This window comes from Rhizobium sp. 01L410 (assembly GCF_056400165.1).
Genome location: NZ_JBFTST010000003.1, coordinates 389,383 through 445,531 on the forward strand (window position 1 = coordinate 389,383; position 56,149 = coordinate 445,531).

The 56,149-nt window shown below is 61.5% G+C and carries 52 protein-coding genes (2 of these 52 running past the window's edge); 31 read left to right on the forward strand and 21 right to left on the reverse strand.

Annotated elements, in window-relative coordinates; translation table 11 throughout:
• From phnH to AC1DV9_RS09265, 14 genes are all read left to right on the forward strand, one after another.
• Positions 1-5: the 3' end of a phosphonate C-P lyase system protein PhnH gene (gene phnH, locus AC1DV9_RS09200; RefSeq protein ID WP_112539952.1), read on the forward strand. It extends 604 nt beyond the left edge of the window; only the last 5 of its 609 coding nucleotides appear in the window; the start codon falls outside the window, past its left edge; its stop codon occupies positions 3-5.
• Between the two features lie 3 nt (positions 6-8).
• Positions 9-1,115: a carbon-phosphorus lyase complex subunit gene (locus AC1DV9_RS09205; protein WP_477947374.1), complete on the forward strand. Its 1,107-nt coding sequence runs from the start codon at positions 9-11 to the stop codon at positions 1,113-1,115.
• Positions 1,112-1,990, forward strand: coding sequence for an alpha-D-ribose 1-methylphosphonate 5-phosphate C-P-lyase PhnJ (locus AC1DV9_RS09210; protein ID WP_112539950.1), 879 nt, complete (start codon positions 1,112-1,114; stop codon positions 1,988-1,990). Before AC1DV9_RS09205 ends, AC1DV9_RS09210 begins: the two co-directional genes overlap by 4 nt.
• Positions 1,987-2,763: a phosphonate C-P lyase system protein PhnK gene (gene phnK / locus AC1DV9_RS09215; protein WP_112385056.1), complete on the forward strand. Its 777-nt coding sequence runs from the start codon at positions 1,987-1,989 to the stop codon at positions 2,761-2,763. Before AC1DV9_RS09210 ends, phnK begins: the two co-directional genes overlap by 4 nt.
• A 2-nt stretch (positions 2,764-2,765) precedes the next feature.
• Complete coding sequence (gene phnL / locus AC1DV9_RS09220) at positions 2,766-3,476, forward strand: phosphonate C-P lyase system protein PhnL (protein ID WP_477947375.1); 711 nt, start codon at positions 2,766-2,768, stop codon at positions 3,474-3,476.
• On the forward strand, positions 3,473-4,090 hold the full coding sequence (locus tag AC1DV9_RS09225; RefSeq protein WP_477947376.1) for a DapH/DapD/GlmU-related protein: 618 nt from the start codon (positions 3,473-3,475) through the stop codon (positions 4,088-4,090). The genes phnL and AC1DV9_RS09225 overlap by 4 nt, the downstream gene beginning before the upstream one ends.
• Before the next feature lie 115 nt (positions 4,091-4,205).
• The gene (gene phnC, locus AC1DV9_RS09230) at positions 4,206-5,051 is read left to right on the forward strand and encodes a phosphonate ABC transporter ATP-binding protein (RefSeq protein ID WP_477947528.1); all 846 of its coding nucleotides are present in this window, start codon (positions 4,206-4,208) and stop codon (positions 5,049-5,051) included.
• Between the two features lie 92 nt (positions 5,052-5,143).
• The gene (gene phnD / locus AC1DV9_RS09235; protein WP_112385052.1) at positions 5,144-6,049 is read left to right on the forward strand and encodes a phosphonate ABC transporter substrate-binding protein; all 906 of its coding nucleotides are present in this window, start codon (positions 5,144-5,146) and stop codon (positions 6,047-6,049) included.
• Positions 6,050-6,116: 67 nt separating this feature from the next.
• Positions 6,117-7,088 (forward strand): phosphonate ABC transporter, permease protein PhnE, encoded by a 972-nt coding sequence (gene phnE / locus AC1DV9_RS09240; protein ID WP_477947377.1) that lies wholly within the window; start codon positions 6,117-6,119, stop codon positions 7,086-7,088.
• 8 nt (positions 7,089-7,096) lie between these two features.
• The gene (gene phnE, locus AC1DV9_RS09245; protein ID WP_477947379.1) at positions 7,097-8,437 is read left to right on the forward strand and encodes a phosphonate ABC transporter, permease protein PhnE; all 1,341 of its coding nucleotides are present in this window, start codon (positions 7,097-7,099) and stop codon (positions 8,435-8,437) included.
• Between the two features lie 131 nt (positions 8,438-8,568).
• Positions 8,569-9,264 carry a DUF1045 domain-containing protein gene (locus AC1DV9_RS09250; protein ID WP_477947381.1) on the forward strand — a complete coding sequence of 232 codons (696 nt, stop codon included), beginning with the start codon at positions 8,569-8,571 and terminating at the stop codon, positions 9,262-9,264.
• Between the two features lie 11 nt (positions 9,265-9,275).
• Positions 9,276-10,415 carry an alpha-D-ribose 1-methylphosphonate 5-triphosphate diphosphatase gene (locus AC1DV9_RS09255; RefSeq protein WP_112385048.1) on the forward strand — a complete coding sequence of 380 codons (1,140 nt, stop codon included), beginning with the start codon at positions 9,276-9,278 and terminating at the stop codon, positions 10,413-10,415.
• On the forward strand, positions 10,412-11,011 hold the full coding sequence (gene phnN / locus AC1DV9_RS09260; RefSeq protein ID WP_112539935.1) for a phosphonate metabolism protein/1,5-bisphosphokinase (PRPP-forming) PhnN: 600 nt from the start codon (positions 10,412-10,414) through the stop codon (positions 11,009-11,011). The genes AC1DV9_RS09255 and phnN overlap by 4 nt, the downstream gene beginning before the upstream one ends.
• A 14-nt stretch (positions 11,012-11,025) precedes the next feature.
• Positions 11,026-11,535, forward strand: coding sequence for a GrpB family protein (locus AC1DV9_RS09265; protein WP_477947382.1), 510 nt, complete (start codon positions 11,026-11,028; stop codon positions 11,533-11,535).
• A 21-nt stretch (positions 11,536-11,556) separates the two neighbouring features.
• Here the strand turns inward: AC1DV9_RS09265 and AC1DV9_RS09270 are convergent, their stop codons facing one another.
• Positions 11,557-13,983, reverse strand: coding sequence for a DNA translocase FtsK (locus AC1DV9_RS09270; RefSeq protein WP_477947383.1), 2,427 nt, complete (start codon positions 13,981-13,983; stop codon positions 11,557-11,559).
• Between the two features lie 165 nt (positions 13,984-14,148).
• A complete protein-coding gene (polA, locus tag AC1DV9_RS09275) occupies positions 14,149-17,145 on the reverse strand; it encodes a DNA polymerase I (RefSeq protein ID WP_477947384.1) in 2,997 nt (998 codons plus the stop codon).
• A 413-nt stretch (positions 17,146-17,558) separates the two neighbouring features.
• Here polA and AC1DV9_RS09280 point away from each other — a divergent pair, with 413 nt between their 5' ends.
• A complete protein-coding gene (locus AC1DV9_RS09280) occupies positions 17,559-17,975 on the forward strand; it encodes a MarR family winged helix-turn-helix transcriptional regulator (protein ID WP_112385043.1) in 417 nt (138 codons plus the stop codon).
• Positions 17,976-17,978: 3 nt separating this feature from the next.
• On the opposite strand, the gene AC1DV9_RS09285 is transcribed toward AC1DV9_RS09280, so the two are convergent.
• The gene (locus AC1DV9_RS09285; protein WP_477947385.1) at positions 17,979-20,357 is read right to left on the reverse strand and encodes a bifunctional diguanylate cyclase/phosphodiesterase; all 2,379 of its coding nucleotides are present in this window, start codon (positions 20,355-20,357) and stop codon (positions 17,979-17,981) included.
• Positions 20,358-20,573: 216 nt separating this feature from the next.
• On the opposite strand from AC1DV9_RS09285, the gene AC1DV9_RS09290 reads away from it, so the two are divergent.
• Together AC1DV9_RS09290 and AC1DV9_RS09295 are read left to right on the forward strand one after the other, a co-directional pair.
• The gene (locus AC1DV9_RS09290; RefSeq protein WP_477947387.1) at positions 20,574-21,959 is read left to right on the forward strand and encodes a dipeptidase; all 1,386 of its coding nucleotides are present in this window, start codon (positions 20,574-20,576) and stop codon (positions 21,957-21,959) included.
• A 464-nt stretch (positions 21,960-22,423) separates the two neighbouring features.
• Positions 22,424-23,221, forward strand: a complete 798-nt coding sequence (locus AC1DV9_RS09295) for an SH3 domain-containing protein (RefSeq protein ID WP_477947389.1) — start codon at positions 22,424-22,426, stop codon at positions 23,219-23,221.
• Positions 23,222-23,413: 192 nt separating this feature from the next.
• Here AC1DV9_RS09295 and AC1DV9_RS09300 read toward each other — a convergent pair whose 3' ends face one another.
• On the reverse strand, positions 23,414-23,593 hold the full coding sequence (locus AC1DV9_RS09300) for a hypothetical protein (protein ID WP_112385039.1): 180 nt from the start codon (positions 23,591-23,593) through the stop codon (positions 23,414-23,416).
• A 241-nt stretch (positions 23,594-23,834) separates the two neighbouring features.
• On the opposite strand from AC1DV9_RS09300, the gene AC1DV9_RS09305 reads away from it, so the two are divergent.
• The 3 genes from AC1DV9_RS09305 (at position 23,835) to dnaJ (ending at position 29,540) form a co-directional block, all read left to right on the forward strand.
• The gene (locus tag AC1DV9_RS09305) at positions 23,835-26,144 is read left to right on the forward strand and encodes a transglycosylase domain-containing protein (protein ID WP_477947391.1); all 2,310 of its coding nucleotides are present in this window, start codon (positions 23,835-23,837) and stop codon (positions 26,142-26,144) included.
• 270 nt (positions 26,145-26,414) lie between these two features.
• Positions 26,415-28,325, forward strand: a complete 1,911-nt coding sequence (dnaK, locus tag AC1DV9_RS09310; protein WP_112385037.1) for a molecular chaperone DnaK — start codon at positions 26,415-26,417, stop codon at positions 28,323-28,325.
• 78 nt (positions 28,326-28,403) lie between these two features.
• The gene (gene dnaJ, locus AC1DV9_RS09315) at positions 28,404-29,540 is read left to right on the forward strand and encodes a molecular chaperone DnaJ (protein ID WP_112385036.1); all 1,137 of its coding nucleotides are present in this window, start codon (positions 28,404-28,406) and stop codon (positions 29,538-29,540) included.
• Between the two features lie 58 nt (positions 29,541-29,598).
• On the opposite strand, the gene AC1DV9_RS09320 is transcribed toward dnaJ, so the two are convergent.
• A complete protein-coding gene (locus AC1DV9_RS09320) occupies positions 29,599-30,519 on the reverse strand; it encodes an AraC family transcriptional regulator (RefSeq protein ID WP_477947393.1) in 921 nt (306 codons plus the stop codon).
• Between the two features lie 94 nt (positions 30,520-30,613).
• Between AC1DV9_RS09320 and AC1DV9_RS09325 the strand changes: the two genes are divergently transcribed.
• Positions 30,614-31,597, forward strand: coding sequence for an oxidoreductase (locus AC1DV9_RS09325; RefSeq protein ID WP_477947395.1), 984 nt, complete (start codon positions 30,614-30,616; stop codon positions 31,595-31,597).
• 197 nt (positions 31,598-31,794) lie between these two features.
• Positions 31,795-32,001, forward strand: coding sequence for a hypothetical protein (locus AC1DV9_RS09330; RefSeq protein ID WP_112385033.1), 207 nt, complete (start codon positions 31,795-31,797; stop codon positions 31,999-32,001).
• Between the two features lie 78 nt (positions 32,002-32,079).
• Here the strand turns inward: AC1DV9_RS09330 and AC1DV9_RS09335 are convergent, their stop codons facing one another.
• Positions 32,080-32,433, reverse strand: a complete 354-nt coding sequence (locus AC1DV9_RS09335; protein WP_112385032.1) for a helix-turn-helix domain-containing protein — start codon at positions 32,431-32,433, stop codon at positions 32,080-32,082.
• Positions 32,434-32,537: 104 nt separating this feature from the next.
• A complete protein-coding gene (locus AC1DV9_RS09340; RefSeq protein WP_477947397.1) occupies positions 32,538-33,581 on the reverse strand; it encodes a SagB/ThcOx family dehydrogenase in 1,044 nt (347 codons plus the stop codon).
• Positions 33,582-33,978: 397 nt separating this feature from the next.
• On the opposite strand from AC1DV9_RS09340, the gene AC1DV9_RS09345 reads away from it, so the two are divergent.
• Positions 33,979-34,197 (forward strand): hypothetical protein, encoded by a 219-nt coding sequence (locus AC1DV9_RS09345; RefSeq protein WP_112385030.1) that lies wholly within the window; start codon positions 33,979-33,981, stop codon positions 34,195-34,197.
• Here AC1DV9_RS09345 and AC1DV9_RS09350 read toward each other — a convergent pair.
• Positions 34,194-34,997, reverse strand: coding sequence for a helix-turn-helix domain-containing protein (locus tag AC1DV9_RS09350; protein ID WP_112385029.1), 804 nt, complete (start codon positions 34,995-34,997; stop codon positions 34,194-34,196). The genes AC1DV9_RS09345 and AC1DV9_RS09350 overlap by 4 nt on opposite strands.
• A 179-nt stretch (positions 34,998-35,176) precedes the next feature.
• Between AC1DV9_RS09350 and AC1DV9_RS09355 the strand changes: the two genes are divergently transcribed.
• Together AC1DV9_RS09355 and AC1DV9_RS09360 are read left to right on the forward strand one after the other, a co-directional pair.
• Complete coding sequence (locus tag AC1DV9_RS09355) at positions 35,177-35,377, forward strand: hypothetical protein (protein ID WP_112385028.1); 201 nt, start codon at positions 35,177-35,179, stop codon at positions 35,375-35,377.
• A 123-nt stretch (positions 35,378-35,500) separates the two neighbouring features.
• Positions 35,501-36,289: a YdcF family protein gene (locus AC1DV9_RS09360; protein WP_477947399.1), complete on the forward strand. Its 789-nt coding sequence runs from the start codon at positions 35,501-35,503 to the stop codon at positions 36,287-36,289.
• 3 nt (positions 36,290-36,292) lie between these two features.
• Here AC1DV9_RS09360 and AC1DV9_RS09365 read toward each other — a convergent pair whose 3' ends face one another.
• The gene (locus AC1DV9_RS09365) at positions 36,293-36,763 is read right to left on the reverse strand and encodes a hypothetical protein (protein ID WP_112539912.1); all 471 of its coding nucleotides are present in this window, start codon (positions 36,761-36,763) and stop codon (positions 36,293-36,295) included.
• Positions 36,764-36,883: 120 nt separating this feature from the next.
• Between AC1DV9_RS09365 and AC1DV9_RS09370 the strand changes: the two genes are divergently transcribed.
• Positions 36,884-37,519, forward strand: coding sequence for a trimeric intracellular cation channel family protein (locus AC1DV9_RS09370; RefSeq protein ID WP_477947401.1), 636 nt, complete (start codon positions 36,884-36,886; stop codon positions 37,517-37,519).
• Positions 37,520-37,522: 3 nt separating this feature from the next.
• On the opposite strand, the gene irrA is transcribed toward AC1DV9_RS09370, so the two are convergent.
• Positions 37,523-37,942, reverse strand: coding sequence for an iron response transcriptional regulator IrrA (gene irrA / locus AC1DV9_RS09375; protein ID WP_112385024.1), 420 nt, complete (start codon positions 37,940-37,942; stop codon positions 37,523-37,525).
• 299 nt (positions 37,943-38,241) lie between these two features.
• Between irrA and fabA the strand changes: the two genes are divergently transcribed.
• From fabA to fabI, 3 genes are read left to right on the forward strand one after another with little or no spacing between them, the layout of a single operon-like run.
• Positions 38,242-38,748: a 3-hydroxyacyl-[acyl-carrier-protein] dehydratase FabA gene (fabA, locus tag AC1DV9_RS09380; RefSeq protein ID WP_112385023.1), complete on the forward strand. Its 507-nt coding sequence runs from the start codon at positions 38,242-38,244 to the stop codon at positions 38,746-38,748.
• A 52-nt stretch (positions 38,749-38,800) separates the two neighbouring features.
• Positions 38,801-40,024, forward strand: coding sequence for a beta-ketoacyl-ACP synthase I (gene fabB, locus AC1DV9_RS09385; protein ID WP_112514280.1), 1,224 nt, complete (start codon positions 38,801-38,803; stop codon positions 40,022-40,024).
• A gap of 4 nt (positions 40,025-40,028) precedes the next feature.
• Positions 40,029-40,835 (forward strand): enoyl-ACP reductase FabI, encoded by an 807-nt coding sequence (gene fabI / locus AC1DV9_RS09390; RefSeq protein WP_112514281.1) that lies wholly within the window; start codon positions 40,029-40,031, stop codon positions 40,833-40,835.
• A 52-nt stretch (positions 40,836-40,887) separates the two neighbouring features.
• On the opposite strand, the gene AC1DV9_RS09395 is transcribed toward fabI, so the two are convergent.
• From AC1DV9_RS09395 to rimP, 9 genes are all read right to left on the reverse strand, one after another.
• Positions 40,888-41,904, reverse strand: a complete 1,017-nt coding sequence (locus AC1DV9_RS09395; protein WP_477947403.1) for a class I SAM-dependent methyltransferase — start codon at positions 41,902-41,904, stop codon at positions 40,888-40,890.
• A 75-nt stretch (positions 41,905-41,979) separates the two neighbouring features.
• Positions 41,980-44,118 (reverse strand): polyribonucleotide nucleotidyltransferase, encoded by a 2,139-nt coding sequence (gene pnp, locus AC1DV9_RS09400; protein WP_477947405.1) that lies wholly within the window; start codon positions 44,116-44,118, stop codon positions 41,980-41,982.
• 334 nt (positions 44,119-44,452) lie between these two features.
• Positions 44,453-44,722: a 30S ribosomal protein S15 gene (gene rpsO / locus AC1DV9_RS09405; protein ID WP_026283114.1), complete on the reverse strand. Its 270-nt coding sequence runs from the start codon at positions 44,720-44,722 to the stop codon at positions 44,453-44,455.
• Between the two features lie 169 nt (positions 44,723-44,891).
• Entirely contained in the window at positions 44,892-45,824 is a 933-nt protein-coding gene (gene truB, locus AC1DV9_RS09410) for a tRNA pseudouridine(55) synthase TruB (RefSeq protein ID WP_112539906.1), read from the reverse strand.
• Between the two features lie 12 nt (positions 45,825-45,836).
• Entirely contained in the window at positions 45,837-46,244 is a 408-nt protein-coding gene (gene rbfA / locus AC1DV9_RS09415) for a 30S ribosome-binding factor RbfA (RefSeq protein ID WP_112385017.1), read from the reverse strand.
• Between the two features lie 74 nt (positions 46,245-46,318).
• A complete protein-coding gene (infB, locus tag AC1DV9_RS09420; RefSeq protein ID WP_112385016.1) occupies positions 46,319-49,024 on the reverse strand; it encodes a translation initiation factor IF-2 in 2,706 nt (901 codons plus the stop codon).
• Between the two features lie 99 nt (positions 49,025-49,123).
• Positions 49,124-49,810 carry an RNA-binding protein gene (locus tag AC1DV9_RS09425; RefSeq protein WP_477938721.1) on the reverse strand — a complete coding sequence of 229 codons (687 nt, stop codon included), beginning with the start codon at positions 49,808-49,810 and terminating at the stop codon, positions 49,124-49,126.
• Complete coding sequence (gene nusA / locus AC1DV9_RS09430; protein ID WP_112514285.1) at positions 49,810-51,414, reverse strand: transcription termination factor NusA; 1,605 nt, start codon at positions 51,412-51,414, stop codon at positions 49,810-49,812. The genes AC1DV9_RS09425 and nusA overlap by 1 nt, the downstream gene beginning before the upstream one ends.
• A gap of 60 nt (positions 51,415-51,474) precedes the next feature.
• Complete coding sequence (gene rimP, locus AC1DV9_RS09435) at positions 51,475-52,080, reverse strand: ribosome maturation factor RimP (protein ID WP_112385013.1); 606 nt, start codon at positions 52,078-52,080, stop codon at positions 51,475-51,477.
• 249 nt (positions 52,081-52,329) lie between these two features.
• On the opposite strand from rimP, the gene AC1DV9_RS09440 reads away from it, so the two are divergent.
• Both AC1DV9_RS09440 and AC1DV9_RS09445 read left to right on the forward strand, forming a co-directional pair.
• Complete coding sequence (locus AC1DV9_RS09440) at positions 52,330-53,961, forward strand: MFS transporter (RefSeq protein WP_477947407.1); 1,632 nt, start codon at positions 52,330-52,332, stop codon at positions 53,959-53,961.
• An 11-nt stretch (positions 53,962-53,972) separates the two neighbouring features.
• A complete protein-coding gene (locus tag AC1DV9_RS09445) occupies positions 53,973-54,422 on the forward strand; it encodes an N-acetyltransferase family protein (RefSeq protein WP_477947409.1) in 450 nt (149 codons plus the stop codon).
• A 3-nt stretch (positions 54,423-54,425) separates the two neighbouring features.
• Here the strand turns inward: AC1DV9_RS09445 and AC1DV9_RS09450 are convergent, their stop codons facing one another.
• Positions 54,426-55,640 (reverse strand): lytic murein transglycosylase, encoded by a 1,215-nt coding sequence (locus AC1DV9_RS09450; RefSeq protein WP_477947530.1) that lies wholly within the window; start codon positions 55,638-55,640, stop codon positions 54,426-54,428.
• A 52-nt stretch (positions 55,641-55,692) separates the two neighbouring features.
• Positions 55,693-56,149, reverse strand: the 3' portion of a protein-coding gene (gene recR / locus AC1DV9_RS09455; protein ID WP_112514287.1) for a recombination mediator RecR. 149 nt of this gene lie beyond the right edge of the window; 457 of the gene's 606 nt are visible here — the last part of the coding sequence; its start codon lies beyond the right edge, outside the window; it ends in the stop codon at positions 55,693-55,695.

Genomic DNA, 56,149 nt, shown 5'->3' on the forward strand with positions numbered 1-56,149 from the left:
TGTGAGCCATGTATGTTGCAGTCAAAGGTGGCGAGGCCGCCATCGCCAATGCTCACCGCCTGCTCGCCGACCGGCGCCGCGGCGACCGCTCGCTTCCGGCCATCGGCATCGAGCAGATCGTTGCCCAGCTGGCTCTCGCGGTCGATCGCGTCATGGCCGAAGCCTCGCTCTACGACCGGACGCTGGCGGCGCTCGCCGTACGCCAGTCGCGCGGTGACATGATCGAGGCGATCTTCCTGCTGCGCGCCTACCGTACGACGCTGCCACGCTTCGGCTATTCACAGCCGCTCGACACCAGCGGCATGACCATCGAGCGCCGTATCTCGGCAACCTACAAGGACCTGCCGGGCGGCCAGCTGCTCGGCCCGACCTTCGACTACACGCACCGCCTGCTCGACCCGTCGCTCCTGGCCGACGAAGCCGTCGAAGAGCCGGCTCAGCGTCAGGCCGAAACCGGCCGTGTCATCCGCGTTTCCGAGATCCTCGGCCAGGAAGGTCTGATCGAGGGTGATGGGGACATGCCCGAGGATCACGAGATCGGCGACCTGACGCGCGAGCCGATGGAATTCCCAATGAGCCGGGATTTGCGGCTGCAGGCACTGGCCCGGGGCGATGAAGGCTTCCTCTTGGCGCTCGGCTACTCGACACAGCGCGGTTACGGTCGCAACCACCCCTTCACTGGTGAAATCCGCATCGGCGAGGTCGAAGTCGAATTCGATGTTCCGGAACTCGGCTTCGCCGTCTCGCTCGGTACCATCCAGGTAACCGAGTGCCAGATGGTCAATCAGTTCAAGGGCTCGGCCAAGGCGCCGCCGCAGTTTACCCGCGGCTACGGTCTGGTCTTCGGCCAGAGCGAGCGCAAGGCGATGTCGATGTCGCTGGTCGATCGCGCGCTTCGCGCCGGCGAACTCGGCGAAGACGTCACGGCACCGGCGCAGGACGAGGAATTCGTCATCTCGCATGCCGACAACGTGCAATCGACCGGCTTCGTCGAGCATCTCAAACTGCCGCATTACGTCGACTTCCAGGCCGAACTCGACCTCGTGCGCCGCATGCGCCGCGACTTCGAGGCAAGCCGCCGCAACGGCGAAGCAATGAAGGAAGCAGCCGAATGACCGATCTTGCCACTTACAACTTCGCCTATCTCGACGAACAGACGAAGCGGATGATCCGCCGCGCCATTTTGAAGGCGATCGCCATCCCCGGCTATCAGGTGCCCTTCGCCAGCCGCGAAATGCCGATGCCCTATGGCTGGGGCACCGGCGGCGTGCAGGTCACGGCTTCGATCATCGGCCCCGACGATGTACTCAAGGTCATCGACCAGGGCGCCGACGACACGACCAATGCCGTCTCGATCCGCGCCTTCTTCCAGAAGGTCGCCAATGTCGCTGTCACCACGCATACCAAGGATGCGACGATCATACAGACGCGCCACCGCATTCCGGAAGAGAAGCTCGGCGCCAATCAGGTTCTGGTCTACCAGGTGCCGATTCCGGAGCCGCTGCGCTTCCTCGAACCGCGCGAGACCGAGACCCGCAAGATGCATGCGCTGGAGGAATATGGCCTCATGCATGTGAAGCTCTACGAGGACATCGCCCATAACGGCCGGATCTCGAAGACCTACGCCTATCCTGTCAAGGTTGCCGGGCGCTATGTCATGGACCCGTCGCCGACCCCGAAGTTCGATAATCCGAAAATGCACATGTCCGATGCGCTGCAGCTCTTCGGCGCCGGTCGCGAAAAGCGCATCTACGCCGTGCCGCCCTATACAGACGTCGTCAGCCTCGACTTCGAGGATTATCCCTTCGAGATCCAGCGCTTCGGCAAGCCCTGCGCGCTCTGCGGCGCCGAGGAAGTCTATCTCGACGAGGTCATCCTCGACGACAAGGGCGGGCGGATGTTCGTCTGCTCCGATACCGACCATTGCGAAGACCGCCGCGAGCACGGCCATGCCGGCGAGATGCTTGCGCCCAAGGAGGCTGCGGAATGACCGACACACCGCTTCTCAAAGTCAACGACGTCTCGAAATTCTACGGCAACCGCATCGGCTGCCGGAACGTGTCCTTCGATCTCTGGCCCGGTGAAGTGCTGGCTATCGTCGGTGAATCCGGCTCCGGCAAGACGACGCTGCTCAACTGCATCTCGACCCGCCTGATGCCGACCACCGGCAGCGTCGAGTATCACATGCGCGACGGCAGCTACCGTGATCTCTACCGCATGAACGAGGCCGAGCGCCGCTTCCTGATGCGCACCGACTGGGGCTTCGTGCACCAGAACCCTGCCGATGGCCTACGCATGACGGTCTCGGCCGGCGCCAATGTCGGCGAGCGGCTGATGGCGATCGGCGACAGGCACTACGGCAAGATCCGCTCGACGGCCATCGACTGGCTGGAGCGCGTCGAGATCAACGCAGAGCGCATCGACGACCAGCCGCGCGCCTTCTCGGGCGGCATGCGTCAGCGCCTGCAGATTGCCCGCAACCTGGTGACCGGCCCTCGCCTCGTGTTCATGGACGAGCCGACCGGCGGACTCGACGTCTCGGTGCAGGCCCGCCTGCTCGATCTCGTCCGCGGTCTCGTCAATGATCTCGGGCTTGCGGCGATCGTCGTCACCCACGATCTCGCGGTCGCGCGTCTGCTGTCTCACCGGATGATGGTGATGAAGGACGGCAATGTCATCGAACATGGTCTCACCGACCGCGTGCTCGACGATCCGCGCGAGCCCTATACCCAGCTTCTCGTTTCCTCCATCCTGCAGGTGTGACCATGGCAACGCCACTAGTCGTTTCGGAAGTCGCAAAGAGCTTCACCATGCATCTGCGCGATGGCATCAAGCTGCCGGTCGTCTCGGATGTCTCCTTCTCGGTTGCCGCAGGCGAATGCGTCGTGCTCGGCGGCCCCTCGGGCATCGGCAAGAGCTCCCTCCTGAAGATGATCTACGGCAACTATGCCGTCGATAGCGGCCAGATACTCGTCAATCACCAGGGCAAGGTCGTCGATCTCGCCTCGGCCGATCCGCGCACGATCATCGAGGTGCGCAAGCAGTCGCTCGGCTATGTCAGCCAGTTTCTGCGCACCGTGCCACGCGTTGCAGCCCTCGACGTCGTTGCCGAGCCGCTGCTTGCCCGCGGCGTAGCGGCGAGCGAGGCACGCGAGCGGGCTGCCGTCCTGCTGACCAAGCTCAACCTGCCTGAGGCACTCTGGCAGTTGCCGCCCGCGACTTTCTCGGGCGGTGAGCAGCAGCGCGTCAATATCGCCCGCGGCTTCATCACCGACCATACCATCCTGCTGCTCGACGAGCCGACGGCTTCTCTCGATGCCACCAACCGCGCAGTCGTCGTCGGCATGATCGCCGACAAGAAGAAGGCGGGCGTGGCGCTGCTTGGCATCTTCCACGACGAGGAAGTGCGCGAAGCCGCCGCCGACCGCATTCTCGACGTCCAGAAATTCTCTCCCAGAAAGGCCATTGCGGCATGACCCGGCAGATCGGCGAAAAGCCCTATATCCACGAGACGGCATCGGTCAGCGACACCACGCTTGGCCGCTATACCGAAGTCTCGGAACGGTGCCGGATCAGCGAAGTGGAGTTCGGCGACTATTCCTACATCATGCAGGACGGCTCGATCTGGTGCGCGACGATCGGCAAGTTCGTCAATATCGCCGCCGCGGTGCGCATCAACGCCACCAACCATCCGACATGGCGCGCGACGCTGCACCACTTCACCTATCGCGCCACCGACTACTGGCCGGATGCGGATATGGAGACCGACTTCTTCGAGTGGCGCCGGTCCAACCGCGTCACGATCGGCCATGACGTGTGGATCGGCCATGGCGCGACGATCCTTCCCGGCGTGACGGTCGGCAACGGCGCCGTGATCGGCGCGGGCGCCGTCGTCTCCAAGGATGTGGCCCCCTATACGATCGTCGGCGGCGTGCCGGCAAAGCTCATCCGCGAGCGGTTTGGCAAGGGTGTCGGCGAGCGCATGGACAAGCTTGCCTGGTGGGATTGGGAGCATTCGAAGCTGCGCTCGGCGCTCGACGATTTCCGCGCGCTTTCGGCGGAAGATTTCCTTAGCCGGCATGGCGCGTGAAGCGCCATCGCCTGGGCCGTTTGTGACAGTCATTACACAAAACTGACATTGGAGGTTCATCAAGCGGGACTAATGCACTGCGAGACGAAGGTCCCGGATTGCAAGGAAGAGCATGATGTTCGAGCTGAAGAATGTCACCCGCCGTTTTGGCAAAAAGCTGGCAGTGGATTCTGTAACGCTCGATATTCCGCAAGGACAGATGGTCGGCATCATTGGCCGTTCGGGCGCCGGCAAATCCACTCTTCTTCGGATGATCAACCGCCTGCAAGAGCCGACCTCCGGCTCCATCCGTTTCGGCGGCGTGGAAGTCTCGTCGCTTCGTGGCGAGGCGCTTCGCAACTGGCAGCGCGACTGCGCGATGATCTTCCAGCAGTTCAACCTCGTGCCGCGTCTCGATGTGCTGACCAACGTGATGCTCGGCCGCCTGAACCATCGTCCGACGATGCTCTCGCTGCTCAGCATCTTCAGCCGCGAAGAGCGCATTCATGCGATCGCCGCTCTGGAGCGCCTTGGTATCGAGCAGACGGCGCTGCAGCTTGCGGGCACGCTGTCGGGTGGCCAGCAGCAGCGCGTGGCGATTGCCCGCGCGCTGATGCAGAAGCCGAAGATGGTTCTCGCCGATGAGCCGATCGCCTCGCTCGACCCGCTGAACGCCAAGATCGTTATGGACGCGCTGCGCGACATCAATGAGCGTGAAGGCATCACCGTCATCACCAACCTGCACACGCTCGACACCGCCCGCAGCTATTGCGAACGGATCGTCGGCATGGCCGGCGGCCGCGTGGTCTTCGACGGCAAGCCCGGTGACCTCGATGCGTCTGCTGTCAAGGAAATCTACGGCACCGACAAGGACGGCGCCGGCATCGACGAAACTATGACGTCGACATCGATCAACATTCCGGCGGCAGCTGCCGCCCATCAATCCGCCGGCCTGCAACCGCTGGCGCTGGCCGGTCTCTGAGCGAGACGGCTGCGATCGAGAGCCCGCGTCAAGGGCACAGTTCTTCGTATCAAGAGAGACCACCGGGGACACCGGTCAATCAGGAGAGTACCATGTTGAAGAAAGCACTCTTTGCCGCGACGGCGCTTTTCGCGCTTTCCGGCGTTTCGCATGCTGCAGACCTCAAGGAATTCCGCGTCGGCATTCTCGGTGGCGAAAACGAAACCGACCGCCTGCGTAACTACGCCTGCCTCGCCGACCACCTGAAGACCGAGTTCGGCTTCGAGAAGGTTTCGCTGTTCCCGGCCGCCGACTATGACGGCGTTATCCAGGGTCTCCTCGGCGGCACGCTCGACTTTGCAGAACTCGGCGCTTCCGGCTATGCAGCTGTCTACCTGAAGGACGCAAAGGCCGTCACCCCGATCCTGACGACGCAGCAGAAGGACGGCTCGACCGGCTACTACTCGATCGGTCTCGCACTGAAGTCCTCCGGCATCAAGACAATCGCCGACGCCAAGGGCAAGAAGCTCGGCTACGCCGATCCGGACTCCACCTCGGGCTACCTCGTTCCGCTGACGCAGATCCCGAAGGACACGGGCATGCCGAACGACCAGTTCTTCGCCTCCACGCAGTTCAACGGCGGCCACGAGAATAACCTTCTTGCTGCCTATGACGGCAAGGTCGACGTTGCTGTCGACGACTCCTCGGGCCTCGGCGATTTCAAGGACGGCTACACCTCGGGCACCTTCCGCAAGGAAGTCGATAAGGGCGCCGTCGACCCGAACAAGCTGGTCGAAGTCTGGCGCTCGCCGCTGATCCCGAACGGCCCGCTCGTCGTTCGCAACGAGCTCGGCGAAGAGTGGCAGAAGAAGCTGGCTGCCTTCTTCACGGCTCTGCCGGAGAAGGACCACAAGTGCTTCACCGCCATCGAAGGCGGCGACTACAAGGGCTACGCTCCTGTCACGCACGAATTCTACAACGCCGTTGTAGACGTTCGTAAGGCTGCCATCGGCGGCTGATCGACTGGCATTCATTGGGGGCGGCCGTCATTGGCCGCCCTTTTTCCTGCGAAGAAGCGGACACGCCATGACCCTTGCCGATTCCCGGATCCACGCGCATGAAATCCAGCAGAGCAGCCGAGAGATTGGCGATGCCTGGGGCCGCATGGTGGCGCGACGCCGCCTCTATACCGGCATCGGCCTGATCCTGCTTCTGATCGCCTTCGTCAGCTCGGTCCGCTTCGCCGACGAAAGCAATGCGGGTCACTTCTTCGACCGCCTTCCGCATCTCTTCGATTTCCTGAGCTGGCTGATCCCGAAGGACTGGCACGACGTCTGGCGCGCGCTGTTCGATCTGGCGAGCCCGAACGACAAGGGCGGCGAGGAGTTCAACTTCGCCAAGGGCCGGGTCTATGTTTTCGGCGACTATTACATTCCTGAATATTTCGAGCTGATGATCATCACGATCAACGTCGCGCTCGTTTCGACGATCATCGGTTTCATCTTCGCGGTGCCGCTGAGCTTCTTTGCCGCCCGCAATCTGACCAGGAACTGGCCGCTGCGGGTGTTTTCGAAGCGGGTGATGGAATTCCTGCGCGCCTTTCCCGAGATCGTCATCGCCGGCCTGTTTTCCGCGATTCTCTCGATCGGTCCGGTGGCGGCGATCATCGCCGTGTCGCTGCATACGATCGGCGCGCTCGGCAAGCTGTTCTACGAAGTCGTCGAGAATATCGACATGAAGCCGGATGAAGGCATGAAGGCGGTCGGCGCCAACTGGTTCGAGCGCGTCCGTTTCGCCGCCATGCCGCAAGTCATGCCGAACTTCGCCTCCTACGCGCTGCTGCGCCTCGAGATCAACGTGCGCGCCTCGACCATCATCGGCGCAGTCGGCGGCGGTGGCATCGGCGAGGAGCTGAAGCTTTCCATCTCGCGCGGCTTCGGCGCCAAGACGGTGGCTCTCGTGCTGTTGCTCTTCGTGACGATCGTTGCCGTTGATCAGTTCTCCGCATGGCTGCGCCGCCGTCTGGTCGGCGAGCACGCTTTCCTTCTGCAACATTGAGGCCCGCCATGACGGTGATTGACGCAAACCGGATGCACGAGATCGAGGCGCGCTATCCCGAATATTTCCACCGCTCGTTCCGCCAGCGGTTCGGCGCCCTGCTGATCGTGATCGCGACGCTGCTCTATGGTCTCTACGCCGTCTGGTTCTTCGACCTGCCGAAGCTACTCGCCGAAGCCCATTGGGAGCGCGTCGGCATCTATCTCAGCCAGTGGGTGAGCTATGACGTACAGCCCGAATTCCGCATTCAAGAGGACGGCTCGATCGAGACGCGCTACCCGCGCTTCTCGCCGCTCGGCGACGACCCGCATCCGGATTGGGTGAAGAACGAGCCCGGCAGCGTCACGGTTTTCGTCAGCGGCACCAACCGCACGGTCGTGGTCACCAAGGCGATGACGACAGTCAACGCCCATGGCATCAGCGTTCCCGTCGATCTCTCTTCAGGCGCCCCGAAGGTCGTCGGCGAAGTTCCCTCGTGGATGACCGTCTATGACGACAACGTGCTTGCCGATCTCGGCTTTGCCGGTGACGTCAGCATCGCCTCCGACCGCGTGAAGGTGCGAAAGCGCTTCCTCGGCTGGGCGAATTTCGTCTTCGACACGCATTCTCCTTTCTTTGACAAGCCGGCCGGCGAAGTTCTGAGCCTGATCGTTTCGGGCCCCCGCCTCGACCCCAGCCACTCGAACATCTCGCTTGCCTTCGACAATATCTGGAACAATTCTGCCTGGCAGCACGGCGATGTCTGGACCAAGCTTTTCCAGACCATCGTCATGGCCTTCCTCGGCACGCTGCTCGGCTCGCTGGTGGCGTTCCCGCTGGCTTTCCTGGCGGCGCGCAACATCACGCCGAACCGGCTGCTGAACCAAGTGCTGAAGCGCTTCTTCGATTTCCTGCGCTCGGTCGACATGCTGATCTGGGCGCTGTTCCTGACCCGTGCTTTCGGCCCCGGGCCGCTTGCCGGTTCCGGCGCCATCTTCCTGACGGAGACGGGAACGCTCGGAAAGCTCTATTCGGAAGGCCTCGAGAATATCGACAACAAGCCGCGCGAAGGCATCAAGTCGACGGGTGCCTCGACCATGCTCGTTCATCGCTACGGCATCATCCCGCAGATCGTCCCCGTCATCGTCAGCCAGACGCTCTACCAGTGGGAATCGAATGTTCGCGGCGCGACGATCATCGGCGCCGTCGGTGCCGGCGGCATCGGCCTGAAGCTCTGGGAAGCGATGCGCACGAACTCCAACTGGGAGAACGTCGCTTATATGGTCATCCTGATCCTGATCGTCGTCTTCCTGTTCGACATGGCCTCTAACGCGCTTCGCCACCGGCTGATGGGCAGCAAGACACATTAAAAAGATGATGGCGCCACGGCGTCATCATCATTCTGTCACGGAAATCTTTTAGCCGGGAACGAGCTTGCAGTCCGCGGTCAAATCACTGACATTGCGACCCCTGTTTCTGACGTTTTCCCGGGACAAGACCTTTGCGATACGCTCTCTATTTCACGCCGCCGCAGGATGATTTCCTGACGCGGGCGGCTGCCGAATGGCTCGGCCGCGATGCGTTTTCCGGCGAAACTTACCCGGCTCCCGAAGAGGCGGGGCTTCCTGCCGAAGAGCAGCTGACACTGACCGCAGATCCACGCCGCTACGGCTTCCACGCGACGATCAAGGCGCCATTCGCGCTTGCCTCCTCGGTGACCGAGAGCGACCTGATGGCCGTGGTCGAGGACTTCGCGGCCCGCACTCCGGCCTTCGAAATTCCCGAACTGGTGCTCGGCCAGCTTGGCCGGTTCTTCGCACTCGTACCCGGTTCGCTGCATCCGCCGCTTCAGGATTTTGCCGCAAGCGTGGTAAGGTCCTTCGAGCCGCTGCGTGCCGCCCTGTCCGAGGCCGATATTGCCAGGCGCAAGCCGGAGAAGCTGACGGAAAGCCAGAGAGCCAATCTGATGCGCTGGGGCTATCCCTATGTCATGGACGATTTCGGCTTCCACATGACATTGACCGGCCAGGTTCCCGACGAGCGCTCGGCGCTGATGAAATCGATCCTGGAGCGGCGTTTTGGCGCTTTCACCGGCCGCCCGCTTCCCATTTCCGGCATCGCCGTCTTCACCGAGGAGACACGCGGCGCCGATTTCAAGGTTCATAGCCTTTTGCCGCTTACCGGCACCAAACGCTGAAAGACGATGCAATGACAAAAGAGACCGTGCTTTCCAACGCCCGCATCATTCTCGAGGATGACATCCTTCACGGCTCGCTGCTGATCCGCGATGGGAAGATCGCCGACATTTCCGAGGGCAACTCGGCCCATGGCGAGGATTTCGAGGGCGACTACCTGCTTCCCGGTCTCGTCGAACTGCATACCGACCATCTGGAAGGCCATTACTCGCCACGCCCCGGCCTGCGCTGGCACAAGACGGCAGCGATCCAGGCGCACGATGCGCAGATCGTCACCTCCGGCATCACCACCGTCTTCGACTGCTTGCGCATGGGCGCGGACGAGGATGGCGGCTTCGATCGCGGCGAGATGCGCGACATGGCCGACGCCATCCAGAAGGCCGAGCAGGAAGGCCGCCTGCGGGCCGAGCATCTGCTGCATCTGCGCTGTGAGGTTTCAGCCGACAACGTCATGGAGCATTTCGCCGACTTCGAGAACGACCCCTATGTCCGGCTCGTCTCGCTGATGGACCACGCTCCCGGCCAGCGGCAGTTCCAGACCATGGACCAGTACATCTTCTACTATCAGAAGAAGCGCGGCCTCTCCGACGAGGTATTTGCCAAGTTTATCGAGAAGCGGCTTGCCGAATCCGCCCGCAACTCTACTCCCCACCGCATCGCCATTTCCAAGATCTGCAAGGAACGCGGCATCACGATTGCCAGTCACGACGACGCAACGCTCGATCATGTGGACGAGGCGATCGAGAACGGCGTGCGCCTTGCCGAGTTCCCGACGAGCTTCGACGCCGCCAAGGCATCGCACGAGCACGGCATGAGCGTGCTGATGGGTGCGCCGAACATCGTGCGTGGCAAGTCGCATTCCGGCAATATCGCCGCCCGCGATCTCGCCGAGCGCGGCGTGCTGGATGTGCTTTCCTCCGACTACGTGCCGCTCAGCATGCTCTATGCGCCCTTCATCATCGCCGATGAGGTCGAGTCCATTTCGCTGCCGAAGGCAATTGCTATGGTCACCTCGACGCCGGCCCGCACCGTCAGCCTCGACGATCGCGGCCGGATCGCCACCGGGCTGCGCGCCGATCTGGTGCGCGTCTTCCGTGACGAAGGCGTGCCGGTCACCCGTTCCGTCTGGCGCGAAGGACGCCGTGTCGCATGATCCCGTCGCACGAACCCCACGCCGTTCCCGGCAGCGAACGCGGCATCATGGTCGTCGTTGTCGGGCCGAGCGGCGCCGGCAAGGATACGCTGATCGCCGTCGCTGCCCAGCATTTCGGCAGCCGTCCCGACGTGCATTTCGTCCGCCGCGTCATCACCCGTGATGGCGATGCCGGCGGCGAGGACCATCTCTCGGTATCGGATGCCGGCTTTGCCTCGATGGAGCAATCCGGCAGCTTCGCCGTCTGGTGGGAAGCGCATGGCCTGAAATACGGCATTCCGGCCGAGGTCTCAGTGGCGCTCGGCAAGGGACACCTGGTCATCGCCAACGGATCACGCTCAGCCTTGCACCACTTCCAGGCCGCCTTCCCGCGTCTCAAGGTGATCAACGTCACGGCCCGGCCGGAAGTGCTCGCGGGCCGCCTCGAGGCCCGCGGCCGCGAAACCCATGAAGACATCATGGCCCGTCTCGCCCGCGGCTCGCTGACGGTTCGCGGCGACTACGACGTCACCGATCTCGACAATAGCGGGACGCTGGCCGAGGCCGAACGCAAGATCGTCGATACGCTGAACGGCTTCCTCGCGGAAGTCGCCTGATCGAAGGAGACGCCATGGCCATCGTCGTTGTTCCCTACGATGACAGCTGGCCGGATCTCTTTGCGCAGGTATGCGGTGAACTCGCGCCGGTGTTCGCCGGGCTGGCACCGGTGTTCCACCATGTCGGCAGCACATCCGTTCCCGGATTGGCGGCAAAGCCGAAGATCGATCTGCATGCGGCCTTTGCAGATCTGGAGATTGTTGCCACGGCCGTGGAGCGGATGCAGGCGGTGCCCGGTTACACTTATCACGGCGACAAATACGACGATCAGAGCTGGACCTTCACCAGCGGCCGAGGCTCCTATGGGGCGCGGCTCTATCTCTGCACGTTGGAGAACCACGTGCTGCGCGACCGCATCCTGTTTCGCAATTATCTCAGCGCGCACCCCGAAAGGGCAGCCGCCTATGCCGCGCTGAAGCTGCGGCTGATGGGCGAGGCAAATGACGACTGGGGTTATTATACCGGCGGAAAGACGGAGTTTGTCCGCGAGACGGTGCGCCTCGCTGAATTGCAGCGCCGTTAAACCGGCGCTGCAGCCGCATACCTACTCGCCCTCGCCCCGCGCCGAGACGATTTCACGCTTGCCGACATGGTTTGCCGGGCCGACGAGGCCTTCCTTTTCCATGCGTTCCACCAGCGATGCGGCGCGGTTGTAGCCGATGCCGAGGCGGCGCTGGATGTAGGAGGTCGAGCACTTCTTGTCACGCAGTACGACCTTGACCGCCTGCTGATAGAGCTCGTCGCCATCCTCGGCGCCCATGGCGCTCTTGTCGAAGACGGCGCTGTCTTCGGCTTCCTCTTCTTCTTCGTCGCCCGCCGTGACCGTATCCAGATATTCCGGACGGCCCTGCGTCTTCAGGTGTGCCACGACCTTTTCGACCTCGAGATCGGAGACGAAGGGACCGTGGACGCGGGCGATGCGGCCGCCGCCCTGCATGTGCAGCATGTCGCCCTGGCCGAGCAGCTGCTCTGCACCCTGCTCGCCGAGAATGGTGCGGCTGTCGATCTTCGACGTCACCTGGAAGGAGATACGGGTCGGGAAGTTCGCCTTGATCGTACCGGTGATGACATCGACCGAGGGGCGCTGCGTTGCCATGATCAGGTGGATACCGGCGGCACGCGCCATCTGCGCCAGACGCTGGATCGCGCCTTCGATATCCTTGCCGGCGACCATCATCAGGTCGGCCATCTCGTCGACGATGACGACGATGTAAGGCATCGGCGTCAGGTCGAGTTCCTGCTGTTCCTCGATCGGCGCGCCAGTGCCCTTGTCGAAGCCGACCGGGACCATGATGTGGATGGTCTCGTCCTTTTCGCGGGCCTGCGCCACGCGGCCATTATAGCCGTCGATATTGCGGACACCAAGACGCGACATCTTGCGATAGCGCTCTTCCATCTCGCGGACCGCCCATTTCAGCGCCATCACGGCCTTCTTGGGATCGGTGACGACGGGGGTCAGCAGGTGCGGAATGCCGTCATAGACGGACAGCTCCAGCATCTTCGGATCGACCATGATCAGGCGGCACTGCTCCGGCGACATGCGGTAGAGCAACGACAGAATCATCGTGTTGATGGCAACGGACTTGCCTGAACCGGTGGTGCCGGCAACAAGCAGATGCGGCATCTTCGCAAGTTCGGCGATCACCGGTTCGCCGCCGATCGTCTTGCCGAGGCCGAGTGCCAGCTTGTAGCTGCTCTTGGCGAAATCCTGGCTTTCGATCATCTCGCGGAAATAGACCGTTTCGCGGGTCTGGTTCGGCAGTTCGATACCGATGACGTTGCGCCCGGGCACCACGGCAACGCGAGCCGAAAGAGCCGACATCGAGCGGGCGATATCGTCGGCAAGGCCGATGACACGCGATGACTTCACGCCGGGCGCCGGTTCGAATTCATAGAGGGTGACGACCGGGCCGGGACGGACATGGATGATCTCGCCCTTGATGCCGAAATCTTCGAGTACGCTTTCGAGGAGGCCGGCGTTCTGCTCGAGCGCTTCCTGGGTCATGATTTCGCCCAGCCGCTCCGGCGGCTGCTGCAGCAACTCGTTCGGCGGGAATTCGTAGCCGGATGCATCGACCTTCGCGGCAGCAGGCTTTGCAGCGGTCAGACGCGGCGCCGGCATCGTCACCGGGGCGACGGCGGGTGTGCGGACCGGGATCGGTGCGATCGGCTGCGTGCGGGCTTCTACCGGTGCCGGCTGCGGCACGGGTGCCGCCGCTTGAACCGGCTTTGCCGGGGGCGGGGCGGCCACGGGGGCTGGCGCAGCGGGCGCCGGTGCCGCGATCGGCGCCGGTGCGATCGCAGCTGGAGCATCGGCGGATGCCGCCTCCATGCGCCGGTGCGGGTGCCATTCCATGACGCGGAAATTGGCGATGATCGATTCGGCGGATACCTCCACCTTCGGCATCGGAACCGGGTGGAACTGCGGCGCGGCAGGTGCAGCGCCCTCTTCGAAGGCCATGACCTCCCAGAAGGCGAAGTCCGAAATCGAGGCAAGCTCACCGGCAGCATGATACGGCTCTGCCGCCACAGGCGCTTCCGGCAAAGACGGGACGTGGACGGGTGCAGCGGGCTGGACCGGCGTGCGGACGATGGGCAGCAACGGTGGCCTGACGACAGGCTGTGCCGCCATGCGGGTCACGGGCGGGAGCGGGACGCGGACGGCTGGCGCGGGCTGCGGGGCGTGCGCGTCGAAGGGGACATCGACGACGATCGGCGTACGGCTTTCCACGGCCTGCGCCGCTTCGGCGACGACGACCTCTACAGGCTCATCCAGCTGCGGAATTTCAGGCGGGGTGCGGCGCAGCAGGTTCTCCGGCGTACGGGTGAACCGGACATTCGGCGCCAGCGAAAAATTGCTCTGCCAGATCGGCGGCGCCGGGCGCTCGCCTGTGCCGTCTTCATCCTGATGCACGTCAACTTCCGCAGAAATCTCCGCGGCATCCGTCAAGTTCGTTCTGGGAAAACGCATGCGACCTGCTGCTCACTCAAATTACCGACCTGAACGGATTAGAAAAGGAAGGTTAATAAGTTCCTTCCTTCCGCGTTAAAATGCCACGGGTATTTTGCCGTAAATCAAACGGAATCAAAGACTTGGATCTTTAAGAAAAATCTTTGCAAATATCGGACGAAGCGCTCAGTGCGCTTCGTCCCAGTTGCTAGCCGCGCGCGCATCAACCTTGAGCGGAACGCGCATTTCCAACGCCGGCATGGTGGCGTTCTCCATGACGGAGACGATGGTCGGCATGGCCTTCTCGACGTCGGCGTCCTCGACTTCAAAGATCAGTTCGTCGTGCACCTGCAGCAGCATGCGCACACGATCGGCCAGACCGGCCTCGGCAAGCGCCGGTTCCATCTTGATCATCGCGCGGCGAATGACATCGGCCGCCGAGCCCTGGATCGGCGCGTTGATCGCAGCGCGCTCGTTGAAGGCGCGCACCGACGGATTGGACGAGCGGATTTCCGGATAGTTGATTCGCCGGCCGAAGATGGTTTCGACATAGCCCTTCTCGCGGGCCATCTGCTTGCGGCTGTCCATGTAGTCACGGATGCCGGGGAAGCGCTCGAAATACTTCTTGATGTAGTCGCCCGCCTCGGAACGCTCGATCGACAACTGATTGGCGAGGCCGAAGGCCGAGATGCCGTAGATGATGCCGAAATTGATCGCCTTGGCGCGGCGGCGGACATCGCTCGGCATGCCCTCGACAGGAACGCCGAACATCTCGGAGGCGGTCATGGCATGAATATCGACGCCGTCGGCGAAGGCCTGGGTCAGCTGCGGGATATCGGCGACATGGGCCAGCACGCGCAGTTCGATCTGGCTGTAGTCGGCCGAGATCAGCTTGTGTCCCGGCGTCGAGATGAAGGCCGTGCGGATCTTGCGACCTTCGGCAGAGCGGACCGGAATATTCTGAAGGTTCGGCTCCGACGACGAAAGGCGGCCGGTCGTGGTGGAGGCCAGCGAATAGGACGTATGAACCCGCTTGGTCTGCGGATGCACGTATCCCGGAAGCGCGTCGGTATACGTGGACTTCAGCTTGGTCAGCTGGCGCCAGTCGACGATCTTGCGCGGCAGCTCGAAGCCGGCCGCGGCCAAGTCTTCGAGAACGCTTGCCGATGTCGACCACTGGCCGGTCTTGGTCTTCGTGCCGCCTTCGAGGCCCATCTTGCCGAACAGGATATCGCCCAGCTGCTTCGGCGAACCGATGTTGAAGCGCTCGCCCGCCAGCGTATAAACTTCGTCCTCGAGGCGTGCAGCGCCCTGCGCCAGCTCGCCCGAGAGGCGCGAGAGAATCTGACGGTCGACGGTGATGCCGCGCTCTTCCATATGGGCGAGAACGGGCAGGAGCGGACGCTCCAGACGCTCGTAGATCGTCGTCAGCTTGGCGGCGGCGAGCCGCGGCTTCAGAACCATCCACAGGCGCAGGGTGACATCCGCGTCTTCGGCGGCATAATGCGTTGCCCTGGTGATATCGACGAGATCGAAGGTGACGTTCGACTTGCCGCTTCCGGCGACGTCCTTGTAGGCGATCGGCTTGTGGCCGAGGAACTTCTCAGACAGCGGATCCATGCCGTGGGCCCCGGTGCCGGCGTCAAGGACGTAGGAAATCAGCATCGTGTCGTCGAAGTTCTTCGTCTCGACGCCGTAGCGCTTCATCAGCAGGTAATCGTATTTGAGGTTCTGAGCCACCTTCAGAACCGATTCGTCCTCCAGCAGCGCCTTCAGCCGCGGCAGCGCATCGCGCATCGGAATCTGGTTTTCAGCCAACCCGCCACCGAGCAGATCGCCGACGCCGGTCTTGTGTCCGATCGGCACATAGGCGGCACGGATCGATACGCCCGCCGGACTCTTCGAATTGTCGGCAAGCGCCAGCGAAAAGCCGACGAGCTCGGCCTGCATCGCATCAAGCGACGTCGTTTCGGTATCGAAGGCGACAAGGCCGGTATCGCGCGCAGCGGCGATCCACTGATCGAGCGTCGCGACATCACGGACCGTCACATAAGCCGAATGGTCGAACGGCAAGGCAGCGAAGGCTTCGGCGCGCTGCTTGGCAAGATCGGCAGCAACGAAGGCACCCTCGACCGCACCGGCCCTGGCTTTTTCCGGGACCGGAACGGAGGCACCGGCTACATCCGGAATACCGCCGGCAACCGGGGCGGGCTCAGCCACATCGAGATCCGGGCCGTGCGCTGCGGCTCCCCATTCGACGGCCACTTCTGCCGGCTCGATGGCATTGGCATCGCAATCGCAGGCTTCGGCGACGCGGCGCGTCAGGGTCGTGAATTGCATGGTCTTCAGGAAGCCGATGAGCTTCGGACCGTTCTGCGGCTCAAGCACCAGATCCTCGACCTTGAGCTCCAACGGAACGTCGAGACGCAGCCGCACGAGCTCCCTCGAAAGACGCGCCTTGTCGGCGTTCTCCATGATCGTCTGGCGGCGTTTTTCCTGCTTGATCTCGTGAGCACGCTCCAGAAGCGTATCCAGATCGCCATATTCGGCCAGCAGCTGCGCTGCAGTCTTCGGGCCGATGCCGGGAATGCCCGGGACGTTGTCGACCGAATCGCCGGTCATCGCCTGCAGGTCGATCATCTTCTCCGGCGGCACGCCCCATTTCTCGATGACGTCAGGGATGCCGATCTGCTTGTCCTTCATGCTGTCATACATATGGACATTCGGCGTCACCAGCTGCATCAAGTCCTTGTCCGAGGAGACGATTGTCACATCGGCGCCCGTGGCTTCGGCCTGGCGGGCATAGGTGGCGATGATGTCGTCAGCCTCGAAACCTTCTGTCTCGATGCAGGGGAGGTTGAAGGCGCGTGTTGCCTGGCGGATCAAGCCGAATTGCGGGATCAGCTCCTCAGGCGGCGCCGAGCGGTTCGCCTTGTAGGCGTCGTAGAGATCCTTGCGGAAGGTCTTCGAGGAATAGTCGAAGATAACCGCCAGATGCGTCGGCGTTACCCCCACCGAGGTGTCGCGCGCGTCGGTCAGGAGCTTCCACAACATGTTGCAGAAACCGGAGACGGCGCCAACCGGCAAACCGTCGGATTTGCGGGTCAGCGGCGGCAGCGCGTGGAATGCGCGAAAGATGAAGCCGGAGCCGTCTACGAGGAAGAGATGATCGCCTTTTTTCATGGCAGCATGGATAGCGTGGAGGCATCGCGAAATCCATATAAAGTTCTGTGGCATCCGGGATTCACCCCTTCACCGAACTGTTACCAATTTGTAATCGGCGGCTTATTCGCGTTCCCTTGAAAAACCACATTCCAGATCACAAATCAAAGTCACCGGCGTTTGATCGCGCCGCGGGTCTGATACCCGGCTTGTCCCCCGCCGCATCAGACTTGGACAAAGGCCTCATTCCCCTCTCCGGGCCTTTGTCCCCATTTTTGAGCTGCCATGGTCAACCTCCAGACCATGGCGGCTTTGTTTTCTGCATCAATGGATAAATCTGAAGCAAAAAGGCATCTTTTGATCCATCGCATGCGATTTGTTGCATTGTTTCAGCCGCGCTTTTGGGCCTAACTACAATCATGGGATTTAATCGCATGGATTCGGGAGCCTACCTTGCCAGCCAGCTGGCGAAGGGTTTCGCCCGCTCGCTGCAGCAGCGCGCGGGGCGTCTCGGCTTTTCTCCCGGCCAGTTTCCGATCCTGCTCGAACTGTGGGCCGAGGATGGCCTGACGCAGAAAAAGCTTCTTGAGCGGGTCGATATCGAGCAGGCAACGATGGCCAATACGCTGTCGCGCATGGTCCGCGACGGGCTGATCGAGCGCCGCCCGCATCCCTCCGACAAGCGGGCTCAGCTGATATTCCTAACGCCCAAAGCCCAGGCGATGCGGGACGAGGCGGTCGATACGGCCCGCGAAGCGGATCTGGCGCTGTTCGACGGCTTCAAGACCTTCGAGCGCGAGCTGATGCTCGAATATATCCGCCGGCTTCTGGAGAACGCCAAGAAGATCTGAGTGTCATGCCTGGCGCGTAGCCGTGCGGTGAATTTTCAGCACCTCGGTTCCCGTCTGGGCGGAGAGGAAGCTCTCGCGCGCCGCTGCCTTGATGCTGGGTTCGATATCCGGCTTGCCAAGCAACAGCCCCTGCACCTGCGCGCAGCCTTCGTCCATGACGATCTGGCGCTGCACTTCGGTTTCGACGCCTTCCGTTACAACGGGCATTCCGAGGCTATGACCGAGGCCGATGATCGCACGGACGATCGAGCGCGCCGCGGCGTCATGTTCAAGAGCGCCGGTAAAGCTGCGATCAACCTTGATCTTGTCGAAGGGGAAAGTCCTGAGGTTGCTCAGTGACGAGAAGCCGGTTCCGAAATCGTCCATGACGATCCTGACGCCGAGTTCGCGCAACCTGACCAGCGTTGCCATGACACGCGTACGATCGCGCACCAGTGCGGCCTCCGTGATCTCCAGCTCCAGCCTGGCGGGGGCAAGCCCGGTTTCCGTTAAAATGCCGGCTATCTGATCGTAGAGATTGGGCAGCATGAACTGCACCGGCGAAACATTGACGGCTATGGATAGCGGATCCGGCCAGCGCGCCGCCTCCATACAGGCCTGCCGCAGCACCCATTCGCCAAGCTGGACGATCGTGCCGCTCTCCTCGGCGATCGGGATGAAGATATTGGGTTCGCTCATACCATGGCCAGGCCGGTTCCAGCGCATCAGCGCCTCGTAGCCGTTGATTTCACCTGTCCTGGTGTCGAGGATCGGCTGGTAGCTCACATGGATCTGATTGCGGATGATCGCGTGGCGCAGATCGTTCTCGATCTGACGTCGGGCACGCACCGCCTCGTCCATCTCCGCATCGAAGAAGCAGGCGCTGCCGCGGCCTGCATGCTTGACGCGATAGAGCGCCGTATCCGCATTGTTGCAGAGATCTTCCGCAGTCGTTCCGTCGGAGGGGAAGAGCGAGATCCCGATGCTGACGCCGACCGCAGTCGGATCGCGCGTCGTGTCCATTCCGGCAGCGAATTCATCGAGGATGCGGGCCGCCAGCCTGCGGGCGGCCTCCGGCTGCTTTCCGGGCTGGATGATCGCGAACTCGTCGCCGCCAAGGCGTGCCACCGTTTCGCCATCGGCGGCGCAACGCTTGAGGATCGCGGCGACCTTGCACAGGATGCGGTCACCCTCTGCGTGGCCGAAGATATCGTTGACCGCCTTGAACCGATCGAGGTCGAGGCAGAAGACCGCCACCTGGCTGCGTTTGCGGTGGGCGATCTGCAGTGCCTGGCGGATACGGGTATCGAACAGCGAGCGGTTCGGCAGGTCGGTCAGCACGTCATGATGGGCGAGATGCTCGATCATCTCTTCGGCCCGCTTGCGTTCCGTGAGGTCGCGGATCACCAGCACCTCGCAGCCGCGTCCGCGATAGACGATCTTCTTGGCCACCACCTCGACGGATATTTCGGTTTCGTCGCGGGCGATCAGCAGCATCTCGCGATGCCCTTCGCCGTCGGCGCTATGGGAGATCAAGACCACATCGGGGACATTTCCCTGAAGCTCGGCGAATTTCCAGCCGGACATCTCCTGGAACCGCTCATTGGCATCGATGATCCGGCCGTCGCGCAGGATCAGCAGGCCTTCAAGCGAGGCGTTGGCGAGGCCGCGCAGGTCGGTGAGGTGGCTTTCGAGGAAGACCGCACCGAGCGCGACGAGGATCAGCCCGGTCGATACAGCCATGATGATGGCTGCCAGGACATCGGTTGCGATCGTCATTTGGGCAACGTCCTTGGCCGGATCGGGAACAAGGACGATGCTGCTCATCGAGGTGAAGTGCAGTGCGCAGATCGACAGCACGAAAATCAGTGACGAGATGACAATGCGCTTCGCGCCCGTCAGCTTGAAAAAGGTCAGGAAAGACAGTGTCGCCAGGCCGGCACCGGTAACGACGGCGGCGAGCGTGACATAGGGATCGTATTCGATCGTTGCCTGCGCTTCGATCGCCTGCATGCCCGTCAGATGCATGGTGGCAATCGCCAGCGCCATCAGCACACCGCCTGAGGCGAAGGAGTAGCCGCTTGTCCCTTCCGAAGCGACGAGGATCGCGCCCCAGGATCCGGCGATCGCCAGCACGACCGAGAGACCGGTGAGACCAAGCCCGTAGCTGATCGGCAGGCCTCCATCATAGGCAAGCATGGCAATGAAATGCGTTGCCCATATACCGATGCCGCAGGCAAAAGCCGAGGCGGCGATCCACAAACGCCGCTGCCCTGCGTCGCACTCCTGAGCGCGCGAGAGCAGCAGCATGGTGGCCAGGCTGCCGACGAGGCAGACAATGGCGGCCGCCCCGACAAGGCGCCAATCGTGATAGTCCCTGACGCAAGCAATCACTGAAAACATTGGTCACCTCACCGCGTTTTCAGCCAAGCTATTTAGTGTTTGCTAAATAACCGTAAATTGCATTAGTGATTTCTTTCTCTCCATTTATTACACATCACCAAAGCGGGACACTCGCCGGACCTGCGAGAAGCGGCCGCTGAACGACATAGGTTTTTCTCCTCGAAACCCGCTGGCCTTTGGTCTATCGTCCGGCCGGAATTTCAAGAGGAGTCGGAAATGACTGACGTCACACCGGTGCTTTCGCGCGCCGACCAGAATCTCAATTCAAGCCTCGACAAGCTGTTTGAACTGCTGCGCATCAAATCGATCTCGACGGATCCGGCTTTCAAGGCCGATTGCCGCAAGGCGGCGGAATGGCTCGTCGCCTATCTCAAGATGCTCGGCTTCGAGGCCTCGGTGCGCGACACGCCCGGCCATCCGATGGTGGTCGCTCATCATCCCGGCGCCACGCCGGACGCTCCGCATGTGCTGTTCTACGGTCACTATGACGTGCAGCCGGTCGATCCGATCGAGCTCTGGGAAAACGATCCCTTCGAACCGGCGATCAAGGATGCCGGCAACGGCCGCAAGATCCTGACCGGCCGCGGTACCGCCGACGACAAGGGTCAGCTGATGACCTTCGTCGAGGCCTGCCGCGCCTACAAGGAAATCAACGGTGCGCTGCCCTGCCGCGTCACCATCCTGTTCGAAGGCGAAGAAGAATCCGGTTCGCCGTCGCTGAAGCCGTTCCTGGAGGCCAATGCCGCGGAACTGAAGGCGGACTACGCGCTGGTCTGCGACACCAGCATGTGGGACCACGAGACACCGGCGATCGCGGCGGCGCTGCGCGGCCTCGTCGGCGAAGAAGTCGTCATCACTGCCGCCGACCGCGACCTGCATTCCGGCCTGTTCGGAGGTGCTGCCGCCAACCCGATCCATATCCTGACGGAAGCGCTGGCCGGTCTGCATGACCAGACCGGCCGCATCACGCTCGAGAATTTCTACGAGGGCGTCGAGGAAACACCCGAGAATATCAAGTCGTCATGGGACAAGCTCGGACAGACATCCGAGAGCTTCCTCGGCCAGGTCGGCCTTTCCGTACCATCGGGTGAAAAAGGCCGTTCGGTTCTGGAGCTCACCTGGGCGCGGCCGACGGCTGAGGTCAACGGCATCTGGGGCGGCTACACCGGCGAAGGCTTCAAGACCGTCATCGCCGCCAAGGCTTCTGCCAAGATCTCCTTCCGGCTTGTCGGCAAGCAGGATCCGGCCGCCATTCGCGAGACATTCCGCGCCTATATCCGCTCGAAGATCCCGGCCGACTGCTCGGTCGAGTTTCACGCCCATGGCGCCTCTCCGGCAATCCATCTGTCCTATGATTCGCCTGTCATCACCAAGGCAAAGAACGCGCTGTCCGACGAGTGGCCGAAGCCGGCTGTCGTCATCGGCATGGGCGGGTCGATCCCGATCGTCGGTGATTTCCAGAAGATGCTCGGGATGGAATCGCTGCTGGTCGGCTTCGGCCTTGCCGATGACCGAATCCACTCGCCGAACGAAAAGTACGAGCTTGCCTCCTACCACAAGGGCATCCGCTCCTGGGTGCGCATCCTGGAAGCACTGGCTTAAGACAGAAAAGGCGCGCAGCTCGAAAGAGCGCGCGCCATCCAGACAGACAAAAAGGCCGGCAAGAACCGGCCTTTCGTCATCTGCTTCGCTTCGGTGCCAGTACATCCGTGGTCAAGGAGGAAGCAGATATTGCAGCCAGACTGATCCGGAAAGGTTAACAAACCATTAAGCCGTTTCGCCCTCGGATCAGAACGCTTCAGGCATCTCGTGCCTTCGCAGCGTCCAGGCCGCGATCTCTTGGACCCCATATCGGCATTCGCACGCCGCTTTTCAAGACGCCGCGATTTTGCCCCGCCGTTCAAGCTGCATTCATCGGAAACACATTACAAGCCTTTGAAAGACAACGTGAATGCACGCCGCCTCATAAAAGCCGGCAAGCGCTCTAGCTTTGTCTGATGCCGGCCCGAAGCCGGCTGCAGAACATATAGGCGTCGGCTTTGCCGCGCCCAATAGGGAGTTGAAACGTGCGAAACACGCTTCTCAGGATCGCGGCAATGAGCCTGCTTCTACTTGCCCCGGCGATCGCACAAGCCGCCGAAGGCTATGCGACTGCCAACGTCAACATGCGGGCCGGGCCGAGCACCGGCTATCCGGCAGTCGCCGTCATCCCGGCTGGCGAATCCGTTGAAATCCATGGCTGCCTTGCCGATGTGCCGTGGTGCGACGTCGAGTTCTACGGCGGACGCGGCTGGGTCGCTGGCCGCTATGTCCAGGCGCTCTATCAGAGCCGCCGCGTCTATGTGGGGCCGGAATATTACCGACCGCTCGGCATTCCGACCGTGGTCTTCAGCGTCGGCAACTATTGGGACCGCTACTATCGCAACCGCGATTTCTACCGCGACCGTGACCGCTGGCGCCGCGGCCCGGAATTCTACCGTCCGCCGCCGCCCCGCGACTTTGACCGCCGCCCGGATTTCGACAGGCGTCCCGATTTCGATCGCCGTCCGGACTTTGACTGGCGCCCTGATTTTGATCGGAGGCCAGATTTCGATCGCCGCCCGGATTTTGATCGCGGCGGGGACCCGCGCCCGGATTTCAACCGCGGCCCCGACCGCAGACGGGATGACGGCGATCGGAACCGCCGCCCGCAATCCGACCGTCAACCGGACGCCCGCGAAAACAACAATGATGCCGCCCGCCAGCGTCTGCGCGACAATCTAAGGGGCATCATGCAGCACGGCGACGTCAATAACAATGACAACGACCGCCGCAGACCGCCGCGCGGCGCCTGCCAGCCCGACGATCCGAATTGTAACAATTGATCCCCAAGGGCGGCAGCGATGCCGCCCTTTCTGTTTGCCGAAGAGGCCGAACGAAAAAAGCCCGGCGCTCCGAAGGAGACACCGGGCCTGATTTCGATCGGCACGTATTGAGGGGGGACGGCCGACCTTAAGCGGAACGTGAGGGGCTGTCCCGCTGCAGAAGAAACAGCCGGGACGCCTAAAGGTTCCCAATTACCAGATGACGACACTCTTATGCGCCGCGACGAGATCCTGCATCGCTGCAAAAGGGCCGTGAAGCATCTTCAGCCGGCTCTCTTCCATCTTGGTGAGACGGTACTGCCGGGCGAAATCGTGGACGCTCCAGATTTCCCGCAGACGGGTTTCTTCAATTCTATTGAGATCGATGCTCATGACAAATGCCTATGCATTACGCTTATTGCTTTTTTTCTTGGGCGCAACATGGCGGCATATATGTCAGTTTCATGACATTCGCAACGAATGGCAGCTATGCGCAAAAGCGAGAGCTCGAACCGCGTCAAATGGCTTCATCCAATAATGTTAACGCCCCCTTAAATCGCCGTATTTACAATTCAATCGGGTAGCTCCGCGTGACGAATGAAATGCGGGCGGCAAAGGGTACGACCGGTCCGGAATGGCAGGCAAAAGCAGATCACGCGACAGAATTGAACCGTCCTTCAGCGGCCGCGACCGCCGTGAGGACGACGAAGACGATTTTGCGCTCGATGACGAAGACCGTATCGACGGCCGCCGCGGCGCAAAACGCAGCTCCGCTCCATCCCCCAAACCATCGCGCAGCCGCACGCCTGAACGCAAGCGCCGCGAAAGGCGCGAGCCGCCTGAGCGTGAGGGCGGCGGGCTTTTCGCCATGCTGCGCCGGCTGATCTACTGGTGCATCGTGCTCGGCATCTGGGTCAGTATCGGCGTGGCCGGACTGGTCTTCTATTACGGCTCACGCATGCCGAGCGCCAGCACATGGTCGATCCCGGACAGACCGCCGAACGTCAAGATCACTTCGGTGGACGGCAGCGTGATTGCCAATCGCGGTGCCACCGGCGGTGAGGCGCTGCCGCTGGAGCAGATGTCGCCTTACATTCCGCAGGCGATCGTGGCGATCGAGGACCGGCGTTTCTATTCGCATTTCGGCGTCGATCCGATGGGCCTTGCCCGCGCCTTCGTCAACAACCTGACGGGACAGCCGATCCAGGGCGGCTCGACATTGACGCAGCAGCTTGCCAAGAACCTCTTCCTGTCGCCAGACCGGACGCTGGAACGCAAGGTGCAGGAAGTGCTGCTCTCCTTCTGGCTGGAGCAGAAATACACCAAGGACCAGATCCTTGCGATGTATCTGAACCGCGTCTATTTCGGCTCGAACGCCTATGGCGTGGAGGCTGCCGCACGCCGCTACTTCAACAAGTCGGCCCGTGACGTCAATCTCGGCGAAGCGGCGCTGCTCGCCGGCCTGGTGAAGGCGCCGACACGGCTGTCGCCGGCACGCGATCCGGAAGCCGCCAATGCCCGCGCCCAGGTGGTGCTGCAGGCGATGCGCGACCAGGGCTATATTACCGACGACGAAGTCAAGACGGCGATGTCGCAGACCCCCGCCAAGGCAAAGAGCTACAGGTCGGGCGCTGGGCAGTATGTCGCCGACATGGTTATGGATGAGCTGCCCGGACTGATCGGCGGCGCGGTCAAGGAAGACGTGATCGTCGATACGACGATCGACAAGGGGCTGGAGAAGAAGGCAGACGAGGCGTTGAACGATATCCTGTCGAAGCAGGGCGTCAAGCTCGATGCCTCGCAGGCGGCCCTCGTTTCGATCGACGGCACCGGCGCGATCCGGGCTCTGGTCGGCGGCAAGGATTATGCCGAAAGCCAATTCAACCGCGCGGTCAAGGCCAAGCGCCAGCCCGGCTCTTCCTTCAAGCCATTCGTTTATGCGGCGGCGCTCGAGAAGGGCCTGACACCAGCTTCCGTCTTCAACGACGCGCCGATCCGCATCGGCAACTGGACGCCCGAGAACTACGAGAAAAAGTATAACGGCGAAGTGACTCTGGCGACGGCGCTCGCGAAGTCGCTAAACACCGTTGCAGCCCAGCTCGTGATGTATGACGGCCCCGACCAGGTGATCAAGCTGGCACACCGGCTGGGCGTCGAAACCGAACTTCAGTCCAATGCGTCGATAGCGCTCGGAACATCCGAAGTGACACTGGAAGAACTGACCGCATCCTATGCCGCCTTCATGAACGGCGGTTACAAGGCGACGCCGCATGTGATCCGCCGGGTGACGACGGCCGAAGGCAAGGTGCTCTACGAAAACACCTACGACAATCCGCCGCGTGTGCTTTCCGAGGCCATCGCCGCCAACATGAACGCGATGATGATGGGCACAATCGAGTTCGGCACCGGCCGCAGCGCGAAAATTCCCGGCTGGCAGGCGGCCGGCAAGACGGGAACGACGCAGAATTCGCGCGATGCGCTGTTCGTCGGCTTTACCAGCAACCTGACGACGGGCGTCTGGTTCGGCAATGACGACGGCACGCCGATGAAGAAGGTAACGGGCGGTGGGCTCCCGGCCAAGGCCTGGCAGGAATTCATGATCGCGGCGCATAAGGGACTTTCGCCGGCACCGCTGTTCGGCAGCGGCCAGTTCGTTGCCGACCCGAACGCGATCGCCAACCAGCCGATGGCGCAGGGCGAACCGCAGCCGATGCAGGAGCAGCCTTCGACGATCGGCGGCATCATTTCCGGTGTGTTCGGTGGTGGCTCGTCCGAGCAATATCCGCCGGCGCCCGTGCAGCAGGGTCCTCTTCCTCCCGGCGATGTCGGGCCTGACGACGGCTATGACGGCGCGGTTCCGCCCGGCGATATCGGCCAGGCGCAGCCGGTGCATCAGGGCCAGCCGCGGCGCACAACGCTGCTTGATCTGATCATGAGACAGTAGAAGCACAAAGGGACGATCTGCAACGCGCAGTTACGCTGCCGTGCAGTCAAAAACCTTTGTTTTCCGGCTACCGTAAAAATTGAAGACAACACGCTCGTTTTGCTGGATTTCGGGCTATTTCTCGCCTTGCAGTCCCGAAAACCGCTCCTTATATACGCCGCATCACCGCAATCACGATTGCGTTAGTTCGAAGACCCCCATCCCCCAAGGGGCTGTCAGGGAAATGCCTTAACCAAGGGTTCCGACAGCTTGCTTCAAGGAGTAAATGACATGGCAAAAGTAATCGGTATCGACCTCGGAACGACAAATTCCTGCGTCGCTGTCATGGACGGCAAGGACGCGAAGGTCATTGAAAATGCGGAAGGCGCGCGTACGACCCCTTCCATGGTGGCTTTCTCCGATGATGGCGAACGCCTCGTCGGCCAGCCGGCAAAGCGTCAGGCAGTCACCAACCCCACGAACACCCTCTTCGCAGTGAAGCGCCTGATCGGCCGCCGCTACGACGATCCGACCGTCGAAAAGGACAAGGGCCTCGTTCCGTTCAATATCGCCAAGGGCGATAACGGCGACGCTTGGGTCGAAGCTCAGGGCAAGGGCTATTCGCCCGCACAGATTTCCGCGATGATCCTTCAGAAGATGAAGGAAACCGCCGAATCCTACCTCGGTGAAAAGGTCGAAAAAGCCGTCATCACCGTTCCGGCCTACTTCAACGACGCCCAGCGCCAGGCAACCAAGGATGCCGGCCGCATCGCCGGTCTTGAAGTACTGCGCATCATCAACGAGCCGACGGCAGCAGCACTCGCCTACGGTCTCGACAAGAAGGACGGCAAGACGATTGCCGTTTACGACTTGGGTGGCGGTACCTTCGATATCTCGGTTCTCGAAATCGGCGACGGCGTCTTCGAAGTGAAGTCGACGAACGGCGACACCTTCCTCGGTGGTGAAGACTTCGACATGCGTCTCGTCGAATATCTTGCCAATGAGTTCAAGAAGGATCAGGGCATCGACCTGAAGAACGACAAGCTTGCCCTGCAGCGCCTCAAGGAAGCTGCGGAAAAGGCGAAGATCGAACTGTCGTCCTCGCAGCAGACCGAAATCAACTTGCCGTTCATCACGGCAGACGCTTCCGGCCCGAAGCACCTGACGCTGAAGCTGACCCGCGCGAAGTTCGAAAGCCTGGTCGACGATCTCGTTCAGCGCACGATCGCACCGTGCAAGGCCGCCCTCAAGGATGCCGGCGTCACCCCTGCCGAGATCGACGAAGTCGTTCTCGTCGGCGGCATGAGCCGCATGCCGAAGGTGCAGGAAGTCGTCAAGCAGCTGTTCGGCAAGGAGCCGCACAAGGGCGTCAACCCGGATGAAGTCGTCGCACTCGGCGCCGCCATCCAGGCCGGTGTTCTGCAGGGCGACGTCAAGGACGTTCTGCTTCTCGACGTGACCCCGCTGTCTCTCGGTATCGAGACCCTCGGCGGCGTCTTCACCCGTCTGATCGAGCGTAACACCACGATCCCGACGAAGAAGAGCCAGACCTTCTCGACCGCTGACGACAACCAGCAGGCCGTCACCATCCGCGTTTCGCAGGGCGAGCGCGAAATGGCGCAGGACAACAAGCTGCTCGGTCAGTTCGACCTCGTTGGCCTGCCACCGGCACCGCGTGGCGTTCCGCAGATCGAAGTCACCTTCGACATCGACGCGAACGGCATCGTGCAGGTTTCGGCCAAGGACAAGGGCACCGGCAAGGAACAGCAGATCCGCATCCAGGCCTCTGGTGGTCTCTCCGACGCCGACATCGAGAAGATGGTCAAGGATGCTGAGGCTAATGCCGAAGCCGACAAGAAGCGCCGCGAAGCCGTCGAAGCCAAGAACCAGGCCGAAAGCCTCGTTCACTCCAGCGAGAAGTCGCTGAAGGATTACGGTGACAAGGTTTCGGAAGCTGACCGCACCGCGATCTCTGACGCGATCGCCGCGCTGAAGTCTTCGATCGAAGCAACAGAGCCGGATGCCGAAGACATCAAGGCCAAGACCCAGACGCTCATGGAAGTTTCCATGAAGCTCGGCCAGGCGATTTACGAATCGCAGCAGGCCGAAGCGGGCACGGCTGATGCTTCCGCAGGTGATGACAACGTGGTCGATGCCGACTACGAAGAAGTCAAAGACGACGACCGTAAGAAGTCCGCGTAATCCGCGGCAAAGCGGTTATGCTAAACACTGTGATCCGGCTGCCTGAGGGCAGCCGGAAATCCATTTCCGGGGTTTAAATTGGCAAAAGCGGACTTTTACGAAACTCTGGGCGTCGCCAAAACGGCGGATGAGAAAGAGCTGAAAAGCGCCTTCCGCAAGCTGGCCATGAAGTATCATCCGGACAAGAACCCGGACGATAAGAGCGCTGAAGTCAAGTTCAAGGAAATCAACGAAGCCTACGAGACGCTCAAGGACCCGCAGAAACGCGCGGCCTACGATCGCTATGGCCACGCCGCCTTCGAACATGGCGGCATGGGACCCGGCGGCGGCGGTGGCGGTTTTGCCGGCGGCGGTGGTTTCTCCGATATCTTCGAGGATATTTTCGGCGAGATGATGGGCGGCGGCCGTGGACGGCAGCGCTCTTCGGGTGGCCGCGAGCGCGGCGCCGACCTTCGCTACAACATGGAAATCACGCTGGAAGAATCCTTCTCCGGCAAGACGGCGCAGATCCGCGTTCCGACGTCGATCACCTGCGATGTCTGTTCGGGTTCGGGCGCCAAGCCGGGTACGCAGCCGAAGACCTGTGGCACCTGCCAGGGTTCAGGCCGTGTGCGCGCAGCTCAAGGCTTCTTCTCGATCGAGCGCACCTGCCCGACCTGTCATGGCCGCGGCACGATCATTCCCGACCCATGCACCAAGTGCCATGGCCAGGGCCGCGTGACGGAAGAGCGTTCGCTCTCGGTCAACATCCCGGCTGGTATCGAAGACGGCACCCGCATTCGCCTGCAGGGCGAAGGCGAGGCAGGCACGCGTGGCGGGCCTGCGGGCGACCTCTACATCTTCCTGTCGGTCAAGCCGCATGAGTTCTATCAGCGCGATGGAGCCGATCTCTATTGCGCCGTACCGATCTCGATGACGACGGCGGCACTTGGCGGCACTTTCGATGTGGCGACACTCGACGGCACCAAGTCGCGCGTTACCGTTCCTGAAGGCACGCAGGCGGGCAAACAGTTCCGCCTGAAAGCCAAGGGCATGCCGGTGCTGCGCTCCAGCCAGACGGGTGATCTCTACATCCAGATCCAGATCGAGACGCCTCAGAAGCTCTCCAAGCGCCAGCGCGAGCTGCTGCAGGAATTCGAGCAGCTCTCCTCCAAGGAGAACAATCCTGAATCGACGGGCTTCTTTGCCCGGATGAAGGAATTCTTCGAGGGCTGAGCGAGCATTTAGCGAAGACAAGGACAAAGCCGGTGGTAACCCCACCGGCTTTTTTGTATTATGCAGGTTGTTTCGCCCTGCCCTGATAGTGTTTCGGCGCGCAGCCCATGGCGCGTTTGAAAGCCGCGCTGAAGGCGCTTTCGGACTCGTAGCCGACAGATAGCGCGATATCGGACAAGCGGTTGCGCTCCGGCGACAGCAGCGCGCGGGCCGCCAGCCGCATGCGCCAGCGGAGAAGATAATCGAGCGGCGGCCAGCCGACCAGGGCTTTGAAATGCAGAGCGAAGGCCGTTCTCGACATCCCGGCCTCTTTCGCCAGAACCTCCAGCGTCCAGCGCCTTGCCGGTTCGGCATGCACGGCCCGCAACGCCCTGCCGATCCGCGGATCGTTCAACCCCTTCAGCCAACCCGGCGCCACCTCACCCTCTGCCGCCATATGCAGACGCAACGCATTGACGAAGAGGATATGGCCGAGATGCTCTGACATCAGCAGACCGCCTGGCCGCAGCTCCGTCAGTTCCTTCGCCAATTGTTTCAGCGTCCAGCGCAGCACGGCGGCTTCATCAGCGGCTGCCGGAATATGCATCACTGCGGGAAGTGCGCCGGTCAGCAATATCTGATGACTGGCATCGAACATCAGGCGGCCGCCGACCAGGAACGTATCGTCATGAGGGCCATACCGGGCAACGCGGGTCTTCAGATCGACAAAGATCGTGCGGGCATCGATCCCCGCGAGCGAGAGATCGCTGCCCAGCCAATAGGGTTGGCCGGTCAAGAGGTAGCAATCGCCCTCCTCCAGCCGGAATGGCGCCGGTTCGCCGGAGACCCTTAGAAAACATCCGCCGCGGGCCACTGCGCCGAACTTGATGCCTTCATAGCTGCGCGGAAAGTCGAGCGCCCATTCACCGCCGGCCATGACGCCATAGGTCTCGACGCTTTTTGGCTGCAACAGCGCAAGGATATCGGAAAGGGGATCCATCTCTGAACGATCCAGCAAGAAATTGGAACTTTCTTACATGGATCATCCCATTTCGGCAATCTATACCGGGCTGTGGTTCAAAAGGAGTTCGTCCATGACGACAGAACAAAAGCCTATCCATTCTGGTTTCGGTAGCAAGACGACAGCGCGAGACGCCTTGGCCGGGATCGACCTCGGCGGCAAGATCGCCATCGTCACCGGCGGCTATTCCGGCATCGGCGTCGAGACGACGCGGGCACTCAGCGAAGCCGGTGCAACGGTCGTCGTCCCGGTCAGGTCACCCGCCAAGGCGGAGGCCAACCTCGCCGGTATCGCAGGGGTCGAGCTCGCGCCGCTCGACCTGCTCGATCCGGCTTCGATCGACCGTTTCGCTGCGGGCTTTGTCGCCAGTGGCAGACCGCTGCATATGCTGATCAACAGCGCCGGCGTCATGGCCTCTCCGCTGACGCGCGACGGGCGTGGTTACGAGGTCCAGTTCTCCGCCAACCATCTTGGACATTTCCAGCTCACCGCGCGCCTCTGGCCGGCGCTCGCGAAGGCGAACGGCGCGCGGGTCGTGGCGGTCTCCTCGCGCGGTCACCGCTTTGCACCGGTCGATTTCACGGATCCGAACTTCGAGACCCGCGAATACGACAAGTGGAAAGCCTATGGCCAGTCGAAGACAGCCAATGCGCTCTTTGCCCTTGGCCTCGACAAGCGGGGCGAGGTATCTGGTGTCCGCGCGTTTTCGCTTCACCCCGGCGCCATCATCACGGATCTCGTGCGCCATCTGACCGATGACGATTTCAAGGCCTTCGGCATCACCCGCCATGCCGACGGCGGGATGGACGTCAGCGAAGAGAGCCAGCGCAGTTTCAAGACTGTCGAAGAGGGTGCGGCCACCTCGGTATGGTGCGCAACCAGCCCGAAGCTCGCCGGTCTGGGCGGCGTCTATTGTGAGGACTGCGACATATCTCCACTGGTCGGGGAAGGCCACACGGGACCTGTCGGGGTCTGGCCGTGGGCCTGCGATGCCGAGGCAGCCGAAAGGCTCTGGACGCTCAGCGAGCGGCTGACAAGCTGCAGCTTTTCGGCGTAGAGGCACGCTCGCTACACGTCCTATAATCAGTCAAAGGCGTTCCATAGCGGCACGGATGCCGTTTCCGTGCCGTTTTGGGACGGCATGAAATGCCCATATGTCGAGCATTAACGCAGGCCCTGAAACGGACTTGCAAGTTCTCTAAATCACTTCAATCTTCTGAACAGAATTGGGGAACGAACCAAAGGGCATTTCACATGACCGCAGCACTTTCCATGTCCGCTCCGGCGGATGATGTCGATGTCCTCGCCGGCGCGCTTTACTCGTGGTGCGCAGAGCGAAACATCAAGCTCCGCAGCCAGCAAGGACTGTCGATCGCCAGCATCGCGATCGATCTCTATCACGCCGGCCACCATACGCAGGACGAGCTGCTGACAGCACTGCATGAATGCGAGCGGCACTAGAAAAAGAAAGCCCGCCGTGAGGCGGGCTAAAGTACCGGGAAACGGTGTGACCCATATCCGCCGGTCGATTGGGGCGGATTACGCCGCCGTCTCATTGCTCATCAAAGTCAGGATAGTCTTCACCGCTTCCTTGCCTGCCGGCGAGTGGAGCTTGTCGTAATGCAGCGCCAGCTGATAGGCCTCCGGGCTCAGCTCGATCTTCTCGGGCTGGCTGGTTTCGGCACCTTCGAAAAGGGCTGAGATTTCGACCCCCAGAAACTGGGCGATCTGATGCAGCTTACTCGCGGAAACGCGGTTCGTGCCTTTCTCATATTTCTGAATCTGCTGGAAGGTCAGGCCGAGGGCCTCACCCAATTCCAGCTGTGAAACGCGGCGTCTGGCACGCAATTGTCTTACGTTGCGACCGACTAGGATATCGACTGGATCCGGCACGTGAGCGATCCCTCATTTAGAAACGATTTGCTCACCATAATATGCCGGGTATTTCAAATATCGCAACCCGCGAGTTGCAAAATTCAACCGACTTTTTTTGGTCTTTACGTTGCGTCAGGCCAACCCAGAGTAAGGGCATAGATCGGCGCATGGGCCGGATTGCTAATTTCGAGCAATTCGCAGATCGCGCTATGGCTGAGTGCGGCTGTCGGGCAGGCTGTCATGCCATGCGCGGTAGCCGCGAGCATGATGTTCTGGCCGATATGTCCCGCTTCGATCATCACCACCCTGTAGGCGTTCGCATCGCTGTATTTCCACATGGTCCGGTCCATATGCGCGACGAGAACGATCATGCAGGGCATGGTATCGGCCCATTCCTGGCCACCGACCAGATCCGACAATGCGGGCGTCGCGGCCGAGACGCGCGCCAGCGAATGCTCCAGCGCTGAATAGTGATAGATGCCGGGCTCAAGCCCTTCGACATTCCGGGCAAAGACATAGGCTTCATAGGGATTGCGGGCGCCGCCTGACGGGGTCATGCCCAGCGGCAATTCGACGACGGCATTGCGCGCCTTGCCGGTAATGCCGAGACCGGCGAACAGCGCTTCAGAGAGCGCACCGATACCCACGGCCTGCGGCAGGCCCCGGCGCTGCGTCCGGCGGCGCGACATCAGCTGCAGCAAGGTGTTGCCACCAAGCGCTCGCGGCAGCGCGATGACGTCGCTCTTGTCTGCGTTGAGGGTGTAGAGCGCGATCTCGCCTTCAGTGGCAAGCGTCGTGCGCTGCAGATCCTCCGCCTCGTTCAGCGACATGTATTCTGGGTCCTGAACGCAGAAATGCAGCAGCGCCGACGGTACACCCCATTTCCAGTTTTCGGAGAAGGCCTCTTCGCGCGCGTGGAGGGCGGAACCCTCCTCGATGAGCGCCGACATCTCGACCAGCGAGGCGAGCGTCTCGTCCAGTTCTTCGTCGCTGTAGCCAGGCGCCTGATCGCGGATTGCAGCGCGATCGCTCCAGGAAGCGAGCGCGCGCAGAAACTCCAGGAGATCAGGGCTGCATTCGAACACAGCCTTGGTGAGAAAATTGCAGGCGACGAAGGCGTCGCCATCGTTATGAAAAACGAGAGTGCGGGAAGAGCGATAACGCATCGAATCAGATGCGCCTGCGGCGAGGCTCGCAGCAGGCGCTTATGAACTTAATCAATACGGAACATCATGCCGCGGCTGACAAACGTCGGCTTAGCCTTAACAGGCGTTACCTTGAGGTTCGGCTTCGTCTTGTTCTGCATGATCCATCTCCACGGTTGTATGAACGATCCCCTTGATCGCGGCCGAAGGATGAAACAGCAACCAGAAATATTCAATTAATGCGGAAATATTGTTTTGATACATCAAAGTGATGCATTGCTTCAATTGAAGTCAAAAACAGATAATTACTGAATTAAATTCGTTATTTTTGTCTTTACGTAGAATTATGTAGCCCAAAAAAGAGAACTATGACAATCATGCTGTGAGAATAATTCGGTAGGACCGCCGGAGAAGCAGAATGGGCCTTAAAAAGACTGTACAGACCGAAGAAGAGCTGACTTTGGACGATGCCCTCGGTGGATACACCATCGACATGCTGAACACGCTGATCGCACAGAGCAGGAGCGCGAAGCAGCCGATGCTGACCTATCTCTTGTCGATGGCATTGATCGAGGCGCACCGGGTCAGCGTTGAACCGGCTGCGGCGACCCACGATATGGGACTGTCGCTGAACTAAGTGAGGTCGCGCGTGACTGCGGAGATGAAGTCGGCGCGCTGCTGAACAATCATATCCCGGACGATCCGGGGCACGGCCTCATCGGTCGTGCGATAGACCTTGGCGAGCCGCAGTGCGGTTCGCAAGTTGATGCGGCTGTTGAGCGGCACCATGACCACGGCGCTGAATGATGGCCCGGCCGGAGTAAAGATCATCGAGTGGCCGCCAAGCAGCTTGTCGGAGAAGGGCAGCCAGCGCAAACGCATCAGCGTCGGCTCCTGGGTGCCGATCTGGTTTGCGGCAGCAAAAGACAGGCAGTTCAGCCGCTCGACGACGATACCCTTGTGATCGCCGGTGAAGCGCGACCAGTATTCGCCCTTCTTGACGGCCCGATTGGTCAGCCGGCGGAAGGTGGTGGCATTGCCCTGTTTGGCAATAACGACGACCGCGCAGAGCAGGCTGTCCGGCGTACTCGGTATTGTCATATAGGCATGGTAGAGGCCCGGGGCGATCCCGGCGGCCGGATCGGCAAAGAGCAGTGGCTCCAGCGCGTCACGCGCAGCAGAGAGCACGCGCGTGCCCGAAGGACGGCCGTGATCGAGATCGACGGCGATCGGCCGCTGATACATTTCTTCCTCGGTGACATCGAGGTACTGACAGATTTTCTTGACCGAAGCGCGTCCCGGCGCCCGGCGAGCCTGAAGATAGGATTCGATCTGCGAGCGGCCAATTTCCATGCCGCGCGCGGCAGCGCTGATGCTGCCTGCCTTTGCGAGGCAGAGCCGCCGTAAATTTTCGGCAAAATTCTCAAGTGCAGACATGTCCGCAATGGCTTTCAGGAGATGAGTCGCGCTCAAACTAGCCGCAAGCCAAGCGGAACACAAAGGGGGATAGGCCACAATTTAAGGGCTGATCCGATTGACAGACGGCTGCGTAACGATAGGTAATTTTCGCCGGAAACAAAAAGAGTTTGCCGCCCGATGGAGGCACGATCGCCGCAATGAAATTCGACATTGAATTGCCTGACGCCTTGCCCAGCATCGCAGCCGATGAAACGCAGCGAAATCTTTCCTCGATACTTGATGGGCTCGCGGCGCTCCGCTTAAATATTAATCATCAGCCCGAAATTCTTTACTGGATTGAGCGCGCCGTCGTAGAGACAGAGAAACAGCTGCGGATGATCTCTCCTCCTTTCCACTAAATAATTGAATGGACATTGATTTTTCCGCTTACCGCAGTGACGCGCCAGTCCCGGTAACGGCGGTCGTTTCCCTGGAAGCCGAATCGCATAGGATGCTGCCCAGTTCGATACCGGGAGCATTTCGTGTTTATCTTCTCCAAGCTTGTCTGGGTTTTCGGCCAGCCGCTGTCCGTTGCCTTCTTCCTTATCGTTCTCGGGCTCCTGGCCCTGGCGCTCCAGCTGCGCAAAAGCGCACTGTTGTTCTCCGGGCTTAGCGCCGTCGTGCTGTTCGTGACGCTTTATACGACGGCCGGCAATTATCTGCTGCAAGGCTTGGAGAACCGTTTCCCCAAGCCCGCACAGGACCCGGAAAGCCTGCAATGCATGATCGTGCTTGGCGGTGCCTTCGAGAGCGAAGTCAACACCGCCCGCCACGGGATCGAATTCAGTGCCGCGGCAGACCGCTTTATAGAAGCGCTGAGACTGGCACAGAAATTCCCGCAGTCGCGGATCCTGATTTCGGGCGGAGATGGCTCGATTTCAGGCACCTACGAAGGTGATGCCGCCGCCTCGACGCGCTTTTTCCCGTTGTTCGGCGTACCGCGCGAGCGGCTGGTGGAGGAGACAGCTTCGCGCACGACCTTCGAGAACGCGATGAACACCAAGGATCTGCTTGCACAGAACGGACTTTCGAACTGCCTGCTGATCACCTCCGGATATCACATGCCACGGTCCGTCGGCATTTTCCGCAAACTCGGCATCGACGTCACGCCCTGGCCCACCGATTTCCGGACGGACGGCGAGGTCCACCCCGGCATCGACTTTACCCAGCCGAGTCTCAACGCCCAGAACACTTCGACCGCGGTGCGCGAATGGTTCGGCCTGGTCGGCTATTATCTGGCGGGGCGAACGTCGGAGCTCTATCCTCGATAACCGCTATTTCTTGGAGATGGTGACGAACTTGGTGCCGCGGACGCGGGCCGTGACGATGCAGGGGTCACCTTCCGTGCGGTCGCAGAAGCGTGGATGCATCTTCATGGCCAGCACCATGTTGCCGAAGCGCTGGACGAAATCGTAGCCATAGATCTGCGCCGTCGCGATCATGAAGTAGCCGCCTTCGGCGACCTGGAGATAGAAATTGTAGGGGCAGCCGTCGTCGTTGCACTGCGGCCCCTTTTCGCCGTCGCAGGTCAGCTCGCCTTCATTGACGACCGCGTCGATGAGGCCATCGTTGTTGATATCGAGGCGCTTGACGTAGCCCTCGCCGAAGTCGGCTTTGGTGCACTGCTCGGTGAAGTGCTTCTTCTCGTAGATCTCCGGATCGGAGAGCAGCGACTGCTGGGCGAAGGCGGCGGCCGGGACCACGAGCAGCGCGACGAGATTGACGGCGATGAGAAGCGCTTTCACGACTTTCCTCTTTCTGGCGGATAAGGGCATTGACAGTCGCGCATTCTGAACGCCCCGCCTTGCGCCGCCCTTGCCGCCGTGATTCAGTCTCGGCACGATCTGCCGCTCCAAGGACCTCTGATGTCGCTGCTCGTCTATCTCGATTATGCAGGCATTGCGCTTTTTGCGGCAACCGGCGCGCTCGCCGCCTCGCGCAAGCAGCTTGATCTCATCGGCTTCCTGTTCTTTGCGACCGTGACCGGTATTGGCGGTGGCACGGTGCGCGATATCGTGCTCGGCCGCGTCCCGGTCTTCTGGGTGCTCAACCCGGCCTATATCGTCATCTGCTGCGTCACCGGCGTGGTGGTGTTTTTCACCGCCCACCTTGTCGAATCCCGTTACCGGCTGCTGATCTGGCTCGATGCCATCGGGCTGTCAGCCTATTGCGTCATGGGCGCGGCGAAGGGATTGGCGGCGACAGGGTCGCCGACGATCGCGATAGTAACAGGAACACTGACGGCGACCTTCGGCGGCGTGCTGCGCGATCTGATGGCAAACGAGCCTTCCGTACTGCTGCGGCCGGAAATCTACATCACTGCGGCGCTGATCGGTGCCGGCGTCTTTACCGGTGCGACGGAATTCGGTTTGCCACTCTATGCGGCATCAGCGCTCGGCGCAGCGGCGGCCTTCGCAATCCGCGGCGGCGCACTGTGGTTCGGATGGACGTTCCCAATCTACAAGCACAGGCCCGGCCGGCATCCCGATGACGTGATGTGACGTCTAGCGGCTCTTCGGGCGCAGGCGGATCACCACGTCGACATGGGCGATTTCCATGCCCTCGGGCGGTTCCGGCAGGTTGCCGATGGTCAGATTGCTGACCGGGATATCCAGAACGTCGTTTTCACCCTCGACAAAGAAATGATGGTGATCGGAGACGTTTGTATCGAAATAGGTCTTGGCGCTTTCGACCGCGAGAACGCGGATCATGCCGGCCTCGGTAAACTGGTGCAGCGTGTTGTAGACGGTCGCCAGCGATACCGGCACGCCTGCCACCACGGCTTCTTCGTGCAGTTCTTCGACGGTCAGGTGACGATCGCCCTTGGCGAACAGCAGATCACCGAGGGCAACGCGCTGGCGCGTCGGGCGAAGGCCGGCGCTGCGCAGTCTCGCTTCGATACCGATCGGGGCTTCAGCCGCCATGAAGGAAGAACTCCGTTTAATTCTAGCATCAACTAATCAAGTTTCCTAAGCCATATAACTTTTGCGCAAAAGCCTTTCAATAGTTTCAATGGGGACAATAGGCGCTGAAATGCCTTAAAATCCGGCCTTTGGCGCATTTAGCTCTGGTCGCGGCCTTGGCCTTCCTGTATGCGACCACCAAATAAGGCAGATCGCTGGTCCGGCGCGGAATGGGAGGCAGGCATGCTTATGCTTCATTTTCCGAAGAACTTGGACTAACACTCAATCCATCAGCACGTTGCGGGGGACCCAGACTTTTCATGACGACGAGACAATCCAGCTTCAACTATGAGGAAATCCTGTCCTGCGGCCGTGGCGAGCTGTTTGGCCCCGGCAATGCGCAGCTTCCCTTGCCGCCGATGCTGATGGTCCACCGCATTACCGATATCTCCGAAACCGGCGGAGCGTTCGACAAGGGTTACATTCGCGCCGAATATGACGTGCGCCCCGACGACTGGTATTTCCCCTGCCACTTCCAGGGTAACCCGATTATGCCGGGTTGCCTCGGCCTTGACGGCATGTGGCAGCTGACGGGCTTCTTCCTCGGCTGGCTCGGCGAGCCTGGCCGCGGCATGGCGCTCTCCACTGGCGAAGTAAAGTTCAAGGGCATGGTCCGTCCGGAAACCAAGCTTCTCGAATACGGCATCGACTTCAAGCGCGTCATGCGCGGCCGCCTCGTCCTCGGCACTGCCGATGGCTGGCTGAAGGCCGACGGCGAAGTGATCTACCAGGCGAGCGACCTGCGCGTCGGCCTGTCGAAAGCCTGAACCGCGGCAAGACCGCTCCAAATACAAAGACGTTTTAGAAGAGGTCATCGACATGAGACGGGTAGTTGTCACAGGTCTGGGTATCGTTTCTTCCATCGGTAATGATGCACAGGAAGTCACCGCGTCGCTGCGCGAAGCCAAGTCCGGCATTTCGTTTTCCAACGATTTTGCCGAGCATGGCTTCAAGTGCCAGGTTTGGGGGTCGCCCAAGATTGACGTTACTGAACTCGTCGATCGCCGCGCGGCGCGCTTCCTGTCGCAGGGCGGCATGTGGAACCACGTCGCCATGAAACAGGCGATCGCCGATTCCGGCCTCGAAGACGCCGATATCGGTGGCAACGAGCGCACCGGCATCATCATGGGTTCGGGCGGCCCGTCCACCCGCACGCTCATCGAAGCGGCCGACATCACCATCAAGAACAACAGCCCGAAGCGCATCGGCCCGTTTGCCGTTCCGAAGGCGATGTCCTCGACGGCATCGGCGACGCTCGCCACCTGGTTCAAGATCCACGGCGTCAACTACTCGATCTCGTCGGCCTGCTCGACCTCGGCACATTGCATCGGCAACGCGGCTGAAATGATCCAGTGGGGCAAGCAGGACATCATGTTCGCCGGCGGTCACGAAGACCTCGACTGGACGATGTCGAACCTCTTCGACGCCATGGGCGCGATGTCTTCCAAGTACAACGACACGCCGGATACCGCTTCGCGCGCCTATGACGTCAGCCGCGACGGCTTCGTCATCGCCGGTGGCGCAGGCGTCCTGGTTCTCGAAGAACTCGAGCATGCCAAGGCCCGCGGCGCCAAGATCTACGCTGAAATCGTCGGCTATGGCGCAACCTCCGACGGCTACGACATGGTCGCTCCGTCGGGCGAAGGCGCGATCCGCTGCATGCGCCAGGCACTGGCAACGGTGAAAGGCAGCGTCGATTACGTCAACACGCACGGCACTTCGACGCCGGTTGGCGACTCGAAGGAAATTGGCGCCATCCGCGAAGTCTTCGGTGACAAAATCCCCCACATCCAGTCGACCAAGTCGCTGACCGGTCACTCGCTGGGTGCTGCCGGCGTTCAGGAATCGATCTACTCACTGCTGATGATGCAGGCGGGCTTCATCGGCGAAAGCGCTCATATCAAGGAACTCGACCCCGAGTTCGACGGCGTGCCGATCGTTCGCAAGCGCATCGACGACGCCAAGATCGACATTGCCCTTTCCAACTCCTTCGGCTTCGGCGGCACCAACGCTACGCTCGTCTTCCAGCGCTACAACGGATAATACCATGACGGGAATCATGCAGGGTAAGCGCGGCCTCATCATGGGCGTCGCAAACAACCATTCGATTGCCTGGGGCATTTCGAAAGCGCTGGCGGCGCAGGGCGCCGAGCTCGCCTTCACCTTCCAGGGTGAGGCGCTCGGCAAGCGGGTCAAGCCGCTCGCAGCCGAAGCCGGCTCGGATTTCGTGCTGCCTTGCGATGTCGAGGATACCGCATCGGTCGATGCCGTGGTGGACTCGATCAAGGAGCGCTGGGGCAAGCTGGATTTCATCGTTCACGCCATCGGCTTTTCCGACAAGAACGAGCTGAAAGGCCTCTACGCCGACACGACGCGCGACAATTTCAGCCGCACGATGGTGATCTCCTGTTTCTCCTTCACCGAGATCGCCAAGCGCTGCGCGCCGCTGATGGCCGACGGCGGCTCGATGCTGACGCTGACCTATAACGGCTCGACGCGCGTCATCCCGAACTACAACGTCATGGGTGTCGCCAAGGCGGCTCTGGAAGCCTCCGTACGTTACCTGGCGGCCGATTACGGCCCGCGCGGCATTCGCGTCAACGCCATCTCCGCAGGCCCGATCCGCACGCTCGCCGGCGCCGGTATCTCCGACGCCCGCGCGATCCTGTCGTGGAACCAACAGAACGCACCGCTGCGCAAGACCGTCAGCATCGACCACGTCGGTAACTCGGCACTCTACCTGCTGTCTGACATGTCGGCCGGCGTCACCGGCGAAATCCATTTCGTCGACGCGGGTTTCAACATCACCTCGATGCCGACGCTGGATGCGCTGCGGACGGCAGACGTCGAGTAAGATCAGCTACAAATCATCCGGATATGAAAAAGGCGGCCAATGGCCGCCTTTTTCATTTCTTCGCCCAGAGAACCTTGAAGCGGGCGTTGCGGCAGGTTTCGCCGCTTTCCCGAAAATTGGCGGCCAGAACCGGCTCATAAGGCAGGCCGCGATTGGCGACGATGAGCAGGCGGCCGCCGCCGCGTAGCGCCGAAGCTGCGGTCTTGATCATCGCCTGGCCGAGCGAAGGCTCGGCGGCATGGCCCTCATGGAAGGGCGGGTTCATGATGACGAGGTCGTACTTGTCCTTGACCGGTTCGCCTGCCAGATCGTGCCAGAAGAAGCGCGCCGGTGCGTTCGGGCAGTTCTCTGCCAGATTGTCCCTTGCGGCCTCCAGCGAGGCGTGGTTGGCCTCGTAGAGGTCGATGCGTGCGAGCTTCGGCGAATGCGCGACCAGCTCAGCGGAGAGATATCCCCAGCCGGCGCCGAAATCCGCGGCATCGCCGGTGAAATCGGTCGGCAGGCGCGAGGCGAGCAGCTCGGAACCATCGTCGATCCGGTCATGCGAGAACATTCCCGGCGACGCGATGAAGCGGCCGTCGACGCGAACCGGCGCCTTGGCGAATTTTGACACGGCTTCGCTGACATTGTCAGGACGGACGAACCAAAAGGCGACGCCGTGATATTTCGGCATGTGCTCGATATCGAAACCGAAGCCGTCCATGCGCTTGCGCAAAGGCTGGATGCCGTCTTCCTTGCCACCGGCGACGACAATCAGACCTCCTGATTTCACGCGCGACAGGGCGGCGGCGATATTCGCCTCGTTCTCGCCCTTATGCTTGGTGCAGAGTACCAGGGCCGCATCATAATCCTCGCCTTCGATCTCAGGCGTGGTTTCGATGCGCTGCGCCTGCAGCTGCCGGTATAGCGGACGAAAGCCCTGTACGGCGCTCAGCGAGGCGGCAAAGCCCTCCGGCAAGGCAAAGCCTGCCTCGGCGCCCAGGAACAGCACGCGCTGCCCCTCGCCCGGCGCATCGACAGTGCCGCTGGCAAAGGGGTGGAACAGGGTTTTCAGCGTTTCGCGGCTCATGGGCTCATCTCGTCTTCGAATACAAAAAGGGCGCGGAAACAGTCCCGCGCCCATGAAGTTCTGGAAAGGCGCAGCTTATTCGGCTGCTTCTTCCTTCTTCTTGTCGGCAGCGATTTCCTGGCCGGTTTCCTGATCGACGACCTTCATCGACAGGCGGACCTTGCCGCGCTCGTCGAAGCCGAGGAGCTTGACCCAGACCTTCTGGCCTTCCTTGACAACGTCCTGCGTCTTGGCAACGCGCTCGGAAGCGAGCTGCGAGATGTGGACGAGACCGTCACGGGCGCCGAAGAAGTTGACGAAAGCACCGAAGTCGGCGGTCTTGACGACCGTGCCTTCGTAGATGACGCCGATTTCCGGCTCGGCAACGATCGAGTGGATCCACTTGCGGGCCGCTTCGATTTCCTTGCCGGACGAGGAAGCGATCTTCACCGTGCCGTCGTCTTCGATGTTGATCTTCGCGCCGGTCTTTTCGACGATTTCGCGGATGACCTTGCCGCCGGAGCCGATGACTTCACGGATCTTGTCGACCGGGATGTTCATGACTTCGATGCGCGGTGCGAATTCGCCGAGCTGGCCGCGGCTCTCGGTGATGGCCTTGGCCATTTCGCCGAGAATGTGCGTGCGGCCGCCCTGTGCCTGGCCGAGAGCGACCTTCATGATTTCTTCGGTGATACCTGCGATCTTGATGTCCATCTGCAGCGAGGTGATGCCGTCGGCGGTACCGGCGACCTTGAAGTCCATGTCGCCGAGATGATCTTCGTCACCGAGAATGTCGGAGAGAATGGCGAAGCGATCGCCCTCGAGGATCAGGCCCATGGCAATACCGGCAACCGGCTTGGCCAGCGGAACGCCGGCGTCCATCAGAGCGAGCGAGGTGCCGCAAACGGTTGCCATCGATGACGAGCCGTTGGACTCGGTGATCTCGGAGACGACGCGCAGCGTGTAGGGGAACTGCTCGGCAGACGGCAGCATCGGACGGATAGCGCGCCATGCGAGCTTGCCGTGACCGATTTCGCGGCGGCCCGGGGAGCCCATGCGGCCGGTTTCGCCAACCGAGTAGGGAGGGAAGTTGTAATGGAGCAGGAAGCGCTCCTTGTACATGCCGGTCAGGCTGTCGACATACTGTTCGTCTTCGCCGGTGCCGAGCGTGGCAACGACGATCGCCTGCGTTTCGCCACGGGTGAAGAGAGCCGAACCGTGGGTGCGCGGCAGCAGGCCGACTTCCGAAACGATCGCACGAACGGTCGACAGATCGCGACCATCGATACGGCTCTTGGTGTCGAGAATGTTCCAGCGAACGATCTTCGCCTGCAGATGCTTGAAGGTCGCGCCGATGACTTCGGCAGTGTACTTCGGCTCGACGCCTTCAGGGAAGAAGTGAGCCTTGACCTTTGCCTTCACGGCATCGACGGCTGCGTAGCGTTCAGCCTTCTGGGTGTTCTTGTAGGCGACGCGCAGTTCGGCTTCGAAATGCTTCAGCATTTCGGCTTCGAGCTCGGAATGATCTTCCGGCTGGAAATCGCGCGGTTCCTTGGCAGCAACTTCGGCGAGCTTGATGATCGCGTCGAGAACCGGCTGGAAGCCGCGGTGGCCGAACATGACGGCGCCCAGCATGACTTCTTCGTTGAGTTCCTTGGCTTCCGATTCAACCATCAGAACGGCGTCGTGCGTACCGGCAACGACGAGGTCGAGAACGGACTCTTCCATTTCGTCGAGATGCGGGTTGAGGACGTATTCGCCGTTGATGTAGCCGACGCGTGCGCCGCCGACCGGACCCATGAACGGAACGCCAGACAGCGTCAGGGCTGCCGAGGTGGCAACCATCGACAGGATGTCGGGGTTGTTTTCAAGGTCGTGCTGGATGACGGTGACGACGACCTGGGTGTCGTTCTTGTAGCCTTCAGGGAAGAGCGGGCGGATCGGGCGGTCGATCAGGCGGGAAACGAGCGTTTCGTTTTCCGACGGACGACCTTCCCGCTTGAAGTAGCCGCCGGGGATCTTGCCGGCTGCGTAGGTCTTTTCCTGGTAGTTGACGGTGAGCGGGAAGAAATCCTGGCCCGGCTTCGGCGACTTGGCGGAAACAACGGTCGCGAGAACGACGGTTTCACCGTAGGTCGCGAGAACGGCACCATCAGCCTGACGGGCGATCTTGCCGGTTTCGAGCTTCAGCGGGCGGCCTGCCCACTCGATTTCCACGCTATGGGTATCGAACATATGTCTTGTCCTTCAATGCGGGAACAGGCGCCACGACCCTTTCAAGGCACAGCGCGCGATCGACCGCAATTATGTGACGCATCATGGGCAAGACAACGGGAGGCTTTGCGGCGGCGGCTTTCGAGAAAGCCGGGCCAAGGTTCCGTACCTTGGCCGGAAAGCATCCGGCAATCCTGCCCCATGACAGGTCAACGGTTGTTCTGGCAAAACCGGCCCATCCGGGTCTGCCTCAGTCCCACCCCATGAAAACATCAAATGTGGTGGTCAATCTCTGGGGCTTTCCAACCCCTGATAAGCAACCGGCGAGCGCCCGAAGAGCGCCCGCCGGAAAACCTTAGCGACGGATACCCAGGCTGGTGATCAGCTTGGTGTAACGGCCTTCGTTCTTCTTCTTGAGGTAGTCGAGAAGCGAACGGCGGCTCGAAACCATCGTCAGCAGGCCACGGCGGGAATGGTTATCCTTCTTGTGGCCCTTGAAGTGTTCCGTGAGGTTGTTGATCCGCTCGGTCAGGATCGCAACCTGGACTTCCGGAGAACCGGTGTCGCCTTCGAACGTTGCGTATTCCTTGATGAGGGCGGTCTTGCGCTCAGCAGTAATCGACATCGGATGTTCCTTTCGATGAGAGGAGATAAGGTCGCCAAAAGCCGGGATGTCGTCCAGCTTTGGCCGCGAAAGCATTCAGGCCTGCCTGATGCTGGCGCTGCCTATAGACCATTCAGACAGCAAAGGGAAGAGGCATGACCGGCAGGCCTCCGGCGCGCCGGTCGCGTCGTCAGACGAAGACGCGCTTCGGGCGGAATTCGCCTTCGCCGATCTCGCCGATGGCGATCAGCTTGCCGCGCGCCGTCGCATAGGCTTCGCTCTCGGTGATCGGCGCGTCACGGCCGCGCACGAGGATCGGGTTGCCCATCTTCAGACGGTGCGCCTGATCATCGTTGACGGCCAGATGCGGCAGGGAAGACAGCGCTTCGCTGGTGTCGATGAGCAGCGCATCGAGAGCTGCCAGCCGCTCGTCCTGATCCTCGATCGCTTCAAGGGCGACGAGCTCGGAAAGCGGGATCATGCTGTCTTCGGGGAACGGCGCGACGAATGTCCGGCGCAGGCCGGAGACGTGGCCGTAGCAGCCAAGATCGCGGCCGAAATCGCGGGCCAAGGCGCGAACATATGTACCCTTTCCGCATTCGACTTCGAAATGCGCCGTGCTGGCATCCGGGCAGGAGAGCAGCGTCAGGCGGAAGATCTCGACCTCGCGCGACGGAATCTCGACGGCTTCGCCCTCGCGGGCCAGATCATAGGCGCGCTCGCCGGCGATCTTGATTGCCGAGAACTGCGGCGGCACCTGGCTGATGACGCCGGTATAATTCGGCAGAAGCGCCAGGATATCGCCCTCGGCCGGACGCTTGTCCGAACTCTGCGTGACTTCACCCTCGAGATCGTCGGTGGCGCGTTCTTCGCCCCAGGTGACCGAGAATTCGTAGATCTTGCGGCCATCCATGACGTAGGGGACCGTCTTCGTCGCATCGCCGAGCGCGATCGGCAGCATGCCCGAGGCCAAGGGGTCGAGCGTGCCGGCATGGCCGCATTTCTGCGCCTTGAACAGCCACTTGATCTTGGAAACGGCTTCCGTCGAGCCGAAATCCACCGGCTTGTCGAGGATCAGCCAGCCGGAAACCGGACGGCCTTTGGGTTTGCGTGGTTTGGACATTCTTTTCTTCTGTTATTCGCCGTCTTTGCCGTCATCGAGATCGCGCACGACCTCGGGCGAACGCAGGAGCTCATCGATCTTCTTGTAATTGTCGAAGCTCGTGTCGTCGCGGAAGCGGACTTCAGGCATGTATTTCATCTGGCGCAGCTGTGCGCCGAGGCGGCCACGGATGTATTTCGCATTCTTGTTCAGCGCTGCGATGACCGTGTCGTGATCGGCGACGCCAAGCGGCGTGACGAAGGCCGTCGCGATCTTCAGATCGGGCGACATACGCACTTCGGAGATCGAGATGACGGTCTTTTCGATCACGTCGTCACGCACTTCGCCGCGCTGCAGAACCTGGGTGATCGCTGCGCGCACCTGTTCGCCGACGCGCAGCATGCGCTGCGAAGGTGCGGAGGTTGTCGGTCTTGTTGCCATTTTTCTTTGCCTCAAAAGGTTCGGGCGCCGGCCTTAGATGATCCGGCGCCCGTCCAAGATACAGATCCGCGCGATCAGAGCGAGCGGGTGATATGCTCGACGCGGAAGCATTCGATGACATCGCCTGCGCGGATGTCTTCGTAGTTCTCGAAGGCCATACCGCATTCCTGGCCGACCGGCACTTCGGAGACTTCGTCCTTGAAGCGCTTGAGCGTCTTGAGCTTGCCTTCGTGGATGACGACGTTGTCGCGGATGAGGCGCACGCCTGCACCACGCTCGACCTTGCCTTCGGTGACGCGGCAACCCGCGACCTTGCCTGTTTTGGTGATGTTGAACACCTCGAGGATCTCGGCATTGCCGAGGAAGGTCTCGCGGCGCTCCGGCGACAGCAGGCCCGACATCGCTGCCTTCACGTCATCCACGAGATCGTAGATGATGTTGTAGTAGCGGATCTCGATGCCGCCACGCTCGGCAGCGGTACGTGCCTGTGCATTGGCGCGAACGTTGAAGCCGATGATCGCCGCGTCGGAGGATTCCGCAAGCGCGATATCCGACTCGGTGATGGCACCAGCACCCGAATGAACGATGCGAGCCCGAACTTCGTCGGTACCGAGCTTGTCGAGAGCACCGATGATGGCTTCGATGGAACCCTGAACGTCACCCTTGATGACAAGCGGGAATTCCTTGTAGCCGGTATTCTGCAGCTTGCTCATCATCTGTTCGAGCGAACCGCGCTGGCCGGACTGGCGGGCAGCTGCCTTGTCGCGCGCCAGACGCTGGCGGTACTCGGAAATTTCGCGGGCACGGGCTTCGTTCTCGACGACGGCAAACTTGTCGCCTGCAGCAGGCGTGCCGGAAAGACCGAGCACTTCGACCGGGGTCGCCGGACCCGCTTCCTTGACATGGTCGCCCTTGTCGGTGACGAGCGCGCGGACGCGACCCCACTGATCGCCGGCAACGATGATCTGGCCTGGCTTCAGCGTGCCCTTCTGGACGAGAACGGTCGCGACCGCACCACGGCCACGATCGAGCTGAGCTTCGATAACGGTGCCTTCAGCGGTCCGGGTCGGATCGGCCTTGAGGTCGAGAATTTCGGCCTGCAGCAGGACGGCTTCGAGCAACTTATCGAGGTTCGTCTTGTTCTTGGCAGAAACTTCGACGTCGAGCACTTCACCGCCCAGCGATTCCACGAAGACTTCGTGCTGCAGGAGCTGCTGGCGGACCTTGTCCGGCTTGGCCTCGTGCTTGTCGATCTTGTTGATCGCCACGATGATCGGAACACCGGCCGCCTTGGCGTGATTGATGGATTCGATCGTCTGCGGCATGACGCTGTCGTCGGCCGCAACCACCAGGATCGCGATGTCCGTTGCCTGCGCACCACGAGCACGCATGGCCGTGAAGGCGGCGTGACCGGGCGTGTCGATGAAGGTGATCTTCTGACCGTTCTGTTCGACCTGATAGGCACCGATATGCTGGGTGATGCCACCGGCTTCACCCGACACGACGTTCGCCTGACGGATGGCGTCGAGCAGCGAGGTCTTGCCGTGGTCGACGTGACCCATGATGGTGACGACAGGCGGACGCGAAACCATTTCGCCAGCATCGTCGGCCTTGTCGAAGATACCTTCTTCGACGTCGGATTCCGAAACGCGCTTGACGGTGTGGCCGAATTCGCCGGCGATCAGTTCAGCGAGGTCGGCGTCGATGACGTCGCCCGGCTTCATCATCTGGCCTTCCTTCATCAGATACTTGATAACGTCGACGGCGCGTTCAGACATACGCTGCGACAGTTCCTGAATGGTGATGGTCTCAGGCAGAATGACCTCGCGCATAACCTTTTCGCGGGTTTCCTGCATCTGGCTGCGGCGGAACTTTTCCTGACGGCGGCGCATGGCAGCCATAGAACGGCCGCGCGCACCTTCGTCGTCGACGCCCGCGGTACCGATCGTCAGCTTGCCGCGACGGCGGTCTTCCTCGCCCTTCGGACGGGTGGTGACCGGCTTTGCCGGCTCCGGACGCACGACGCGCCCACGAACCGGGCCACCGCGTGCAGCACCGCCGCGATCGTCTTCTTCGCCTTCACGGCGGCCGCGAGCCGCTGCCGGAGCAGCAGATCCGGGACGCGCAGCGCCAGGTGCCGGGGCGGCATCTGGGCGGCGGGCAGCCGGTGCAGACGGCTGAGCCGAACGGGCCTGAACGGGCGCTGCAGCCGGTGCCGGAGCAGGGGCTTCAACAACCGGAGGCGCCGGCGGACGGGCAGCTTCTTCGGCGGCGCGGCGCGCAGCCTCTTCGGCTTCCGCAGCCTGACGGGCAGCTTCTTCTACAGCGCGGCGCTTGTCTTCCTCGACGCGGCGGGCCGCATCTTCGGCTTCGCGAACCTGCGCCATGGCAAGTGCACGGCGGCGCGCATCCATTTCTTCCGGCGACAGATGGTTCAGCACCACCGGACGCGGACGGTCCTGCTGGCGCGGAGAGTGCTGCGACGGCTGAGAGTTGCCACCTGGCTGCTGGATACGCGGCGCCGGTGTCTGCTGCTGCGGACGTGCCTGGACTGGTGCTGGTGCAGGCTCGGCAGCGCGGGGCGCCACCGGAGCAGGTGCGACCGGACGTTCGTCTTCGGGGCGCATCGGACGCCGCTTACGGGTCTCGACGACGACCGCTTTTGTGCGACCGCGACCCATATCCTGGCGCACGGTGCCCTGGCTTATCCCCGACGGTTTCAGGGTCAGCGTCTTCTTGCCCGTTGCACCAAGTGTCTTGTCGTCATTGCTATCGGTCATTCGTTCCCGTTCCTTCGGACAGGGAGCGATGACGTCATCAGTCCCTGTCAATCAAATACAGTCGATCAATGATGGGCCGGCATCTGCCGGTCGCCCGTATCATTGTTTTTGCCGGCCCGCGCTGTCCGGTGCCCGGGACTGACCGCTGTTACGGTACTGCTCAAGCATCTTTGCGCGCTTCACTACACCCTCACCCGCCTGCCCTGCAAGCACTGCGGCATGGATAAAAGCATTCTCGCCCATCACCCCTTCCATTTCGCTCTCCGAGAAGAGACGGAAGGAAGGTATTTCTTCCTCGGTTTCCATTCCGAGGTGCCAGGCCTTGCGAGCCTGGTCTATTTTTCGCACGCCATCGTCGGCCGCACCGGTCGAATGGAACACCGCAAGGGCTGCTCCGCTTCTGACCGCGGCGTCCACTTTCGCGGAGCCGGTGACGAACTGACCGGCCTTGCGGGCCATGTTCATCATCTGCATCAGCTGCTTGGCGATCAGCCGGTCGACGGTCTCGCCGAGATCAGCCGCAGCCTTCACATCCGCCTTCAAGGCGCGGGCGAAGGTCTTCTTCGCCACTGCCTTGTCGACCAGCGTGCGGTCGATCTTTACCCAGCACCCGCGTCCCGGAAGCTCGCGCTTCAGATCGGCGATGACGGTTCCATCGGGAGCGGCGACAAAGCGGATCAGCTCATCCGGCGATCCGCTTTCGCGCGTCACGATGCACATGCGGCCGTTCACGTCATAACCTGCAAGATCATCATCCTCAGGAGATGTGTCCGGCTGCGCGGTCATTACGCTTCCTGCTCGGCAGCATCGGCCTCAACAGGCTCCGCATCCTTCGCAAGGTCATCCTCGGTAATCCAGCCAACCGCGAGGCGGGCCTGAACAACCATCTGTTCTGCTTCGACGCGGGAGATGTCGAACTTCGAGAACAGACCCTCGAACTTCTTCGTCTCGCCGTTCTTGCGCTCGCTCCAGCCGACGAGATCGTCTGCTGCGCAGCCTGCAAAGTCTTCCATCGTCTTGATGCCGTCTTCGCCGAGCGCGACCATCATCTGTGCGGTCATGCCTTCGATCTGGCGAAGATCGTCGGAGACGCCGAGCGACTTGCGCTTCTCGTCCATCTCGGCTTCGAGCTTTTCGAGGAATTCGCGGGCGCGGGTCTGGATTTCCTGCGCCGTGTCTTCGTCGAAGCCGTCGATCGAGGCGATTTCGTCGAGATCGACGTAAGCCAGCTCTTCAACGGCAGCAAAGCCTTCGGACGCCAGAACCTGGCCGACCATTTCATCGACGTCGAGCGAGTCCATGAACAGGTTGGTGCGCTCGTTGAATTCTTTCTGACGGCGCTCCGACTCTTCGGCTTCCGTCATGATGTCGATATCCCAGCCGGTCAGCTGCGATGCGAGGCGAACGTTCTGACCGCGGCGGCCGATGGCGAGCGACAGCTGCTCATCCGGAACCACGACTTCGATGCGCTCTGCATCTTCGTCAAGAACGACCTTGGCGACTTCAGCCGGCTGCAGGGCGTTGACGACGAAGGTCGCCGGATCCTGCGACCACGGAATGATGTCGATCTTTTCGCCCTGAAGCTCGCCGACGACGGCCTGAACGCGCGAACCGCGCATACCGACGCAGGCACCGACCGGATCGATCGACGAGTCGTTCGAGATGACGGCGATCTTGGCGCGCGAACCCGGGTCACGGGCAACCGAGCGAACCTGGATGATGCCGTCGTAAATTTCCGGCACTTCCATGGTGAAGAGCTTCACCATGAACTGCGGGTGGGTACGCGACAGGAAAATCTGCGGGCCGCGCTGTTCGCGCCGGACGTCATAAACATAGGCGCGGACGCGATCGCCGTAGCGAACGTTTTCGCGCGGGATCATCTCGTCGCGGCGGATGATGCCTTCGCCACGGCCGAGATCGACGATGACGTTGCCGTATTCGACGCGCTTGACGGTGCCGTTGACGATTTCGCCGGTACGATCCTTGAACTCGTCGAACTGGCGGTCACGCTCGGCTTCGCGAACCTTCTGGACGATGACCTGCTTGGCAGACTGCGCAGCGATACGGCCGAAGTCCATCGGCGGCAGCGGATCGGCAATGAAATCGCCAAGGGCTGCATCGGGGTTGCGGTCGCGGGCCAGTTCCAGCGGGATCTGCGTGGAATAGTCTTCGGCCTTCTCGACGACTTCGAGCAGACGCTGAAGGCGGATTTCGCCGGTCTTCGGATTGATGTCGGCGCGGATGTTCGATTCCGAGCCGTAACGGGAGCGTGCAGCTTTCTGGATCGCATCGGCCATTGCGGCCAGAACGATTTCGCGGTCGATGACTTTTTCGCGCGCCACTGCATCTGCGATCTGCAGAAGTTCGAGGCGGTTCGCACTGACTGCCATTGTTTTATCTCTCCGTCTCGGCTTTCCGGGTTCCCGTCCCTGGAGCCTGTAGTTGATCGGTTATTCCTGGTCTTCCGCTTCGTTCTGGTTCGCGGCTTCCGACTTCGCTGCCTTGTCGGCGCGAAGCGCATCGCGGATCAGATCGTCGGTCAGGATAAGCTTGGCTTCGGCCAGAGCCGCGAAGGGGATTTCCACCTTCTGCTCTTCGCCATAGGCAACCTGGTCACGCTCAAGCGTGAAACCATCTGCATTCGATTCCAGAATCTTGCCACGGAACCGCTTGCGGTTGCCGATCATGATCGACGTATCGCACTTCAAAAGGTGTCCCTGCCAGCGGACGAAATCCGACTTGCGCACCAGCGGACGGTCGATACCGGCCGAAGACACTTCGAGATGATACTCCCGATCGATCGGATCTTCCACATCCAGAACCGGGGAAACAGCCGTCGAGACCGCTTCGCAGTCCTGAACGGACATGGTTCCGTCATTGCGCTCGGCCATGATCTGCAGCGTCGCGCCATTCTGATTGAGCATCCGGACGCGGATCAGGCGGAAGCCCATACCGACAAGCACTGGTTCGATGATGTCGGCAAGGCGCTGGTCAAGCCCGGTCTCGGTAATCAGCCGTGGCTCAAGTTCGTTTTCTGCGGTTGTCTGATCCGACAAGCGGCGCGCTCCTAGCAAATTTCAAGCATTTTGGATGATCGCGCTAATAAAAAAGAGCGGGTCCTTGCGGCCCACTCTTCATCGTACGATCAAGAATTTGAGTGGCATATAGGCCCGTTTTTCTGAAATTGCAAGCTCCGGCGCCAAATGCGCCAAGGCTGCAATCCTTCGCTGGCCTCAGACACGCTTCGCCATATATTGGGCGGGAACAGAACAAGACAAGCCGGAGCAAATCCGGGCGGAGGGAACGTGCCGTCGAATTCTTCCACGCTGGCGCCGCTGAAACACGAAACATACCGCCGGATCTGGTTTGCGAGCCTGGCGTCGAACTTCGGCGGGCTGATCCAGGCCGTCGGCGCCGCATGGATGATGACGACGATCACCGCCTCGGAAGACATGGTGGCGCTGGTGCAGACCTCGACGGCGCTGCCGATCATGCTCTTCTCGCTGATCTCGGGCGCGCTCGCCGACAATTTCGACAGGCGCCGGGTGATGCTGACGGCGCAGGTCCTGATGCTCGTTGTCTCGGCGATCCTGACGGTCTTCGCCCTGCTCGGCTGGATCACGCCCTGGCTTCTATTGTTGTTCACCTTTCTCATCGGCTGCGGCACTGCACTCAACAATCCCTCCTGGCAGGCGTCGGTCGGCGACATGGTGCCGCGCGCCGATCTGCCTGCCGCCGTGACGCTGAACAGCATGGGGTTCAACATGACCCGCAGCGTTGGCCCGGCGATCGGCGGGGTCATCGTGGCGGCAGCCGGTGCGGCGGCCGCCTTTGCGGTGAACGCTGTCAGCTATCTGGCGCTGATTTATGCACTGATGCGCTGGAAACCCGCTCTTCCCACCTCGACGCTGCCGCGTGAAAGCCTTGGCAGCGCGATCTTTGCAGGCCTGCGCTATATCTCGATGTCACCGAACCTCGAAAAGGTTCTGGTGCGCGGTTTCACGTTCGGTGTCGGCGCCAGCTCGGTGCTCGCGCTGCTTCCGATCGTCGCGATCGACCTCGTCTCGGGCGGGCCGCTGACCTACGGCTTCATGCTCGGCTCCTTCGGCATCGGCGCGATCGGCGGCGGGGCGCTCAATGCCCGGCTTCGCGATGCGCTGAGCAGCGAGATCATCATCCGCTACGCCTTTGCCGGCTTTGCCGTGAGCATGGCGATCACCGCGGCCAGCCCCTTTGCGGTGCTCACCTGCGCTGGGCTGCTGGTATCGGGCGCCTGTTGGGTGCTGGCACTGTCGCTGTTCAACACAATAGTCCAGTTGTCGACTCCGCGCTGGGTGGTCGGGCGGGCGCTCTCGCTTTATCAGACGGTGACCTTCGGCGGGATTGCCGGCGGCAGCTGGTTCTGGGGGATCGTGGCAGACCGCTTCGGCGTCTCGAATGCGCTCTATGGGTCTGCAGCGGTAATGGTGATCGGCGTGCTGATCGGCTTCCGCTTCTCGATGCCGGCCTTTGCCTCGCTCAATCTCGACCCGCTGAACCGGTTCGTCGAACCGGCGCTCGGGCTCGATATCACGCCGCGCAGCGGGCCGATCGTCATCCAGGTCGATTATCAGATTAGCGACGAGGACCTGCCGGAATTCCTGAAGCTGATGGGCGAACGGCGGCGCATCCGCATTCGCGACGGCGCCCGGGCCTGGGCGCTGATGCGCGATCTCGAGAACCCCGGCATCTGGACGGAAAGCTATCACACCCCGACCTGGGTCGAATATATCCGCCACAACCAGCGGCGAACGCAGGCCGATGCGGAAAATACCGACCGGCTGCGCAACCTGCATCGCGGCGCCGATCTGCCGCATGTACACCGGATGATCGAACGCCAGGCGATCCCACCCTCCGACGACGTCTTTCACAAGGCGCCGATCGATATCCATCACTAGAGGGCGGTAAGATGTTCAGGCGAGCCAGGGAAAACGATCTCCCCGCGATCATTGCCATGCTCGCCGATGATGCGTTGGGACGCAGCCGCGAGGTGGTCTCCGATCCTGTTGACGAGCGCTACAGGGCAGCCTTTGCAGCCATCATCACCGACGAGAACCAGCTGCTTGCCGTCGCAGTAGATGCCGACGACCAGCCGGTTGGCTGCCTGCAGCTGACGTTCATTCCGGGGCTTTCACGCAGCGGCATGTGGCGCGGACAGATCGAGAGCGTGCGGATCACCGAAACGGAGCGCGGCACCGGACTTGGCACACGCTTCATCAAATGGGCGATCGGCGTCTGCCGGGACCGTGGCTGCAAGCTCGTGCAGCTGACATCGGACAAGTCGCGGGCCGATTCCATCCGCTTCTATGAAAAGCTTGGCTTCACGGCGAGCCACGAGGGCATGAAGCTTACTCTCTGAGGCCTATTTCAGTTTGCCCTTCATCGAAGCTTCCGGATAGCAGGTAGGCTTTTCGCCGTTCTTGACCTGCCAATGGCCGATAGAGCGGCGGGTCTTGTAGCCCGGCAAGCCGTCGGAACCGCCGACATCGTAGCCCTGGCGCTCCAGCGCCTTTTGCATGGCAGCGACATCCGAGCGCAGCATCTTGCCAACATCGCCCCAGGCGCCCTGGAAACCGCCCGCTCCATAGGCAATCCGATCGGCGAGATTGCCGATATAGAGCCCATAGAGATCGGAATTGTTGTATTCCTTGATGACGTAGAAATTCGGGGTGACGAGGAATTCGGGGCCGTCGCGGCCAGCGGGAACCAGCATCATCCCGTCGGCCTTCATCTCAGATGAGGGAAAGCCCTTGCCCGAGATCCTGCTGATGCCAAGCGATGCCCATTGCGACAGCGGCTTGGCGAGATCCGGCCCCTCCTGGGCGCAGGAGACGGCGGCGGGGATCGTGACCTCGAAGCCCCAGTCGCGGTCGCGCTGCCAGCCCTTCTTGACAAGATAGTTGGCGATGGATGCCAGCGTATCCGGCACCGAGGTCCAGATGTTGCGGTGGCCGTCGCCATCGAAATCGACGGCATATTTCAGGTAGCTTGTCGGCATGAATTGCGGCTGGCCGAGCGCGCCTGCCCAGGAGCCCTTGAAATCGGCCGGCGCCACATCGCCGCCATCGATGATGTGAAGTGCCGCAATCAGCTCGGTGCGGAACATCTCCTTGCGCGTCGACATGAACGCTTTCGTTGCCAGCACCTGGATCGCCGAGTTCGGGATCTTCGCGGCGCCAAAACCGGTCTCGCGGCCCCAGATGGCCAGCACGATCGATCCCGGCACGCCGTAGGTCTTTTCGATCCGCTTCAACGTCGAGGCATATTGCGAGGCAAAGCCGCGGCCTGTCATGGCGAGCTTGCTCAGACGCTCCTCGTTGAAATAGGGCGCAGGCGAGGAAAACTCGGCCTGTGTCTGCTTGCGTTCCTTCGGCGGCGGAAAGCCTGGAGGTGCCAGATCCGGAAGATCCCAATTCAGCTCGACGCCGGCGAAAGCGGCCTGAAATGTCTTGGCAGAAATGCCGTTCTTTTCGGCTTCCGGGCGCAGTTCGGTCTGCACCCATTTCTCGAACTGCGCCTCTACGGCAGCCTTCGAAGGCGCGGCGGAGGCGGGAAGATGAAACGATGCGGCAAGCATCGCCGTCAGGATCGAAAGGCGGATGATCGTCTTCACCTCAGGCACCCCCCCCTCAAATGACCGTTCGCGCCCGAAGCGCGGCCGCCAATGTGCCTTCGTCGAGATAATCGAGCTCGCCGCCGACAGGCACGCCATGCGCCAGCCGGGTGATCTTGACGTCCAATCCGGCGAGCTGATCCGTTATATAGTGTGCTGTGGTCTGCCCCTCGACGGTGGCGTTCACAGCGATGATCAGCTCGCGCACGCCGCCTTCGCCAAGCCGCTCGATCAGCCCGCGGATGTTCAGATCATCCGGGCCGACGCCATCCAGCGGCGACAGTGTGCCGCCGAGAACGTGGTAGGCGGCATTCATCGCGCCGGCACGCTCCAGTGCCCAGAGATCCGACACATCCTCGACGACGATGATGACCGACTGGTCGCGGCGATCATCGGTACAGACGGTGCAGGGATCCGAGGTATCGACATTGCCGCAGCGCGAGCAGACCTTCACCTTGTCATAGGCATCGCCC

What these genes read in the sequence shown, in the direction of transcription:
- AC1DV9_RS09340 (WP_477947397.1), bottom strand. Translation starts at nt 33,581, where the DNA reads ATGCGTTATCGCTCTTCCCGCACTCTCGTTTTTCATAACGATGGCGAC.
- AC1DV9_RS09325 (WP_477947395.1), top strand. Translation starts at nt 30,614, where the DNA reads ATGACGACAGAACAAAAGCCTATCCATTCTGGTTTCGGTAGCAAGACG.
- AC1DV9_RS09270 (WP_477947383.1), bottom strand. Translation starts at nt 13,983, where the DNA reads ATGCGTTTTCCCAGAACGAACTTGACGGATGCCGCGGAGATTTCTGCG.
- AC1DV9_RS09210 (WP_112539950.1), top strand. Translation starts at nt 1,112, where the DNA reads ATGACCGATCTTGCCACTTACAACTTCGCCTATCTCGACGAACAGACG.
- pnp (WP_477947405.1), bottom strand. Translation starts at nt 44,118, where the DNA reads ATGTTCGATACCCATAGCGTGGAAATCGAGTGGGCAGGCCGCCCGCTG.
- truB (WP_112539906.1), bottom strand. Translation starts at nt 45,824, where the DNA reads ATGTCCAAACCACGCAAACCCAAAGGCCGTCCGGTTTCCGGCTGGCTG.
- AC1DV9_RS09290 (WP_477947387.1), top strand. Translation starts at nt 20,574, where the DNA reads ATGACTGACGTCACACCGGTGCTTTCGCGCGCCGACCAGAATCTCAAT.
- phnK (WP_112385056.1), top strand. Translation starts at nt 1,987, where the DNA reads ATGACCGACACACCGCTTCTCAAAGTCAACGACGTCTCGAAATTCTAC.
- AC1DV9_RS09330 (WP_112385033.1), top strand. Translation starts at nt 31,795, where the DNA reads ATGACCGCAGCACTTTCCATGTCCGCTCCGGCGGATGATGTCGATGTC.
- nusA (WP_112514285.1), bottom strand. Translation starts at nt 51,414, where the DNA reads ATGGCAGTCAGTGCGAACCGCCTCGAACTTCTGCAGATCGCAGATGCA.
- AC1DV9_RS09255 (WP_112385048.1), top strand. Translation starts at nt 9,276, where the DNA reads ATGACAAAAGAGACCGTGCTTTCCAACGCCCGCATCATTCTCGAGGAT.
- AC1DV9_RS09205 (WP_477947374.1), top strand. Translation starts at nt 9, where the DNA reads ATGTATGTTGCAGTCAAAGGTGGCGAGGCCGCCATCGCCAATGCTCAC.
- rpsO (WP_026283114.1), bottom strand. Translation starts at nt 44,722, where the DNA reads ATGTCGATTACTGCTGAGCGCAAGACCGCCCTCATCAAGGAATACGCA.
- phnD (WP_112385052.1), top strand. Translation starts at nt 5,144, where the DNA reads ATGTTGAAGAAAGCACTCTTTGCCGCGACGGCGCTTTTCGCGCTTTCC.
- phnN (WP_112539935.1), top strand. Translation starts at nt 10,412, where the DNA reads ATGATCCCGTCGCACGAACCCCACGCCGTTCCCGGCAGCGAACGCGGC.
- AC1DV9_RS09305 (WP_477947391.1), top strand. Translation starts at nt 23,835, where the DNA reads ATGGCAGGCAAAAGCAGATCACGCGACAGAATTGAACCGTCCTTCAGC.
- irrA (WP_112385024.1), bottom strand. Translation starts at nt 37,942, where the DNA reads ATGGCGGCTGAAGCCCCGATCGGTATCGAAGCGAGACTGCGCAGCGCC.
- AC1DV9_RS09350 (WP_112385029.1), bottom strand. Translation starts at nt 34,997, where the DNA reads ATGTCTGCACTTGAGAATTTTGCCGAAAATTTACGGCGGCTCTGCCTC.
- infB (WP_112385016.1), bottom strand. Translation starts at nt 49,024, where the DNA reads ATGACCGATAGCAATGACGACAAGACACTTGGTGCAACGGGCAAGAAG.
- dnaK (WP_112385037.1), top strand. Translation starts at nt 26,415, where the DNA reads ATGGCAAAAGTAATCGGTATCGACCTCGGAACGACAAATTCCTGCGTC.
- phnE (WP_477947377.1), top strand. Translation starts at nt 6,117, where the DNA reads ATGACCCTTGCCGATTCCCGGATCCACGCGCATGAAATCCAGCAGAGC.
- polA (WP_477947384.1), bottom strand. Translation starts at nt 17,145, where the DNA reads ATGAAAAAAGGCGATCATCTCTTCCTCGTAGACGGCTCCGGCTTCATC.
- AC1DV9_RS09425 (WP_477938721.1), bottom strand. Translation starts at nt 49,810, where the DNA reads ATGACCGCGCAGCCGGACACATCTCCTGAGGATGATGATCTTGCAGGT.
- fabB (WP_112514280.1), top strand. Translation starts at nt 38,801, where the DNA reads ATGAGACGGGTAGTTGTCACAGGTCTGGGTATCGTTTCTTCCATCGGT.
- AC1DV9_RS09445 (WP_477947409.1), top strand. Translation starts at nt 53,973, where the DNA reads ATGTTCAGGCGAGCCAGGGAAAACGATCTCCCCGCGATCATTGCCATG.
- phnE (WP_477947379.1), top strand. Translation starts at nt 7,097, where the DNA reads ATGACGGTGATTGACGCAAACCGGATGCACGAGATCGAGGCGCGCTAT.
- AC1DV9_RS09450 (WP_477947530.1), bottom strand. Translation starts at nt 55,640, where the DNA reads ATGCTTGCCGCATCGTTTCATCTTCCCGCCTCCGCCGCGCCTTCGAAG.
- AC1DV9_RS09265 (WP_477947382.1), top strand. Translation starts at nt 11,026, where the DNA reads ATGGCCATCGTCGTTGTTCCCTACGATGACAGCTGGCCGGATCTCTTT.
- fabA (WP_112385023.1), top strand. Translation starts at nt 38,242, where the DNA reads ATGACGACGAGACAATCCAGCTTCAACTATGAGGAAATCCTGTCCTGC.
- AC1DV9_RS09225 (WP_477947376.1), top strand. Translation starts at nt 3,473, where the DNA reads ATGACCCGGCAGATCGGCGAAAAGCCCTATATCCACGAGACGGCATCG.
- fabI (WP_112514281.1), top strand. Translation starts at nt 40,029, where the DNA reads ATGACGGGAATCATGCAGGGTAAGCGCGGCCTCATCATGGGCGTCGCA.
- rbfA (WP_112385017.1), bottom strand. Translation starts at nt 46,244, where the DNA reads ATGGCAACAAGACCGACAACCTCCGCACCTTCGCAGCGCATGCTGCGC.
- AC1DV9_RS09345 (WP_112385030.1), top strand. Translation starts at nt 33,979, where the DNA reads ATGGGCCTTAAAAAGACTGTACAGACCGAAGAAGAGCTGACTTTGGAC.
- AC1DV9_RS09285 (WP_477947385.1), bottom strand. Translation starts at nt 20,357, where the DNA reads ATGTTTTCAGTGATTGCTTGCGTCAGGGACTATCACGATTGGCGCCTT.
- phnL (WP_477947375.1), top strand. Translation starts at nt 2,766, where the DNA reads ATGGCAACGCCACTAGTCGTTTCGGAAGTCGCAAAGAGCTTCACCATG.
- AC1DV9_RS09370 (WP_477947401.1), top strand. Translation starts at nt 36,884, where the DNA reads ATGTCGCTGCTCGTCTATCTCGATTATGCAGGCATTGCGCTTTTTGCG.
- AC1DV9_RS09395 (WP_477947403.1), bottom strand. Translation starts at nt 41,904, where the DNA reads ATGAGCCGCGAAACGCTGAAAACCCTGTTCCACCCCTTTGCCAGCGGC.
- AC1DV9_RS09300 (WP_112385039.1), bottom strand. Translation starts at nt 23,593, where the DNA reads ATGAGCATCGATCTCAATAGAATTGAAGAAACCCGTCTGCGGGAAATC.
- AC1DV9_RS09320 (WP_477947393.1), bottom strand. Translation starts at nt 30,519, where the DNA reads ATGGATCCCCTTTCCGATATCCTTGCGCTGTTGCAGCCAAAAAGCGTC.
- AC1DV9_RS09355 (WP_112385028.1), top strand. Translation starts at nt 35,177, where the DNA reads ATGAAATTCGACATTGAATTGCCTGACGCCTTGCCCAGCATCGCAGCC.
- AC1DV9_RS09280 (WP_112385043.1), top strand. Translation starts at nt 17,559, where the DNA reads ATGGATTCGGGAGCCTACCTTGCCAGCCAGCTGGCGAAGGGTTTCGCC.
- phnC (WP_477947528.1), top strand. Translation starts at nt 4,206, where the DNA reads ATGTTCGAGCTGAAGAATGTCACCCGCCGTTTTGGCAAAAAGCTGGCA.